This window comes from Tatumella saanichensis (assembly GCF_000439375.1).
GTDB lineage: Bacteria > Pseudomonadota > Gammaproteobacteria > Enterobacterales > Enterobacteriaceae > Tatumella > Tatumella saanichensis.
Genome location: NZ_ATMI01000013.1, coordinates 1 through 57,671, shown reverse-complemented (window position 1 = coordinate 57,671; position 57,671 = coordinate 1). Strand labels below are relative to the sequence as shown.

Sequence of the window (57,671 nt, the reverse complement as noted above, 5' to 3'; positions counted from 1 at the left end):
CAACATAAACTCGTCAATGGCAAACTGCTGATGCAGCGCATCCAGTTCGGCGAGGACCTGTGACGGCGACCCCGCCAGTACTGCGGTGGGTTTGCGATTGATCGCCTGTACCGGCACATCGCTTTGCCGGCGAAACGTCTCCGCTTGGGCTTCACTGCCGACCGTCACATGTTGCCCATTTTCCAAGGTCACTTGCCACAACTGTAGCTGCTGCGCCTGCTTTTCGGCGTGTTTAGCCTCTTCACTGACGATCACCTGCAGGGCAATGATCAGCGGCTGTCGACTGTTCGCCTTCCAGAATTGACTGAATTCACTCAGTAAACCTCGATCACCGTTCAGATGGGCAGCAAACACAAACTGCCAGCCTAGATCCACCGCCAATTGTGCGCTGTCGCGACTGGCCCCCAGCAGATAGGGTTGCGCGACCTGAGTCGGCAGCGGCGTCGCCCGTAGAGGGTCTGCCGTATCCGTCCGCTGACGAGGAGACAAATACTGGTCAAGCAGCGTCAGTTGTTCACTGAAGGTTCCCTGCTTGGCAGGATCCCTGGCCGCCTGCAACGCACGGGTAGATAACGGAAATCCACCCGGCGCTTTGCCAATTCCCAGTTCCACACGCCCCGGGGCGAGTGACGCTAATACATTAAAGTTTTCCGCCACTTTATACGGGCTATAATGCTGTAGCATGACACCACCGGAACCGATTTTTATTTTATGGGTATGTGCCAACGCCCAGGAAATTAATATTTCCGGTGACGGACTGGCCAGCGCCTCAGTATTATGGTGTTCAGCAATCCAGAATCGTTGATAACCCCATTGTTCAGCAGTACGGACCAGTTCCACCATATTTAATAGCGCCTGCTGTGACGTTTCTCCCTCATTCACTGGGCACTTATCCAAAATACCTAACTCATAAGACATGGCAGTAACCTTACCAGGTGATTGTGGGTATTATTTTTAACAAGCCAAACAAAGCCAGGGAAATATCATTTAGTGGCTTAGATAGTTGAATTGAGGATATCTGATAAAAGAATTAGCAAAGTGATTAATGGTCAAGCCGTCGAGGGCTACCTGCGGTCAGTAAGGAGAAAGGTTAGGGTTGTCGGTCGGCATACAACACAATTTCGACGCCGATACGATCACTGACCAGCAGCGGATACTGGCCCATGCCAAAGTCACTGCGAGAGACAGTGGTTTGTGCCGACAGGCGCAGACGCTGTGCCGAGACCGAGGATTGTTGGGCGTAGAGGATCAATGGGCGGCGCTGGTTTTTGATTTGCAAACTGCCAAACACTCGATAACGCCCCTCCCCCAGAGCCACCAATCGGCTACTGCTAAATACTGCGTCCGGATACTGTGCAGCATCAAAGAAAGTTCGGCTTTTCAACGCCAGCGTGAGCAGCCGGTGATGAGCATCCAGCCGGTTAATCGGCATCGCGGCCTGCAAAGTATCGCGGGTATCATCGCTGGGGGAGAAGGTCAGCCTGCCGTTCACGCCGCTGATCCTGGCATGATAAGTCCCGCGCCCGATCATCTGCCAGTTCAAGACAATCGTGCTGAGTTGCGGGTTGATCTGGTAAGGATCAGCCCTGACCGAGCATGACACCATCACGGCTGGCAGTAAGAACAGTGTATAAAACGGACGCATTGCTTTTCCCTCGCAGACCCCTTAGCAAAAGCAGCATAAGGGTTTCGTCCGCGGCGGGAAACTGCTAATCCAAAAAATGGCGCCGGGAGACACCCCGGCTCCCGGCACCAATCAGGCGACCGTGCGTTTTTCGTCGCTACTGGCAGCCTCGGAATGTGGAATAAAAGGCTCTCCCAGAGTCAGCATCAGCCGGTTTGCCCAAGCAAAAAAGGCCGCAGACTGTAGAAGATCAGTGATTTCCAACGTGGTCAGAGACAGTTCCCGTAACCGCTGCAGGTGCGCATGAGTCAGACGAGGTGGTGTCAAGGAGAGTGCCGCCACCGCTTCGATTTCCGCCTGCCAACGCTCAGACTGCCCAGCAGAGAGCGGGTATCCCGGTTGGACCTGTAATAACAAGGCAATCTCTTCCGGCTGCTTTGACAACTGGCTGGCCTTGCGGGCATGGACCGAGGCGCAATAAATGCAGCCATTGACTTTGCTGGCTACGGTCGCCGCCAGTTCGCGCTCAGCGCGGTTCAGCCCTCCCGGTGTATAAAAGATCCCTTTATCGGTGAGAGTGCGCTGTTCCAGTACCGGCTGGTCACGCCCCAAGAGGCGAAAATACTCTGAATTCTGATGACCAAAGCGCACTAACACTTCCTGCTGGGCGGCACTAAAGTCGGCAAACGGTTTAGGGGCGAGCCAGGGCTCCCAACCCAATTCTTTACGGGTAAAAGCTTGAGGCGCTTGCTGACCACTCGCCGTGCGGGGTTGGGTATGCCAGCGCCCGGCATTGACCTCCGGAGGCGTCTCACTTTGCGGCGTGCTGGCGGAAGGTGATTCTGCCAACAGCGAAAAGCCATGCACCAACCGGCTCTGAAAACTGACATAGGCAATCACTTGCGCCAACGTGACGATATCGTCATCGCTCCACCCTGCCTGCTGCAAGGCCTGGATATGGTGCGGTGAAGCCGTCACCGGTTCAAAGGTGAGCCGTTTGGCAAACGCCAGCGCTTCGGTCAATGACGGGGTGGTGATCACCTGCCCAGCCAGCTCACGGTAATGCTGTAACAGATTATCGGCCTGATGCCATTCCGCCACTTGTGCGGCGATGGCCGCACGGGTTGCTATCGGAAAGTGCTCGCTACCAGCAGCGAACAGCGCTTGATAACTGCCCTGGGTATGTTCGGTGGCAGCACTGCGAAACTGACGGCTCTCCGCCAGCTCTGAATCGGCAGGGATTGCTGCCAGAGACTGGATCAGATCATCAACATGGCTCATAAAGACCTCTCAGGCTGAGGGAGTGCTGCGTGACTGCGCAGCTCAGGGGCAATATAACGGGACAGCAGCGTCAGAGAACGCAGCACATCCTGATGGGCAGGCTCAACGGAGTGGACCTGAAATGAAATATCAGTGACTCGGGATAACGAACTGTCACGTTGCAGCGATGCCAGTACCTCTGTCGGATCACCAATATGGGCATCAAACTGTCCGATAAAATCATCCAGTGTCTCACCGCGGAGCTGGTGCCCTGCCTGACGGTAAGCATTTGCTTGAGCAGTCAATCCAGGCAGCGCCACATGACGGGCATATTGCCGGTCATCCGCGACAAATGCAGTCCGTGAGGCGAGAATACGTGGGGCAACACCCGCGGGTAGTGCCTCCAGATACGCATCAATGATCGGGTTTTGGATTGCATCCAGCGGTAAATGTGCGCCACCTTCCGGACGCGGCTGGGTACGGGACAGCATCAGCCCATGCCCGGCTTGACCGGCCAGTCTGGCGCCTTGGGCAGAAAAGGTGGCTATCCAAATTTTGTTGTTCAGCGCGTCGGCAGCCGGATAGAGACGATTTTCCGTCTGTTGCAATGTCTCGCCCTGCCAGGCTTGTTGCAGCACAGACAGGTTGCGGGCGAACGCCTCCCCTCGCTGCGCAAAAGTCAGTCCGAAGGTATCAAACGACGACGGCGTGCCGCCGGACCCCAGCCCCAGTTCCAAACGACCGTCGGTCAGCAGATCGACGACAGCCGCATCCTCCGCCACACGAACGGCATTTTCCATCGGCAGTGTAATGATCGCGGTACCCAGACGGATATGTCGGGTGCGGGCACCCACATGGGCGAGAAACACCAGTGGCGACGGTAAGCCGCCCTCTTTCTCGTGAAAGTGATGCTGTGCCACCCAGGCACTGTCAAAGCCTAGGGCTTCTGCGTGCTGTATCTGTTCAGTTGCCAACCGATAGCGCTCTGCGGCTGACACGTTATCCAGTAAACGGGTGAAAAATCCGAGTCGTTTTTTCGTCATGCGCGGACCTCCTGACGGCGTTGAAATGACGGGATCGCAGCAATCAATTGCTGCGTGTACTCATGCTGCGGATCGGCAAACAGCCGTTCGGTATCGCCCTGCTCTATCTTTTTTCCGCCACGTAATACAGTGACCTGATGGGCAATACGGCGCACCACCTGCAGGTCATGGGTAATAAACAGATAGGTCAACGATAACCGCTGTTGCAGTTCCTGTAATAGGTTGAGGATTTGTGACTGGACAGTCACATCCAGCGCGGAGGTCGCCTCATCCAAGACCAGAATGTCCGGTTGCAGTATCAGCGCTCGGGCAATCGCCACCCGCTGGCGTTGACCACCTGACAACTGTTGCGGACGGCGACCCAATAATGCCGGGTCCAGAGCCACCTGCTGGGCCACTGCCAGCACTTTTTCCCGACGCTGTTCACGGCTCAGCGGCTCAAAATTAAGTAACGGCTCCTCAATGGCCGCGAACAAGGTCTGATGCGGATCCAGGGAGGAGAACGGATTCTGGTAAACAAATTGAATTTTCTGCCGCAAGGTCCGCCACTGTGCCGCGGAATAACCTGCCACCGATTGACCGCTGATCTCAAGGATACCGGCATCGGCACGTTCAAATCCCAATAGGATCCGTGCCAAGGTGGTTTTGCCTGAACCTGACTCTCCGACCAGTGCGTGGGTGGTGCCACGCTCGACCGTCAGGGAAATATTATCCAAAGCCTGCATCTTTTGTTGTCGGTTGAGGACGAACTGCTTAGACACGCCCTGTACGCGGATCACCGGTGCCGCATGGCTCACCGTCGCTTGCAGAGGCGTACTAGGCTGATAATTTTGTGACACATCTTCGAGCAACCTCAGGGTGTAAGGATGTTGAGGCTGATGAAGAACAGTTGCGGTATCCCCTTGCTCCAACAATTTACCGTCGCGAAAAACGGCCAACCGATCCGCATGCTGGGCCGCCAAGGCCAGGTCATGGGTGACAAACAACACGGCAGTGCCATATTCATGACGTAACTCATCGATCAACGTCATGATGTGTTTTTGCACGGTGACATCCAGGGCACTGGTCGGCTCATCCGCAATGATCAGTGCCGGTTTAAGGGCAATGGCTATCGCAATCAGTACCCGTTGTTTCATGCCGCCTGACAGTTGATGAGGGTACTGGTAAAAGCGTTGCTGTGGATAGCTGAGGCCGACCCGTTCCAATAGCGCGGTCACCTGCTGCTGACGTTGCTGGCGGGAGACGCCACGCTGTGCGAGTTTCAGGACTTCACCGATTTGATCGCCGATAGTTTTCAACGGATTGAGTGAGTTACCCGGGTCCTGTGGGATCAAACTGATATGCCTACCCCGTAAACTGTCGAGACGACGGGAGGACCACTGGCTGATCTCCTCCCCCTGAAACAAAATACGTCCCGCCGTACGACGACCATTTTCCGGCAGCAATCCCAATATTGCTTGAGCGGTGGTGGTTTTACCCGAGCCAGATTCGCCAACCACTGCCAGCATCTCTCCGGCCGCTAAACTGAAACTGACCTGATGAACCGTCTCACGCCAGCCGTCGTGATCCTGATAACTGAGGGTCAGGTTATCAGCCTGGAGTACCGGTAAGTGTGAAGTTGTCATCGGCGTTCTCCTGAAAAAGCACGGCTGATACGGTGAGTCGCCAGCACCACGGCAATCACCAGCAGACCCGGAAATACGGTGAGCCACCAGGCGGTAGCCAGATAATTACGTCCTTCAGAAATCAGTAGTCCCCACTCTGGAATGGGAGGTGGGCTGCCAAAACCGAGAAAACTGAGGGTCGACAGCGCGAGGATGGCCTGACCAAACTGCAATGCCGAGAAAGCCAGCAGCGTGGGGAGGGCGTTCGGCAATACATGACGAAAAAACACGGGGAAAAAGCGTCCACCACTGCCAAACGCCGCTTCGATATAATCTTGCTGGCGGATACGCAGAACTTCTGCCCGGGCCAGGCGCGCAAAGTGCGCTACTGAAGCACACCCCACCGCCAGTGCGGCATGTATATTACCAACTCCCAGCAGGATGATAATGCTCAGAGACAGTAACAGCGCCGGTATAGAGAGCAAGACATCGGCCACACGCATGGTTACGCTTTCTGCCACGCCTCCGGCAAAGGCCGCCAGCATTCCGGTCAGCGACCCGAGCACCAGTCCGACCGCTACCGCGGCACTGGCGGCAGATAGCGACCAGCGGGAACCATAAATCATTCGGCTGTAGAGATCTCGGCCCAGTTGATCGGTACCTAACCAGTGCAAGCGATCGGGAGCCGTTAGCTGAGTGCCTGCCACACCGTTATAAGGATCATAATGGGTAAACCACTGTGGAAAGAGCGCCGCGATAACCACCCCAATGATCAGTGTCCAGGCCAACCACAGTCCGAAACGAAATCGTAACGACCTCGTCTTTATTTTAGGAGCACGGGAAGACAAACGCAGAGTATCGGTGAGACTCATCGTACACCTCCGCTGAGAATATTTAGGCGCGGATCCAGTAACGGCGTCACCAAGTCCGCCAGTAAGTTAATCACCACATAGGCTAGCGCAGAGATCATCACCACCGCTTGCAACACATTGACATCCTGCGCATCCACCGCTTGCTGTGTCACCTGCCCCAGGCCGTTCAGGCCGAACACCGTTTCAGTCACTAATGCTCCCGCAATCAACTCCCCGAGCAGTAACCCCGCCACTGTTAGCAGCGGTAGGCTGGCATTACGCAGGACATGGCGGAACAGCACCCGTTTTTGGCTCAGGCCGCGGGCACGGGCGGCTGCCACAAACGGCTGAGTGATCACTTGATCAATACTGCGCATAAAGATCTGCGCCAGCGGGGCGGCGATCGGCAGTGCCAGCGTGATCACTGGCAGGATCATGCCCCCTATCGGGGAGGGATTGATCACCGAAACCCAGTGCAAATGAAAAGAGAAAATCTGGATCAGTACGATCCCCAGCCAGAACACCGGTAGAGAGACTAATAATGACGGCAACGATAACAGCAGATGACGAAGACTTTTCAAACCCGGTAACCAGGCCAAGATCGCTAAACCCGGACCGATGACAAGTGCCAACAGAAAGCCAGGAATAATCAGTTTCAGTGTCTGTGGAAAATTGGTCGACAGGACTTCGGTGACCGGTACGCCCAGTTGTACCGAGTAACCGAGATCCCCGTGTAACACTGCACTCAGTGCAGTAACATATTGCTGCCAAACTGGAACGCCTTCCCCATACACCTTACGCATCTGCGCAATTTGATCGGCACTCAACCCCAGTGACGGGTCGAGAAACTTGATCATAATGGCATCCCCTGGCAACAGTTGTAGCAAAATAAAAGAGAGGGTCCATGCTGCCCACAGCACCAGGATCCCTTGCCCGAGGCGTTTGAGGATATAGCGTCCCATTGGTCTTCCTCCTATCAGTGCTTTTCGAGCCAGGCGTCATAAAAAGAAGGACGCCCTACCGCTTCAAAACTGATCCCCTTCAACCACGGCGCACCGGCATAGACCTGCGGCTCTTCAAAGATAGGGATCACGTAGGCCTGTTGCAGCAAATAACGTTGTGCATCGCCGGTCAGTTTTAGGCGTTTCGTGTTATCCGTTTCGATGGAAATTTGATACAACAGAGTGTTGAGCTTATCGTCACGGAACGATTTCACTTTACTGCTCAGCCCGCCTTTCTGCAGTAGGGCATCACGGTTAGCCGGATAGAACATACTCTTAACCACATCCGGATCAGCACGGCCCACTTCAGAGACCATTAGCGGCGCTTTTACGGGGTCAAGGCGGTTTAGGGCTGCGGTCCCAGAATCTGCTGGACGTACATTAAGAATGACACCAATGGCTCGCCATTGACGGGCGATCAGTTGCAGTACCTCTTTATTCTGAGGTTGTGGCGGCGAAATATAGACGCTCAGTGATAACGGAATACCTTGTTTCTGACGAATACCATCACTGCCGGTCTTCCAGCCGGCTTCATCCAGCAATTTTTCTGCCTGTTTCGGGTCATACTGCAACAGCCCCTGTAGGGGGATGTAACCCAATGCGGTAGCCGCCAATACTGATGTCGCTGCCGGATAATTGGCAGAGAACAGGGTGTCGACAATCTGCTGACGGTTGGTAGCCAGCGATAAGGCTTTGCGAACCCGAATATCAGCAACAATCGGGTTATCAGGACGGAAACTGAGGCTGTCATTCACGCCCCGAGTCGCTTCGGCATACACCGTGAAATGCTGTGCTTCGACACGCTTTTCATCATAGGCCTGCACTTGGCGAATAAAGTCAGCTTGCCCCGCTAATAGTGCCCCGATACGGACACCATCTTCAGGTGTCACCAGAACTTTAACCCCTTGCAGGTAGGCGGGTCCCTGATGGCTTTCTCCGACCGGTCCCCAGTGATAATCCTTCCTAGCGACTAAATCGACTTCATGACCAAGGGTTTCCCCGCTGACCACAAAAGGTCCAGAACCGATAATATTGCGGGCATTCCCCCACTGTTCGAAGTCTTTATTCAGCGTCGATAATGAGACCAGCCCAGATCCTATGGTTGAGGTACCCTGTAAAAATCCGGGGGCCGGTTTTTTGAAATAAAACTTCACTGTTAGCGGATCAATCACTTCACTGTGGTCATAATTATTAATCACTTCGGATACCGGCAGGTGTTTGTCTTTATTTCCTAACCCGTAAGTATCAAAGTTTTTTGCCACCGCCGACGCATCCAATGGCGTACCATCGGAAAAAGTCACACCGGGGCGCAACTTAAACGTCCATTCAGTTTTTTCCGGATTGCTGGTCCAGCTTTGGGCAATCCAAGGTTCAATCTTCAGGGTTTTCGGGTTCTGCCACGTCAGCTTATCCGTGATCTGATTGAGGATCCCGCCATTAGGGTAGAAGCCTCCCGCGGGAGGATACAGGTTAGTGTGTGCTTGCTGCTCTAAATAGATCAGTGTGCCGCCGTGAACCGGCTGCTGTGCAGCCCATACGGGTATTGATGCCAACATGCCTGCCACCAGCAGCGAGAGTTTAAACCGCCCTACATTCACCCCTTTCATGCATCGCCTCTTAATTATTATTCATCACATTGTGATGCCATAATAGGGCTGCGGTTTTTACGAGTTAAAATAACAAAACTGCAATATCTTTCCTGGAAAAAAACTAACTGTCAGAGATACTGATTATTCTATCTTTTTTTAGTCCACAGCAGGGAGTGCCCCGATTCTAGGGCATAAAACTCTGTAAGACGTTAATCATAAGCGTTATATATCATTCCGTAATATCAGGGATCTTTTAATTATTTACTCAATTGTCCTTTTTTTCTTATTTTAGCAGGATATCTTCTGTGCAATATAAGTGAATACTATGAACTTCCAGCAACTAAGAATTATCAGAGAGGCTGCCAGGAGCCAGTTCAATCTGACTGAAGTGGCGAAAAAACTCTACACCTCTCAGTCCGGGATCAGCCGCCATATCCGCGAGCTGGAGGAGGAGCTGGGAGTCGAACTGTTTATTCGTCATGGTAAAAGGATGCTGGGACTGACCGGTCCGGGTAAAGAGATGCTGGCGATTGCCCGCCGGATCCTCGATGACGCCGGTAAAGCCAAGCGCTTAGGTGAACTGTTTACCAGTCAACAAGACGGTATTCTGACGATTGCCACTACGCATACTCAGGCCCGCTATACCCTGCCTGCCATTATTAAAGTGTTCCGCGAACATTATCCCAATATCCGGCTAGTACTCAATCAGGGTACCCCTGATGAGATCCGCAATATGGTCAGCAGTGGCAGTGCGGATTTAGGTATCGCCTCAGAAGTGCTGTCGCAAAGTGACACCCTGCGGGCGGTACCGTGGTTTAAATGGAATCACAAAGTGCTGGTACCGGTTGATCATCCGCTGGCCGATTTACAGGACATCACCCTGGAACATCTGGCCGCTTGGCCGTTGATCACTTACCGTAGCGGTATGACCGGACGTTCAGCCATCGACCAAGCGTTTGAGAGTGCCGGTTTACAGGCCGATATCGTGCTCAGTGCGCAGGATTCTGATGTGGTCAAAACCTACGTACGGCTAGGGATGGGCATTGGTATCGTCGCCGAAACGGCCGTGATTGCTGACGATAATGAAGTGGTGGCGCTGGACGTGAGTCATCTGTTCTCCGCCAACACGGTCTGGTTGGCGGTAAAACGCGGGCAATTACAGCGAGAATATCTGTGGCAGTTTATGATGCTGTGCAACCCGAATCTGTCGGTTGAAGAACTGAAAGCGACGGTACGGGACAGTGGCAGCCACAGTGATGTGTTGTATGATTTTGAAATCTAACCTCTGCTGCTGAACAAGCAGAGGCCACACTTATTCTGCCGTAGGATCAGAGGGGAAATGGACCCCGGTCTGACGGCGGATTTCAGTCAGTAAGCGAGCGGTGATCAGGCTGACCTCAAGGCCCGGATGCTCGATCTGCCGCTGCTGTATTCGCTCAGCAAAAACCTCGACTTCCGCCCGTAACGGGTGCTGCGGCTGCGATACACTCAGATCACATTCATTGCCGCCGCGTGGGTACCAGCGAACCCGACCACAATCCGACAGTTTATCAATCACCAGTGAACCTGCCTCGCCCTGAATTTCGCTGGGCAACACGGAATCACTGACCTTGGAATGCTGAATTGTGACATCAAAATCACCGTAGTCGAGCAGCACTGTACCGTGCGCATCTACCCCGCTGTCTAACAGGCTGGCTACCGCTTTCACAGAATGTGGTTGGCCCCATAACGCCACAGCGGTGGCCAGCGGATAAAAACCAATGTCCATCACTGAGCCATTCGAGAAAGCGGGATTAAAGGTATTTGGGTTTTCGCCATCCAAGTAACGCTGATAGCGGGAGGAGTATTGGCAATAATGCAGAAAGGCTTTGCGTAACCGGCCAGTGCGGCTCAGGGCGTCACGCAATACCGCAAAGTTAGGCAGGGTCGGGGTTTTAAACGCTTCGGATAAGACCACCTGATGCTGACGGGCGCAAGCCACCATCTTCTCCGCCTGAACGGCGTCAGACGCCAGCGGTTTTTCACAGATCACATGTTTACCGTGGCGCATAAACAGGCAGCTTTGTTCACAGTGCAGTGAGTTCGGGCTGGCGATATACACCACATCCAGCACATCGCTCGCGGCCATCGCCGTCAGATCGGTGAACAGTTGCGGCTGTCCGTATTTTTCCGCAAACGCCTGTGCCTGTGCCAACTGGCGGGAATAGACCGCACTGAGCTGATAACGCCCGCTCTCTAAGGCGGCGCTGACAAAACTGTCGGTGATCCAATGGGTGCCGACCACGGCTAAACGTAACATGTTGCTCTCCCGCAATGCAGATGATTAGCCTTTTAGCATAGCGGTACCGGGCGTTAAAGTCCGCGTCACTAGGCTGGGTTTATTCTGATTCTGTGAGGCGCTGCAAGGCTTCGTTGTAATCTGGCATGGATGCCGCCCCCATCCGTTCGACCGCCAACGATGCATAGGCTGCGGCAAAGGTGGCGGCTCGAGAGAGCGTCTCACCTCGGGCTAAAGCCGCCACCAGCGCCCCATTAAAGGCATCCCCAGCCCCGGTCGTATCCACGACCTGAGCCGTAAAAGCAGGTAGGATCTGAACCTGTTCGCCGTCGTAGAGGACAGCCCCTTGGGCACCTAGGGTAATAATCACCTGGGGAACCCCCAAAGCTGCGATTTTGCGAGCAGCCGCTGCTGCGCTGTCTGTATCGGTAATGGTGACACCCGCCAGTTGTGAGGCTTCAGACTGATTCGGCGTCAGGATATCTACCTTCGGCAGCCACTCGCTGATCGCTGGCGAATACGGCGCTGGGTTAAGCACCACTGTCAGCCCAGCCTGCTTGGCGAGCATGATGGCGTGGAGCAGTGCATCCAGATTGTTTTCCAGTTGAAGCAGCAAAATGTCGGCGCTATTCAATACCGGTAGCAGAGCATCGATCTCTTCACGGGTCAGTGTATTGTTGGCACCAGGGAACACCGCCACGGTATTTTCACCTGTCGACTCCGCCACATAAATCACCGCATTGCCGGTAGGCTGATCCGCTGACTGTAGAAGGGACAGCGAATGGATCGGCGAAGCCTGCAGATGTCTGCGGGCAAAGTCACTGTAGGTATCGGTCCCCAATTTGGTGACAAAATGTACCTCCGCTCCGGCACAAGCCGCTGCCAGCGCCTGATTAGCCCCCTTTCCTCCCGCGCCAAATGAACTGCCGGTGGCGATCAATGACTCACCGGGAGCCGGAAAACGGGAAACACGGGCCACAACATCGAGGTTAAACGATCCTACTACACAGACTTTGCCGGTCATATTGCCCCCTGAACACCCTGTTGTACTCAACCGGTCACACTCCGGCCACTTGTCGCCAATGACAGTAGCATGTTCCGGGTGCAACCGGTATGCAGGGAAACGGATCTTCAGGACAAAAAAAACCGGCTGTATCAGCCGGCTTTAGTGGGGATCAGTACACAGGAACGCGATTAGGTATACAACGGTGCCTCACCCATCGGACGGGTTTTAAAGCGGCGATGTACCCACATATACTGCTCTGGTGCGCGCATGATCTCTTTTTCGATCACCTGATTCATATATTCCGCGGCCTGAATTTCGCTGGCCGGGAAGTCCTGTAACGGCGCTTCGATATGTAGCTGGTACCCTGTACCGTCCGCTTTGCGCACCAGAGTGATGGTCAACAGAGCGGCGCGGGACAAACGGGATAACACATAGGTACCGTTAGTGGTGGCCACATTTTTGACGCCAAAAAAGGGCACAAACGAGCTGCCTTTGCTACCGTAATCCTGATCGGGGGCAAACCACACCGCTTCTCCCTGTTTCAACTGGCCGACCATGCCGCGTAAGTCACGGCGATCGATCATCGCTTTATTGGAACGCAGACGGCCTCGAGTCTGTAGCCACTCCATCAACGGGTTATTGTGCGGACGATAGGTGGCCATCATTGGCTGGCAAATGCCCATCACGCGGCCACCGAGTTCCAGAGACATAAAGTGAACCCCGACACACATCACACCGCGTTTGCCGGCCTGAGCATGTTGCAGATTTTCCAGTCCAGACACATCAAACCATTTGCGAATACGTTTGTCAGACCAAAACCAGGCCATACCGGTTTCCAGTAAGCCAAGCCCCAGGGACTCAAAATTTTGCCGGACGAGTTTATCCTGTTCCGCCTGACACATCTGCGGAAAGCAAAGACGGATATTTTGCTGAGCGATCGATTTGCGTCGCTTAAGAAAAGGTTGTGACCAGGTACCGAGACGTTTACCCAGTGCCAGTAATAGGGGATAAGGGAGCATGACGATACAGCGTAGAATGCCGATGCCCAGCCATAAGGAGAGATACTTAGGATTCAGAAAGCTAAGTTGGAATCCATTATTTTTTTTCATGCGAATGCCACCAGTGTTAAACAGACATTTCGTTACGACTACTCCTTCAGACAGTGATCCAGCACAATAATTCAGGCTAGTTAGTGTAACAATTTACGTCTGTATACTTTATTTACCTGATCAGGATAAAGGTTCTTTCTCGCCGGTGATATAGGAAATATCACCACTTACAAATTATAATTTTTAAGGTAAAAAAATCGTGAGCCGTGAGTGACTTGCACAAACCCGATTTTGCGTCTAGTAGCAGATGACGGGGGATGCTGTCACAGTCGTGAGCAACAGAACTACCGGCTTACGGCAGCCAGCCTCCACTTACCAACGACTACAACTTGCCGACGACACCTCATCTCTGGCTGGGCGTTTTGGAGAGATGCCGGGCGAGACAGCAGCGATTGCCATGTCACTATGGCGGTGTGCGGCCTGTTCACAGATGACGAATCTCAATGCGCTGCTAAAGTTATAAGATTGAATTAATAAAGGAGTCGCCGTGTTACCGTTTATCTCTCCGATAATGGCGCTGGTGATTGGCTGGCGCTTTATTTTCTGCCTGCCCTTACCGGTCTCACTCAGAATTGTGCTGTTTGTGATTACCCTGCTGGTGTCGGAATGTCATCTGATCTACCGGCTGGTGTTCAACCATATGTTTTCGCCCGAGTTTCCTCGGCCCATTATGGTGCTGTTCAACGTGCTTTTTGGCGCGGAAATTCTGTTTACCCTATTACTGATCTTACACGGCATTATTGGCGGCATCGCTTACCTGATAGGCCATCCACTACGGGGAGATATCACCACTAATTCGCTACTGTTGCTGGTTTCTGTAGGCGTATCAGGGTACGCCGTCTGGCAGGCGATTAAAGTACCCGAAGTCAGGAGTGTGCGCGTTAAAATGCAGAAACTGCCAGCAGCCTTTGAGGGCTATCGGCTGGTGCAACTGACCGATTTACATGCCAGTACCTTGCTGCGTGGCGATCGGATGGCGGCCATTGTCCGTGATACCAATGCCCTGCATCCCGATCTGATCTTGGTCACTGGTGATATCGCTGACGGTGAAGTGGCAGATCGTAAGCAAGATGTGGCGCCACTGAAAAAGTTAATGGCGGCAGATGGTGTCTATGCCATTCCCGGAAACCATGAATATTACGCCGATTTCGCTGGCTGGATGAAAGAAGCAGAGTCGTTAGGATTACATGAGCTGATGAATCAGTCGGTGCGCATTTACCGTGATCAGCAAAGTATCGTGGTGGCCGGTGTGACGGATGAAGCTGCCCTGCGCTTTTCTCAGCCAGGGCCGTCGCTGGATGAGGCCTTACAGGGCGTCACCACCGACGATACGGTGATCCTAATGGACCATCGCCCCGTGAATGCCCGTGACAATGCAGCCCGCGGGGTGGACCTGCAACTGTCCGGCCATACCCACGGCGGGATGGTGCCGGGACTGGATAAAATCGTTAAACGGGCCAATCAAGGGTTCTATTCCGGTGAGTACCGGTTGGGAAGAATGCTGCTGTATGTCAGTAACGGCACAGGACTGTGGAACGGTTTTGCCCTACGTCTCGGGTATCTGGGAGAAATTACCCTATTCACCCTTGAGCGGGAGTGATCCCCTCCGGCCACGGTAGCCGCTGTAAACTGAAGCGGCGCTGTGCCGGTACCACCACCTGCCGATCGCGGGTGACAAAGATAGCGTCAATATCAGGACGGGTTGTCAGCCACAGGCAACCCCGTTCCAGCCCCATGCCATACAACTGAGTACTGAGGATTTCGCCATCGATGGATAATGGCGAAATCACGGTAACACTTAACAGGTCATTATCCAGCGGGTAGCCGCTGCGTGGGTCAAGGATGTGGTGATAGTGCTTTCCCTGGGCCACAAAATAGCGTTCATAGACACCCGAGGTAACCACCGAACTGTTGTCAGTCGTAATCACCCCCAGTAGTTGATCGCTGCGGCCAAAGGGCCGCTGTAACCCCACTTTCCAGCCACTTTCTCCGGCGGGTGTCATCACCCGAATATTACCGCCCAGGTTTATCATCGCGCGAGTGACAGACTGCGAGGCCAAATAGTCACAAATTAGGTCCGCCATATATCCTTTGGCGATGGCCCCAGCATCCACGGACATGCCAGCACGGGTCAGAAACACAGAGCAATCGGCAGCATTTAAGACTATTGCTCGTGGGTCGGTCAGGGGTAACAGTGCCGCTAGAGCCTCCGCCTGCGGTACACGGTCGCCGCTGAAACCAATTTTCCAGCAGCGTACTAGCGGACCGATGGCGAGATTAAAGCAACCGCCTTCTAGGCTGGCACGGTGCGCCCGGGCGATCAGCGTGAACACCGGCGCAGATACCCTGACGGGATGCTTACCTGCCGCCTGATTCACCGACATCAGTTGTGACTGTGGTCGGTTGACGGTCAGCAGATCTTCCATGTATTTGATGCGTCGGAACACCTCGGTCGCCAGTTCAGGACGGTGCTCTGACAGGTGCAACTCAATGCGAGTGCCCATCATCACTGCCGAATAACACACTTTATCGCTGTGCGGTGACATCACACCTCCTGATCTGATCGACAACTTAGGCCTGTTGTTTGGCGTGGCGGGCAGCATTCTCACCGGCAATACGGCCAAAGATCACAATATCGGCCACCGCATTACCGCCGATGCGGTTACCGCCATGAATGCCCCCAACCACTTCTCCCGCGGCAAAGACTCCCGCTAATGGCTGTTTATCCTTGTCCAATACTTCGGTGGCAGTATTGATGGTGACGCCTCCCATGGTGTGGTGAACGCCCGGCGCGATGCGGATCGCATAGAATGGCCCCTGATCCAGCGGCTGACGTAATGCGGTAGTACGGCCAAACGGGTCCGGCTGCTGCTGTGTCACCACCTGGTTAAACGTCTCAAGGGTCTGTTGCAGAGTGGTGGCCGGTATCTCCAGCTTGGCGGCCAACTGTTGTACGCTGTCACCACTGACCACAAAGCCGCGAGAGAGATAGGTTTCAATGGCTTTATTGTGCTCGCGAACCTGCTGATCAAACAAAATCCACGCGGATTTCTCTGGCAAGGCAATGATCTGCGCCGAAACTTTATCGCGGGTCTCCATTTCATTGATAAAACGCTCACCCTGCTGGCTGACCAGAATCGCCCCACCGCCCCGTACCGATTCTGAAATCAGGTAGGACGTGGTTTGCTCCACGGTCGGGTGGATTTGGATTTCCCCCATATCCACGGTACCGGCCCCGATGGCTTCCAGTAACGCAATGCCACTACCGGTGGCACCGGCGTGGTTAGTGGTAACAAAGCCCGCCAGATCAGGACGATAACTGACTACCATTTGCGGGTTGGCACTGAATCCGCCAGTAGCCACAATCACGCTATGACAGTGGATAGACTGGCTTTCTTGTAATTCATTAGTAAGTTCCACGCCGGTCACGTTACCCTGCTGGTAGCAGATACGGCTGACACGGGTGTCGGTGATAATGTCAATCTCTGGGCGCTGATGGACGTTTTTCAATAAACCGCTCACCAGGTAGCCACCTACCGCGGAAGCATCCGCCGGACGGTGGGTACGGTCAATACTCATACCGCCGGTGATAGTGATATCGCTGAGCACAATGCCACGCTCCGCCAACCAGTCCACGGCCAGTGGGGCTTGGTTGATAAACTCACGCAGCAAGATAGGATTATTTTTCCCCTGTCCCCCTTTTAGGGTCTCCTGATAGAAGCGTTCTTTGCTGTCGCTAATCCCTTTCAGCGCCTGAAAACGGGTCTCTGCCGCATTCATCCCCACCGAGGCTTTGAGCGTGTTACCGCCGGGCACCGACATTTTTTCGACAATCAACACACTGGCACCCTGTTCACTGGCTTGGATGGCGGCGGTCAGCCCGGCTCCGCCACAGCCCACCACCACCACATCGTAGTGTGGGGCCGCAGCACTGTCAGCGCCTTCCTGCTGTTGGCGCTGTCTGGCCGATGCCATCAGCACTTTGGCTACCCCTTTTTTCACCGCTTCACTCTGGGTCGTCGCCCCGGTGACGGCATCGACATAAGGGCTGTTGGCTTCCAGTATCCGGTCGCGCAGGACGTTAAAGTGGGTGGTAAATTCGATATCCGCCGGTTGTGCCGTCTCCATCTGTAGATCGGTAATGCGATCTTCTGCCAAAGTGACCGTTAGACAGCACTCGCCGTATTCGTCCTGAATCGTTTCAGAATAGAGGCCAGCGGCAAACTTCCCGCCTGACAAGCGGCTGTCTCGTATCATCGCCGCCACCTGCGGGAACAGCCATAACGGCTCAGGAATCAACAGCGCTTCCCGACGGGTGCTGTCGATGGCTAGTGACAGGGTATTGCCGTCAAGGATCTGCCGCGCCCAGTCAGAATAGGCGATACTGCCTTTGCCTACCGCCACCAGATCATAGCCGTGATCAAAGGCCGTGCCAGCGTCAGCGGCGCTGAGCACACTGCCCACGCCAATCACCGGAACCTTGGCCAGTGTCGTGGAACGGCCACGCATAAATTTATCGATCAGCGGTTCACTGTCAGCCGTATCCACCAGCGAACTGCGTAGGGTATGGTTCATCGAGAAATGGACATAATCCACCCCTTTGGCGGCCAGTTTATCCAGCAAAAACAGGGTGTCATCAAAGCGGATACCCGGTTGTTCGGTCTCTTCTGGGGAGAAACGATAACCGATAATAAACCCCGGTGCGGCATACTGCTGTGCCTTGCGGCGAGTGATATCCAGCACTGCCAGTGGGAAACGGGTACGTTTTTCTCGATCACCGCCCCACTCATCCTCGCGGCGGTTGGCATGGGGAGAGAAGAATTGCTGGATCAGGTAAGTGTTCGCCCCGTGGATCTCCACGCCGTCAAATCCGGCTCGGATCGCTCGGTGCACCGCTTGGCCGAATTTCTCTACCATATCGTACACTTCCTGGTTTTCCAGGGCGCGTGGCGTCACTGCACCTTCACGGGGGATGGCAATGGCACTGGGTGCCACCGGCTGACGACCGCCAATCAGCAACGGTTCACTCATGCGACCGCCATGGTATATCTGTAAAATCGCTTTAGCGCCCTGTCCTTTCACTGCGTCGGCAATTTTGGTCAGCCCCTCCACTTTATAATCACTGTCAATGCCGATAGCACCGGGAAACGCCGGACCGTTATCTTCAACAAACGCACATTCAACAATCACTGCAGCAGCATCCTTGGCGCGCTGGCGGTAGTATTCCACCAACTCGATGGTCACACTGCCATCGTAAAAGCCGGAACAGGTGGTCATTGGGGCCATCACTAAACGATTTTTAAGTGTAGTGCCACAGGCGAGGGGTAATGGCGTTAATAGTTGGGGATGAAGATGGGTCATTATCGGCTCCGGACGCTTTAATACAGAGTAATTTAAAGATTTTCCGGAGCAGAATTATTAATTCCCTTCCCCGGAACCCCTATTCAAGCATATCGCTAACGCTGAACTTATGATTTAAATTAATTAAATCTCTATTAATCGCTGAAAAGCGAAAAATCATTCGCAGCATTTTCCTGCATAGTCTGTTGCGTGACGGCATCTCCTGCTGTGCATAACAGCACTTACAATAATAAAAGCTGTTTAAAATCAATAAAACTACAGATTATTTCACTAAGTTGCCGAGATATTTTGGCAGGCGAAAATCAAGTTATAAAGCAGGTATCTGATCTCTAAAAGAATTGCAAAAAAATAATTTTAAAATTAAACAAATATTATATTTCATTGATCCGAATCAACCGAAAAAAAAAGATAAATCAGATCATATAAACAGTTTACCCCTCAGAAAGATGTTGTACCATGTCTGACATAATAATCTTTCTGCGATCCTGCCGCGATGGTGATAATCGCGCCATCGGCAGCGGAAATCATATTATTTGTCTGCCGTCTCGTGAATGTTTAACTCTTATAGAAAGTGACTATGAACGTGAAACCTATTGCCACCCCAGCGGGAGCGGGTGCTCCCCCCGCCCCAGCTAAAAAGAAACGTTTGATACTATTACTGTTGCCTATTGTGGTGACGCTGCTGCTGTTATTGGTGCCAGTGCCCGATGGGCTGCCTCCTTACGCTTGGCACTTCTTCGCCGTGTTTGTCGGGGTGATTATTGGCCTGATTTTCGAGCCATTGCCGGGAGCGGTTATCGGCCTGACTGGAGTAGTAGTGATCGCCCTGTGCAGTCACTGGCTACTGTTCAGCCCGGAACAACAAGCCGCACCTGGATTTAAACTGGCAGGACAGTCTTTTAAATGGGCGGTCAGTGGTTTTGGTAACTCGACGGTCTGGCTGATCTTCGGGGCTTTTATGTTCGCTGCCGGCTACGACAAAACTCAGTTAGGCCGCCGCCTAGCACTGATCTTGGTGAAATACCTTGGCCGCCGCAGTCTGACGCTGGGTTATGCCATTACCTTTGCTGACTTACTACTGGCTCCGTTCACACCCTCTAATACCGCACGCAGCGGCGGGACTATCTATCCGATTATCGCTAACCTCCCTCCGCTGTATGACTCCAAACCTAATGATCCCAGCGCCCGGCGCATCGGTTCTTACCTGATGTGGGTGGCGATCAGTGCCGCTTGTATCACCAGTTCGATGTTTCTGTCGGCATTAGCCCCTAATCTGCTGGCCCTGGCCTTAGTCAAAAGTATTACCGGTATCACCATCTCTTGGGGTAACTGGTTTATCGCCTTCCTGCCGCTAGGGGTGATCCTGATCCTAGCGATGCCGTTACTGGCCTACCTGTTCTACCCGCCGGAAGTGAAACTGAATGATGAAGTTCCGCGCTGGGCCACTCGTGAACTGGAAAAACTGGGCAAGCTGTCACGTAACGAAATTCTGTTACTGCTCCTTGTCTGCTGCGCTCTAGTAATGTGGATTTTCGCTGCAAGCTGGATCGAACCAGCCCTGGCTGCCCTGCTGGTGATCACCCTAATGCTGTGGACCGGCGTGCTCAACTGGAGCGACATTACCGGCAATAAAGCGGCATGGAACACCTTTGCCTGGTTTGCCACCCTGGTGGCACTGGCTGACGGCCTCTCTTCCACCGGCTTTATCAGCTGGCTGGGCAACGCAGGCGGTTCGCTGATGACCGGTATCTCTCCGAGTGTGGCCTTGCTGCTGCTGGTGGTTGCCTTCTATCTGCTGCACTACCTGTTTGCCAGTTCGACGGCGCATACCACTGCCCTATTACCGGCGATGCTGACCATTGCCGCGACGATCCCGGGGATGAACATGCAGGTATTTTGTCTGATGACTGTGACCTCCCTCGGGATTATGGGCATTATTACGCCTTACGGTACTGGCCCTAGCCCGATATACTATGGGAGTGGCTATCTGCCGACCGGTGACTACTGGCGTCTAGGCACTATTTTCGGTGCCATCTTCCTCGCCTTATTACTGGTAGTCGGTTATCCGTGGATGATGATGATCTTCGGCTGATAGTACCTCAGGGTTGTATTGTTAACTTATCAGTTCCCTGTGCCACCCTCCGGCACAGGGTTCACTCAATAACCATCAGTGGCGGCAGCGTCTGTGACTGATTAAGTGAGAAAACATGTCTGATACCCCTTTCCATTACCAGGACCCTTTTCCGCTCAGCGAAGACGAGACCGAATACTATCTGCTGAGCAGTGACCATGTCTCGGTGGCCCAGTTTGACGGCCAGGAGGTGCTCAAAGTCGCCCCTGAAGCCTTAACTTTGATAGCCCAGCAAGCTTTTCATGATACCTCCTTTTTGCTCCGCACCGCCCATCAGCAACAAGTGGCCGCCATTCTGGATGACCCGGAAGCCAGCCAGAATGACCGCTACGTTGCACTGCAGTTTTTGAGAAACTCAGAGATTGCCTCCAAAGGGGTACTGCCCACCTGCCAGGATACCGGTACGGCGATTATTGTTGGCAAGAAAGGCCAGAGAGTCTGGACCGGCGGGGGCGATGAAGAACATCTAAGCCGGGGTATTTACAACACGTTCCAGCAGGATAACCTGCGCTATTCACAGAATGCGCCCTTAGATATGTACCGCGAAGTGAATACGGGGACGAACCTGCCCGCACAGATCGACCTCTACGCGGTAGATGGCGAAGAATATAAATTTCTGTGTGTTGCCAAAGGGGGCGGTTCTGCCAATAAAACCTACCTCTACCAAGAAACCAAAGCGCTGCTCAGCCCTGGCAGGCTGAAAAACTATCTGGTTGAGAAGATGCGTACCCTTGGCACCGCTGCCTGCCCGCCCTACCATATCGCCTTTGTCATCGGCGGGACGTCTGCGGAAAGTAACCTGAAAACCGTAAAACTGGCTTCGACCCACTACTATGACGGCCTACCCACCGAAGGAAACCAGTATGGCCAGGCGTTCCGTGATATCGAACTGGAACAGGAACTGCTGAAAGAAGCTCAGAATATTGGGCTGGGTGCGCAGTTTGGCGGGAAGTATTTTGCCCACGATGTACGGGTGATCCGTCTGCCGCGCCACGGCGCTTCCTGCCCGATTGGTATGGGAGTCTCTTGCTCAGCCGACCGTAATATCAAGGCGAAAATTAACCGCCAAGGGCTGTGGATCGAAAAAATGGAACAGCATCCGGCGCGGCTGATCCCTGAATCGTTACGCAGTGAAGGCGAAAGCGAAGTGGTCAGCGTAGACCTGAACCAACCCATGAAAGACATCCTGGCCCAACTCAGTCAGTATCCTGTATCTACCCGCTTATCGCTGAATGGCACCATTATCGTCGCCCGAGATATTGCCCACGCCAAACTGAAAGAGCGTCTGGATAACGGCGAAGACTTACCCCAGTACGTTAAGGATCATCCGATTTATTACGCTGGTCCGGCTAAAACACCTACCGGTTATGCCTCTGGTTCACTGGGGCCGACCACCGCTGGACGTATGGATTCCTATGTGGATCAGCTACAGGCTAACGGTGGCAGTATGATCATGCTGGCTAAAGGTAACCGCAGCCAACAGGTCACCGATGCCTGTAAGAAGCACGGAGGGTTCTATCTCGGCAGTATTGGAGGCCCTGCCGCTGTACTGGCGCAGCAGAGTGTCCGCAGCCTAGAATGCGTTGAGTATCCGGAACTGGGCATGGAAGCTATCTGGAAAATCGAAGTGGAAGATTTTCCTGCCTTCATTCTGGTGGATGATAAAGGGAACGATTTCTTCACGCAGATCCTGCAAAATCAGTGCACCGGCTGTTCAAAATAACCGCCATACTTTCGGGTCGGCAGCCCTGTCGGCCCGAATCGCCCTTTCTGGTAATTATTTCTGTTTGTTGGCTTTTATTCTGCCTGTCACTTTTTTTAATGGCTATCATCTGCCATGCTTTACCCCGTTAATTCCTTTAACACAATGGAGAACTTCATGAGCAAGATTAAGAGCTACGCAGCAGCCGAAGCCGGCGCAGACTTGGAACTGTGCGAAATTGATGCCGGTGAACTGGGTGCTGGTGATGTTGAAGTTACCGTCGAATACTGTGGTATCTGTCACTCCGACTTGTCGATGATCGATAATGAGTGGGGAATTTCAAAATATCCACTGGTCGCCGGCCATGAAGTGGTCGGTCGCGTCAGCGCCCTCGGGGATGCGGCACAGAATAAAGGCCTGAAAATTGGTCAGCGTGTCGGTATCGGCTGGACCGCCCGCAGTTGTGGTTACTGTGATGCCTGTATCAGCGGCAGCCACAGCAACTGTCAGGAAGCAAAAGTCCCAACCATCCTGAACCACGGTGGCTTTGCCGAGAAAATCCGTGCCGACTGGCAGTGGGTGATCCCATTACCAGAAGCCTTGGATGCAGAATCTGCTGGTCCGCTGTTGTGCGGCGGGATCACTGTGTTTAAGCCGCTGTTACAGCACCACATCACCGCCACCAGCCGTGTCGGTGTGATCGGAATCGGTGGCTTGGGTCATATCGCGATTAAACTGCTGCACGCCATGGGCTGTGAAGTGACTGCTTTCAGTTCTTCTCCATCAAAACAGCAGGAAATCCTGGATATGGGTGCCGATAAAGTGGTGAACAGCCGTGATCCAGAAGCCCTAAAAGCGCTGGCGGGTCAGTTTGATCTGATCATCAACACCATTAACGTCTCGCTCGACTGGATGCCGTACTTCCAGGCACTGGCCTACAACGGTAGCTTCCACACCGTGGGTGCTGTAATGAAGCCGTTTGAAGTTCCAGCCTTCAGCCTGATCGCCGGGGACCGTAGCATTGCCGGTTCTTCTACCGGTTCGCCTCACGAACTGCGCACCATGGTAAAACTGGCTGCCCGCGCCGGTGTGAAGCCACAGACTGAGCTGTTTGCCATGTCTGATATCAATAAAGCACTGCAACATGTGCGTGACGGCAAAGCCCGTTACCGTGCAGTGCTGAAAGCTGATTTCTAAAACAGTAATAAAAAACCACCGCATCTGCGGTGGCTGGCTTCGATAGCGCCCAGTTCTAGACTGGGCTTTTTTGTGGCGGCTATTCGCTTCTGCCGGACTGCTCAATCGCCGCCATGGCCTGATACAGCGTCTCTGGCGTCACTTTTATCGGTAACAGATGAATGGTTTCTTTCTCACGCAGAGTATGCGCAATCATCCGCGTCATCTCCTCACGGTTCGACAGGTCGACTCCCAGTTCGGCTAAGGTTACCGGCAGTTTCAACTGACGGTAAAAGTGTAGCAGTTTACGAATATCCTGCTGCTGGTTCAGCAATGCCGATTGGACCAGAATGCCATAGGCCACCTTGATACCGTGCAGAATACGGTGCGTCTGAGGCAATACCGTCAGGCCGTTATGCACCGCATGGGCCGCTGCAACACGGGTAAACCGCTCTCCCAGTCCGCCAATCAGACCGCCACCAGCAATGATGGCATCAACAACCGAGATAAAACGAGCCGTCAGGTGATTTTGCTGCTGATCACGCAGTGCCGCGGCACTGTCACTGAACAGCAGATCACGCAGCCCTTCTGCCATATTCAACGCGGTTTTTGCCAAGTAAGGCACTGACTCCGCTTTCTCATCCGGCAGTAATACTCGCGCTTCGTACCATTTTGCCAGCGTATCGCCGATACCCGCTAACAGATATTCGGACGGCGCCTGCAGAATAATTTCCGGCTCCACCAGCACTAAGTGGTTGGCTTGGCGGAAAATCTCATAGCCGACGTTACCGCCCTCTGCGTTATACCACACCGACAGCGGTGTCCAGGCAGCACAAGTGGCTGCGATAGTGGGGATCAGCACCACCGGCACGCCCAAGCGATCTGCCAATGCTTTGGCGCTATCCATCACTGAGCCACCACCGATGCCGATCACCACTTTACGACTCTCTCCCGCTTGGGCAATCAACGCGTTGATTAATGGCTCGCTGCAATGGTCACGGACACAGTGCTTTTCTGCCCCGGCCGCCGCCCAGGCGGGTGGCAGGAAGGGCTCGGTCGCCGCTAGCGCCCGCTCGCCATACAGCCAGAACGCCTGCTCGAGGGTTTCCTGGGAATAAAAGTTTTCCAGTTCGCGCAGTGCCCCCGGAAAGCAGTAGTAGTTGGCCGGACCTGGCACAACCTGAATTTCAGTGAATGACATCCTAAGCTCCCTAATACGTCAACTACGGGTTTTTTGCAGGCTGATAATCTTCGGCATCCACATCATAACCTGCCGGTTCCCAGCGAATAATAAACAGTGCCAGCAGTCCGATCACCGGCGACAGCGCAATCACCCAGAACAGGCCGGTGTCCAGGTTCGCGGTAAGGATCGGGAACAGGAACAGCGCCAGAGTGGAGCTAAAACGGGTAATGGTTTGGTTTAAACCAACACCGACACCGCGCACTGATGCGGGGTAACTCAGTGAAGCATAGACCATGGTATGCGCCCCGGGACCGAAGCCTTGCCCTAACAGGAACAACGCCAGGAATCCACAACAGGCTACCGCCTGTAGCGTATCCTCCGGACGGCCCGCCAGGGCCAAACCGAGCAGTGCCACCAGTTGGCAGCTATAGCCGGCAATGGTCATGCTGCGGGAGCCCAGTTTCGGCACCAGCCGTACCGCTGCTATGCCTCCGGTAAAGGCAAACAACAGGTTAAGGCCCAGTGATACCAAAATAGTGGTGAGCATCGATTGCTTAAACAGGGTCGAGATAATAATCGGCAGACCAAAGGCAATGGCGGCGTAGGCAAACGGAGAGACAAACGACATGACACTGCTTAGCACGGTACGTGACAAGTATTGCCCCTTAAATAATACCCCATAGCCTTTCCAGCCAATATTACGCCGCGCGACCTCCGATTTCGCTGAACCTGCGGCAGCGTTATCCACCGTCGCCGGGATGTCATAAGCGGTCTGCAAAATCGTGGCAGCGGTCTGTAAATCCCCTTGCTGGGCGGCCCATACCGGCGACTCCGTCATATAGCGCTTGCGCACCGTCAGGATAATCAACGCCGGAACCGCACCGAAGCCGACCACATAGCGCCACAGATATTCTGTCTGACTGGCGGGCAGAGAATAAAACAGTCCCAGTACCAGCAAGTACGAGATGGAGATAGCGGCATACCAAGTCGGACACCACATCGCCACGCTGGCGGCTTTGTTGCCGCGCCCTTTGAGGCGTGAAAATTCCGCCAAGAAGGCCATCGCTACCGGTAAATCGATGCCGATCCCCAGTCCCATGATAAAGCGGCTGATCCCGAGGACTTCGGCATTGGGTGCCAACGCCCCGAGCAGTGCCGCAAAGACAAAGAAGAACATATCCGCCATAAACACACGGTAACGGCCAATTTTATCCGTCAGATAGCCGCCAATCACCGCACCAACGATGGCACCCATGGTAATGGCGGACACCACCATACCGATCCCTGAAGGGCTGAGGCCGAACTGTCGGGTGATATCTTTGACGCCGAATGCCAACGCGCCAAGATCATAGGCATCGAGAAAAACGCCGCCTAAGGCAATAGCCACGATAATACGGGCGTTGCTTTTACTGTGGGTGGAGTTGTTGACCAACCGGCTGACGTCCGCAGCGTTGCGGATCCGGTAGTCGTTATCTGGTGTTGAGTAGTCTGACGAAGCGTCAGCAGAAAGTTGCGTCATAATTATAGGTGGTTATCTGTCATAGTGTTGAAACGGTAGTGCATATTAGACGCTTGGACGTCTTAATGTCCAGATTTCCAGAATGGTCAGGGGCTGTTTTTTTTTGTACAATAGTGTGGGCGGTACAGGTAGGAGGTATCAGAAAAAGCAGGGCAAACCACCGCCCATAGAAAAAAACCGCCCTGTGTGGGCGGCTTAGAGAGTATGGACAGAATATTAGCCATTTCCCCGGAATTCCGGATAGAGGCACATACCGCCATCGATAAACAGCGTCGTACCATGGACATAATCTGACAGGTCGCTGGCTAACCACACTACCGCATTAGCAATATCACTGGTGTCACCAATACGCCCGTAAGGGATCAACTCCAGCAGTTTTTCCGCCGCTTCCCCCTCTGTCGCCTCTTTATTGATGGCGGTCGCAATCGCGCCTGGCGCGATGGCATTGACCCGAATTTTCTCTTCACCCAGTTCCTGAGCCAAAGAGCGCATCATCAAATCGACGCCGCCTTTCGATGCAGCGTAGTTAACATGACCGGCCCAAGGAATGACCTGATGCACCGAACTCATATGGATAATTTTCCCTTTAGCACGGCTAAACTCTTCACGGGAGCCCTGCTTACGGAACTGACGAACTGCGGCACGGGCACAGAGGAACTGGCCGGTGAGGTTAACATCAATCACCTGCTGCCACTCTTCGAGGCTCATATCACCAATCATCGCATCTCGTTGTAGCCCGGAGTTAGCCACCAGAATATCCAGCCCACCAAAGGCCTCGATGGTTTTGGCAAACAAGCTTTCCACATCCGCTTCCTTGGAAACATCCGCCTGCACCGCAATGGCTTCACCGCCGTTATCACAGATTTTCGCCGCCAGTGCCTTTGCTGGTTCCGGCTGGCTGCGGTAGTTAATGACAACCCGAGCCCCGGCCTCTGCCAGCGCTTCAGCAGCACCGTAGCCGATACCAGAACTGGCACCTGTCACTAATGCCACCTGATTGTTGAGAGATAAGTTCATCCATAACTCCTTAGACTGTACAGTGAAAACAGATAGCCTTAAGTGTAGTCACTGATTTGGGACATACTTCACAGATTTATCTATTTCCGTTGGCCATTGGAGGTGCCTATGCCGCTGGCTGCCGTTACTTCCTCGGAGGATAACCGGTGAATTTTCTGTCGGTTAGTCCAACAGCGCCGACATAAACCGCAATACTCAGGCCGCCAATCACGGTAATGCGGATTGTATTCTTTTACATATTCAACGGTTGTTGCCGTGGCTGTGTGCCGCATCACAGATTAAGCATCGATACGCCGCCGCTAAAACCACTCAACGCTGCGACTGACCGCTCCCGTCGCTATCCGACCACTGAATCAGATTTTCCCCCACTGCCGCCGACAAATTGTCAGGATAGAGATCGCTGGCTGGCCCGGCGCTTGCTGTTCCCGTACAGGAAACAGCCTGACTTTCAGGATTTCAGAGAACAAAGCGGACTTATCATGAATAACCACAAACTCCTTAAACATCTACCCTGGGTGCTGCTGGGCATACTCGGTGCCTGCTGCTTAGCGGTTATTGCCCTGCGACGGGGTGAAGCGATCAGTGCAATGTGGCTGGTCGTCGCATCGATATCGGTCTATCTGGTGGCCTACCGTTACTACAGCCTGTATATCGCTCAGAAAGTGATGCAACTCGACCCGTCCCGTGCCACCCCGGCAGTGATCAATAATGACGCCCTTAACTATGTGCCGACCAACCGCTATGTATTATTCGGCCACCACTTTGCCGCGATCGCTGGGGCCGGTCCGCTGGTCGGTCCGGTCCTCGCGGCCCAGATGGGCTATCTGCCCGGCACCTTATGGTTACTGGCAGGGGTAGTATTGGCCGGCGCGGTACAGGACTTTATGGTGCTGTTTATCTCCTCACGGCGTAACGGAGCCTCCCTTGGCGAGATGATCAGGCAAGAGATGGGGGCAGTTCCTGGCACCATCGCACTGTTTGGGTGTTTCCTGATCATGATCATCATTCTCGCGGTCTTGGCGCTGATCGTCGTCAAAGCCTTGGCGGAGAGTCCGTGGGGGGTATTTACCGTCTGCTCAACCGTGCCGATTGCGCTGTTTATGGGGATTTATATGCGCTTTCTGCGTCCGGGACGAGTGGGTGAAGTCTCGGTGATCGGTCTGGTGTTACTGCTGCTGTCTATCTGGTTCGGCGGCGTGATTGCGGCAGACCCTTACTGGGGGCCAGCCCTGACCTTTAAAGATACGACGATTACCTTCACCCTCATCGGCTACGCCTTTGTGTCAGCACTACTGCCGGTATGGTTGATCTTGGCGCCGCGAGATTATCTGGCGACTTTCCTAAAAATCGGGGTCATTGTCGGTCTGGCTGTCGGGATAGTGATCCTTAATCCAGATCTGAAAATGCCCGCCGTCACGCCGTTTATCGATGGTAGTGGCCCGCTGTGGAAAGGAGCCCTGTTCCCGTTCCTGTTTATCACCATCGCCTGTGGCGCAGTCTCGGGCTTCCATGCACTGATTGCTTCGGGTACTACGCCGAAGCTGCTCGCTAATGAGAAGGATGCCCGCTTTATTGGTTACGGTGCCATGCTGATGGAATCTTTTGTCGCCGTCATGGCCTTAGTCGCTGCCTCTATTATCGAACCTGGTCTCTATTTTGCGATGAACAGTCCGCCAGCGACCTTGGGGATCACGATGCCTAATCTGCATCAGTTAGGGAGCGATAATGCGCCAATGATCATGGCACAGCTACAGGCTGTGACTGCCCAGGCAGCCGCTACCGTCAGTGCTTGGGGCTTTGTGATCTCCCCGGATCAGATCCTAGAGACGGCTCGTAATATCGGTGAACCATCGCTATTGAACCGGGCCGGTGGCGCACCCACCCTAGCGGTGGGGATCGCTGATGTGTTCCATCAGATCTTACCCATGGCGGATATGGGCTTCTGGTATCACTTCGGGATCCTGTTTGAGGCGCTGTTTATCCTGACGGCGCTAGATGCCGGTACCCGCTCTGGCCGTTATATGTTGCAGGATTTACTGGGGAATTTTATTCCATTCCTTAAGAAATCCCATTCTCTGCCCGCGGGCATTGTGGGCACTGCCGGTTGTGTCGGCTTATGGGGCTACCTGCTGTATCAAGGCGTGGTCGATCCCCTCGGCGGAGTGAAAAGCCTATGGCCACTGTTTGGGATTTCCAATCAGATGCTGGCGGCAGTGGCACTGATGCTCGGCACAGTGGTACTGATTAAAATGAAACGCGGTCGTTATATTCCGGTTACGCTTTTACCGGCGGTGTGGCTATTGATCTGCACCACTTGGGCGCTAGGGATGAAGCTGTTTAGCGGTGATCCAGAACTGGAGGGCTTTTTATATATGGCCCGTGACTATCAGTATCGCCTCGCAACGGAAGTGGATCTGACATCACAACAGGCCGCGGCAATGCAGCAGATCGTGATGAATAACTACACCAACGCTGGGCTAAGTGTGCTGTTCCTGGTGGTGGTCTACAGCATCCTGGTGTACGGCATCAAAACCTGGCGTCAGGCACAACGCACACCACAGCGTACCGATAAAGAAACGCCTTGGCAGCCGGTACCTGAAGAGGGAGTTAAAACCTCCTCAGGCCATTAATCTCAACCCCGCCGTCGGCGGGGTCTCTGTAAGGAGCGATGATGATCACTAAAGTTGCCACTGCCTCAAAACATCTGCGCCATGCAGCTAGGATGCTGATCGGCCTGCCTGATTACGATAACTATGTGCAGCACATGCGCCGCTGCCACCCAGAACTGCCGGTGATGAGTTATGAAGCCTTTTTTCGTGAACGTCAGCAGGCACGCTATGGGGGCGACGGAAAAGGAGGTATGCGCTGCTGCTGAACCAGCTTAGATCGGCGCGATCCTACCGCGAGGATCGTTGTTCTGGAGCGGACTGCATAGCCCGATAAACAGATTTATAAGCCGAGATGTTCTTTTAACTGTCGTAGGTAGCGCCGACTGACCGGCACCCGCTGACCATTTTTCATGATCAGCTCCCCGTGCCCCTGATCCTCAAGGCGGATCTCGCGCAACAGATCGATATTGATCAAATGTTGTCGATGACAGCGGATCAACGGTGTACGAGCTTCCAGCGTGCGTAGCGTCAGCTCGGTGGCACCTTCATTACCCTCCCAACTGAGGACATACACCCCACCAATCCGGCTACTGACACAGACAACCTCTTCGATGGCCTGTAGGCAGATACGGTTGCGGCTATGGCAAGGAATATAGCGTAATGGGGCCTGCACTTCCGCTAATAGCCTCAGATCTTGTGTTGCCGTGGACTGCTGCAAGCGCTGCAGGGTTTTCTGTAAACGAGCTGGTTCAATGGGCTTTAATAAGTAATCAAAGGCATGTTCTTCAAAGGCTTGTAAGGCATATTCATCGTAGGCGGTCAGGAAAACAATCTGCGGACGTTGCAAGCTGTCGAGCATACCCACCATTTCTAAACCACTGATACGCGGCATCTGAATATCGAGAAATACCACCTGCGGCTGTAGGCGGTTAATCATCGCCATCCCTTCGATAGCATTCTCCGCCTCACCGACAATCTCAATGCCAGGATACGGCTGCAACAGAACGCGTAGATTGTCCCGCGCCAGAGGTTCATCATCAATGATCACGGCTGTTAGCATGGTTTCTTCTCCGCAGGTAACCAGACCTTGACCCTGGTGTAACACCCTTCCCTGGTGTCGATACTCAGGCCGCAGTCTTCACCAAAACGGGCTTTCAGCCGTCGGTCGACCAGCCCCATTCCCAGGCCCTGCCTAGGCTCCCCGGTAGGCTGATACAGACCGGCATTATCTTCCACACAAATGACGACCTGCTGCTGGTGCACGCTAGCGGACAGCGTAATTTCCCCAATTCCAAACAGCCGAGAAGTACCGTGTTTGATGGCATTTTCCACCAGCGGTTGCAGAGTAAAGGCCGGTAAAGGTTGGTGATACAGTCCTTCAGGCACACAGATGTCCACCCGCAGTCGTGACTGGAAGCGAGCCTGCTCAATTTGCAAGTAGGCATTCACATGCTCTATTTCATCCCCGAGGGTCGCCAGCTGCGACGAACGCTTCAGGTTTTTACGGAAGAAGGTCGACAGATATTGCACCAGTTGCGTAGCACGTTGACCGTCTTGGCGGATCACTGCTTGTAAGGTATTAAGTGCATTAAAAAGAAAGTGCGGATTCACCTGAGCATGCAAGAGTTTGATCTCGGACTGAGCCAGCAAGGCCGTTTGTCGTTCATACTGGCCCGCAAGGATCTGCGCCGACAGTAACCGAGCGATGCCTTCGCCGAGGGTCCGATTTACCGAACGGAATAAGCGATTTTTCGCTTCATAGAGCTTAATGGTGCCAATCACCCGTTGATTCTCCCCCTGCAATGGGATCACCAGTGAAGACCCCAGCTTACAGTGCGGGCTTAGCGAACAGCAATACGGCAGTTCACTGCCATCCGCATAGACCACTTCACCGCTGTCTATCGCCCGGCGGGTATGGGCCGAGGCAACTGGCGTGCCCGCAAGATGGTGATCGTCTCCGAGACCGGTAAAGGCCAGCAGTTTTTTCTCGTCAGTAATCGCCACCGCGCTGATATCCAATTCCCGCAACAGTACCTGTGCCACTTTCAGGCTACTTTGTTGATCAAACCCTTGGCGCAGTAAGCCGTCTGTCGCCGCCGCGACCCGCAGCGCCGTCGCGGAAAAGACCACGCTGTATCGCTCAGACATGTCACGCTTATCCAGCAGAATACGCATAAATAAAGCTGCCCCGAGGGTATTGGTGATCACCATCGGTGCTGCAATACTGCTGACCAGCCGGAGCGCTTCTGGTAGTGGCCGCGCGATCAACAGAATAATCAGCATCTGTACTCCTTCCGCTATCAGGGTCACGCTCCCGGCGGTCAGCGGGCGAAAAATCTGCCTCGTCTGTCCGCGGCGTACCAGTAGACTGTGCATTAAGCCCCCCAATAGCCCTTCGATAATGGTGGACAACATACAGCTCAGCGCCGTCATTCCTCCCAGTGAATAGCGGTGCAAGCCTCCTGTCAGGCCCACCAGCACGCCCACTGCCGGGCCACCCAGTAATCCGCCCATCACCGCCCCGATAGCCCGGGTGTTGGCAATGGAATCATCAATATGCAGGCCGAAATAAGTCCCGAGAATGCAGAACACAGAAAAGGTGATATAGCACAGAAGCTTATGGGGAAACCTCACGGTGACCTGCATCAGCGGAAGAAACAGCCGTGTCCTACTCATCAGCCAGGCGATCACTAAAAAGACACACATTTGCTGTAATAGCAGCAATATTAACCGTAGCTCAGCCATGATTTCCTGTCCGCCATGCTGCCAGAACCTTCGGGGAAACGCGGAGCATAGCCTGTTCGTCGGCGGATTTCTTTGCGCCAGCGCCAATATTGAGATGTGCAGCTTGGCGCTGGCGGTCATGCTGGGCTCTGTGATATAGCTAATGGCTATCCTGCTTTGGCTGGCTCCCTTTGAACACTGAACGGAGAGACTATGTCCTCACTGTTACCTGAACTGACCCGTATTGCCGCTTTTTCAGAGGGCGACTCGGGGGGCAATCCCGCCGGCGTGTGGATCGGTCCGCAACTGCCCGCCGCCGAGACGATGCAACAGATGGCCGCAGAGATTGGGTTTTCAGAAACAGCTTTTGCCATGCCGCTACAGGAGGGAGCCACCGATGAGTGGCGGGTACGCTATTTCTCTCCAGAGGCAGAAGTGCCGTTCTGTGGACACGCCACCATTGCCATGACTGTTGGGCTAGCGCGCCGTTTCGGTGCCGGTGAATACCGTTTACACCTTAATCTGAGCACCCTGACCGTCAGTGCCCAACAGCAGGACGGGCAATGGCAGGCAACTCTGCTGTCACCGCCCTGTTTCAGCCAGCCGGAAGATCCGGTCGCGATCGAGCAAGCACTGGCGCTGTTAGGATACGGCCCTGAGGATCTGGACCCACGCATTCCTGTCGCTCGGATCCACGCTGGCGCTGATCATCTGGTGCTAGCCCTGAACAGTCGTCAGGCGCTGGCAGCGATGCAGTACCATCTGCTGCACGGTCGGACACTGATGCGACAACATGGCTGGGTAACCCTGCTGCTAGTGTTCGCTGAAAATCATCAGCGCTTTCACACTCGTAACCCCTTTGCCTATGGCGGTGTTTATGAAGATCCTGCCACCGGGGCGGCCACCGCGGCACTGGCGGGGTATCTGCGAGATCTCGACTGGCCCCATCAGGGAGAGATCACCATCGTGCAAGGCGAAGATATGGGAATGCGATCGCTGATTTCTGCGGAGATCGATCCAGTGCCTGGCGATCCGATCCGCCTATCTGGACAGGCCCGCGTGATGGCACACTGAACTGCGCCCAGCAGGCGCGGTGATCGAATAGCAGAATTGTGGCGTTCTGTGGCATGATGGCCGCCAGTCAGCCGCAGGATCAGGGAAGTCATCATGAAACAGATAACGCTGTACGATGTTGCACAGCATGCCGGGGTTTCCTACCAAACGGTCTCCCGAGTGGTGAATCAAGCTAGCCATGTCTCAGCCCATACTCGGGAAAAAGTAGAAGCGGCAATGGCTGAACTGAACTACATTCCCAATCGTATTGCCCAGCAGTTGGCAGGAAAACAGCGCCCGTTAATCGGGGTTGCCACTACCCACCTTGGTCTGCATGCCCCCTCACAGATTGTGGCGGCCATCAAATCCCGCGCTGACCAGTGCGGGGCCAGTGTCGTGATTGCGATGATTGAGAAGTCCGGGGTGGATGCCTGTAAAACGGCCATCATTAATCTGCTGGCACAGCGGGTCACTGGACTGATTATCAATTTCCCCCTTGAAGAACAGGCGGCAAAAGAGGTCGCCAGCAGCTGTGGCAATGTGCCGGCGTTGTTCCTCGATGTATCGATGGATAGCGCGGTGCCCAGCGTTATTTTTTCTCCTCAGCAGGGCACTTTACTGGGCGTGAGTCATCTGCTGGCTTGGGGACATCGTCGTATTGCTCTGCTCAACGGTCCACAAGAGTCGGTATCGGCCCGCTTACGCCGTGATGGCTGGTATCACGCCCTGGCCGAACAGGGTTTACAGCCCGTGGCTGAGATCACTGGTGACTGGAGTGCCCTCTCTGGCTATCAGCAAACTCGGCAACTGCTGGAGGACCAAGGGATCCTGCCGCAAGCGCTGTTGATCGCCAACGATCAGATGGCGCTGGGAGCACTTCGGGCGATCAGTGAAGCTGGATTGCGGGTGCCTGACGATATCTCGCTGATCGGTTATGACGATACCGAAGACAGTTGCTGTTATATTCCGCCGCTCACCACCATCAAGCAGGATTTCCGCCAGTTGGGTGAAATGAGTGTCGATCGTCTGCTGGCTCTAGACAGCGAACAGCACATCCCGCTCTGTCAGCAACTGCCGGTCAGCCTCGTCCCACGGCAGACCGTTGGTTACCCGGCTTCCAGTGAACCTTCCCCGCGCAGCCTAGCCATCTCCCTGCAACAACTGGCACAGCAAGTCGCACGGCTATCGACGCCACCGACGGACCATTAACCGGTCCGCGACGCATTATTGTGAGTCAGTTCACTTACTGAACAACCGTTGCTTTACAGGTCAGATAATCTCTCCTTATGTTTAATTAATTGTGAGCGAATAACAATTAAACGTAAGGGATCGATAATGACCGTTGACTATGACGCTCTGCCAGCCGTTCTGGCAGACCAATGCTGGCAAGATCCGAGCATCAGTGCACGGAACCGTTTACCGGCCCATCCGCCTTTTCACAGTTGGAGAACGGCTGGCGAAGCACAACAGGATACGCCCTCTTCCAGCTTGCAATCGCTGAATGGCCAGTGGCAGTTCCGTCTTTTTGACCGGCCACAGGATGTCCCTGACCAATGGCGCTGGCAGGATCTGCCAGACAGTCAGGCGATTACCGTGCCTGGCAACTGGCAGACCCAAGGGTATGATACCCCAGTGTATACCAATGTTACTTACCCGTTTCCGGTCAATCCGCCGCGGGTACCGGAACAAAACCCTACCGGTTGTTACTCGCTCACATTCACACCTAACCCCGACTGGCTCCAACAAGGGAACACCCGTATTATCTTTGATGGCGTTAACTCTGCCTTTTTCCTGTGGTGCAATGGCCGCCGGGTGGGGTATGCCCAAGACAGCCGCCTGCCTTCGGAATTTGATCTCAGTGAGGTGCTGATCCAAGGAGAAAACCGGCTGGCAGTGATGGTGCTGCGCTGGAGTGATGGCAGTTATTTGGAAGACCAAGATATGTGGCGCATGAGCGGTATTTTCCGTGATGTCACCTTACTGCATAAACCGTCTACCGCCATCAGTGACTACCGTATCACCAGCCAGCTCAGTGACCACTATACCCGGGCGACACTGAGTGCTGAGGTCAGGCTAAGTGGCCCAATCGATCAGCGCACACGCATCACGCTCCAATTATGGTTTCAAGACCAGTTAGTGGCTGAACAGATCCAGTCACTGGGCAGCGATATTATCGACGAGCGTGGAGCCTATACCGATCGAGCGTATCTGACGCTGAACGTCGAGCAGCCCGCACTGTGGAGTGCCGAAACCCCGTCACTGTATCGCGCGGTGATCCTGTTATCGCAAAATGAACGTCTGTTGGAGGCAGAAGCCTGTGAAATCGGTTTCCGTGAGGTCACCATTGAGCAAGGTCTGCTGCGCCTCAACGGCCAGCCATTATTGATCCGTGGCACCAACCGTCACGAACATCACCCTGTATACGGTCAGGCGATCGATCGCCAGACTATGCTGCAGGACATTCTGTTGATGAAGCAGCATAACTTTAATGCCGTACGTTGCTCCCATTATCCTAACCATCCGCTGTGGTATCGGCTGTGTGATGCCTACGGTCTGTATGTGGTCGATGAGGCCAATATCGAAACTCACGGTATGGTCCCAATGAACCGTCTCAGTGATGATCCAGAATGGTTGCCCGCCATGAGCCAGCGTGTGACACGGATGGTCCAACGTGATCGCAATCACCCCTGCATTATTCTGTGGTCCTTGGGGAATGAATCCGGCCACGGCCGCAACCATGATGCCCTGTATCGTTGGCTGAAAGCGGAAGATCCTTCCCGGCCGGTACAGTATGAGGGGGGCGGTGCCGATACGGCGGCTACCGATATTATCTGCCCAATGTATGCCCGTGTCGACGAAGACCAGCCTTTCCCGGCGGTCCCTAAGTGGTCGATCAAAAAATGGCTGTCACTGCCAGGGGAACAGCGACCGTTGATCCTGTGTGAATATGCCCACGCAATGGGAAATAGCCTCGGTGGTTTTGCCCGCTACTGGCAGGCTTTTCGCCAATACCCGCGTCTGCAGGGCGGTTTCGTCTGGGATTGGGTAGATCAGTCGCTGACTCGCTATGATGAGCAAGGGCGTCCATGGGCTGCCTACGGTGGCGATTTCGGCGATGCCCCGAACGATCGTCAGTTCTGCATGAATGGGCTGGTGTTCGCTGACCGAACGCCACACCCATCGCTGTATGAAGCGAAACACGCCCAGCAGTTCTTCACCATGAGCCTGCAACGCGATGATGCCCTGCGGATTGAAGTCAGTAGTGAATATCTGTTCCGCCACACCGATAACGAGCAGCTGCACTGGCAAATACAGTTGGATGGCGAGGTGCTGCAGGCTGGCGAACAGACGTTGGATATTGCACCACTTGGGCGCCAAGTGATCACCCTACCCGGCTTTGCTGCTCCGCTGCGCGCCGGTCAGTTGTGGTTGAACGCCGATATTGTTCAGCCCGCCGCGACCTCCTGGTCGGATGCCGGTCATCACTGCGGCGGCCAACAGTGGTTATTACAAGAGATACCGTCACTGCCCGCCAGCGATACGGTTAACGAGCCACCACAACTGCATGTCACTGACCAACAGTTTATTGTCAGCGCCGCCAATAGCCGTTGGGAATTTAGCCGCCAACAAGGTGAGTTGACACAGTATCTGATTGACGGCGAACCGCAGTTGCTGTCACCGCTTCGCGACCAATTTACCCGCGCACCACTGGATAACGATATAGGTGTCAGTGAAGCCGGTCGTATTGATGCTAACGCCTGGGTCGAGCGCTGGAAAGCGGCCGGTCATTACGATGTCTGCGCCGAATTACTGCAATGCAGCGCCGGATCTCTCGGAGAGACCGTGATCATTACCACCCTTCATCGCTGGCATGCCTCAGACAAAACGTTATTTGTCAGCCATAAACAGTGGCAAATCACTGCGGCAGGTCAGTTGCAGATCACCGCCCAGGTCGAGGTGAGCGCGGGTAGTCCACCACCGGCGCGGATTGGCCTGAGCTGTCAACTGCCCCGACAGGCTGAATCGGTAAGCTGGCTGGGGCGCGGCCCGCATGAGAATTACCCTGACCGGCTGACGTCCGCCCGGGTGGGCCGCTGGACGCTCCCCCTGGCAGAGATGTACACCCCTTACGTCTTCCCCACCGAGAATGGCCTACGCTGTGATACTCGGGAACTGCGTTACGCCGGTCATCGGTGGCTGGGAGACTTTCAGTTCAATATCAGTCGTTATAGTCAGCAGCAGTTGGCGGCCACCAGCCATCGTCATTTACTGAGCGAAGAAGCGGGTTGCTGGCTGAATATCGACGGCTTTCACATGGGCATTGGCGGCGATGATTCCTGGAGCCCGTCGGTGGCAGCAGAGTATCTGCTGACCGCTCGCCGTTACTGTTACCAACTGACCTGGTGTCAGGATCTCGGCCGTTAATCGCGTTGCGGCCCGTCCGCGGGTCGCTAGACAGGGTGAGGACTTTGCTCATGTATTATTTAAAAAACACCAATTTCTGGATCTTCGGCAGCTTCTTTTTCTTCTACTTTTTTATTATGGGGGCCTATTTCCCGTTCTTTCCGATTTGGCTGCATGAGATTAACCATATCAACCAGCAGGATACGGGGATTATTTTCGCATCTGTGTCGCTGTTTTCACTGCTGTTTCAGCCGATTTTTGGTCTGTTGTCAGATAAGCTCGGGCTGCGCAAACATCTACTGTGGGTGATCACCGCGATGCTGGTGATGTTTGCTCCGTTCTTTATCTATGTCCTCGGCCCTTTACTACAAACCAATGTGTTGGCTGGGGCAATCGCCGCCGGGATCTACCTTGGGTTTATCTATAATGCCGGTGCGCCAGCCATTGAAGCTTATGTGGAAAAAGTCAGCCGCCGTAGCCAGTTTGAATTTGGGCGGGCACGGATGTTCGGCTGTGTCGGCTGGGCATTATGTGCCTCCATTGCCGGCATTATGTTTACCATCAACAACCAGTTTGTGTTCTGGTTGGGCTCAGGTTGCGCGCTGATTTTGGCATTACTGCTGCTGTTCTCACGTCCAGTGAACACCCCTTCCGCCAAAGTGGCTAATGCCCTCGGGGCTAACCAATCTCTGTTCAGCCTGAAACTGGCGCTGGAACTCTTTCGTCAGCCTAAGTTGTGGTTTTTATCGCTGTACGTGATCGGCGTTTCCTGCACCTATGATGTCTTTGACCAGCAGTTTGCCAACTTTTTCACCTCTTTTTTCAGCAGCAGTGATCAGGGAACACGGGTCTTCGGCTATGTCACTACCCTAGGCGAGTTACTGAATGCGTTTATCATGTTCTTTGCTCCGCTAATCGTAAACCGTATCGGTGGCAAGAATGCGTTACTGATCGCAGGGTTAATTATGTCAGTACGCATTATCGGCTCCTCCTTTGCGACCACCGCCGTGGAAGTCGTGTTGCTGAAAACCCTGCATATGTTCGAAATCCCTTTCCTGATTGTCGGATGTTTTAAATACATCACCACACAGTTTGAGGTCCGTTTTTCTGCCACCATTTATCTGGTGTGCTTCTGTTTCTTTAAACAGCTGGCGATGATTTTTATGTCGGCCCTTGCTGGGCAGATGTATGAAAGCATGGGCTTTAAAGGCGCTTATTTGGTATTAGGACTGATTGCCCTCAGCTTCACGGTGCTTTCCTTGTTTACACTCAGTCAGCAGAGGAAAACACCACTGGCGGCAGATCCGATCTCCTGACTCTCTGCCCCGCAGAGCACGCTCTGCGGGGCCCTGTCTATGCTCGTGGACACTTTGATTAATCTAATTAATATAGTTGTATGATTTTCACTCAGCGGCCACACTAACTAGTGATATCTCATTGATCATATTGATTCCTTATTATCAGCTAGCTACCAAATCATAATTCTGACTAATAAATCATCTTCACTTGCTGCTGGCTGCTTAGCAGTGTCATTTCAGTGCAGTGACAGGATATCGCCGCCAAGAGGTTTTTTTTGTGAAGGTAATATCTCTCATAGGCCGATTTTCCCTACCCGTTAGGTTCCCGTCAATGCACCAGTATGACGCATCATCATGGAGCATAGTGCACCATCTGCTAAACACTGACTTCAGACCAAGGCCCATGCTGCCTGTATAGTTAAGTACATTTAATCAAAAAATTCCCTCTCTACGGCTGGCACAGTAATTGCTTGGTAATAACCAATGTGATGTGGGGGAAGTATGAAGATAGCGATCTGGCAGGCTCAAAGTGATTACTGCAATTACCACGCAAATCTGGCGAGGCTAGATACGGCATTGGCACAGGCAGCAGTTCAGGGGGCTGAGTTACTGATCACCCCTGAGATGTTTTTGTCCGGCTATGTGCTGCAACAGCGCATCGCTGAAATGGCAGACAGTTTTCCGCTGGTGGCGGTACAGGCGCTGGTGGCTAAACATCAGGTCGCGCTGGTGATTGGCGGTCCACAGAGGGCGCAGCAGAAAATTTTTAATGCCAGTTACTTTATCGCGGCCGATGGCGAGCTATCGGCGGTGTATCGCAAAACGCATCTATTCGGCAAGCTGGATCAGGCACAGTTCACTGCCGGTGACCAGCCGGTCTGTATGATCCCTTATCGTGGCGTCAATATTGCCTTACTGATTTGTTATGACGTCGAATTTCCCGAAACCGTTCGTGCTGCGGCTAAGGCCGGAGCTCACTTGGTGGCCGTCGCCACCGCACAGATGAAACCCTTCGATTTTGTTAACCGCCATCTGATTGCCACACGTGCTTGGGAGAACCAGCTATACGTGGCTTATGTCAATCAGATCGGTCATGAGCAACACCTTGAATATGTTGGACTCAGCCTAGTCGCTGGACCGGATGGCAAGGTGCTGACCATGGCCGGTGAAACAGAAGAGCAATTGTTATACGCAGAAATCGATCCCGCGCACGTTCGCCAGGCACAGCAAAACAACCCTTACCTGACCGATCTGCGTAGCGATATTTTGTGAATTATTCTAAAACTCAGGGGATGTAAAATGAGTGACAGTAAACCAACTATGGCATCTGCCGGGCTGACCGGTAACCTTGGCGTCGGCAGTATCGTTTTTATGGTAATTGCCGCCGCCGCCCCCCTCACCGTTATTGGCGGCAATGTACCGCTGGCGATCGGCATCGGTAACGGCGTTGGTGCGCCTTTCGGCTTTCTTATCGCGTCACTGATCCTGCTGGTATTCGCAGTCGGCTTTGTCTCCATGACCCCGTACGTAAAAGATGCCGGTGCTTTCTACTCCTACATTACTCAAGGGCTGGGCTTACGTGCCGGTATGGGCGCGGCATGGCTGGCTTTGGTCACCTATACCACCATTCAGGCCGGAGTTTACGGTTATATGGGATGGGCGATGAATGACTTGGTGGTGCATTATGGTGGTGCGGCGCATCCTTGGTGGCTCTATTCACTGCTGACTATCGCGGCGGTAGCTATCCTCGGCTACCGTCATATTGAGCTGAGTTCTAAAATCCTCGGGGTAGCACTGGTTTTGGAAATCGGTGTGGTGCTGATCATGAACTTTTCAATCCTGTCGAAAGGCGGTGCCAGCGGCATCACAGCGGCCTCATTCAGCCCGCACAATGCTTTTTCTCACGGATTAGGCATGTCGGTACTGTTTGCGCTGACCGGCTTTATCGGTTTTGAATCGACGGCGATTTTCCGCGACGAGTCACGTAATCCTGGTAAAACCATTCCCCGCGCCACTTATCTGGCGGTACTGATTATCGGGGTCTTCTACACGTTCTCTGCTTGGGCAATGATTGAAGGGGCCGGTGCTGCCCGCGCGGTAAGCGTGGCGAATGATACGCTGAACGGCAATGGTAATATGCTGCTCGACATTGCTCGCCAGTACAGCGGTCCGCTGCTGAGTAATATCATTCAGGTGCTGCTGATCAGCAGTATTTTTGCCTGCGTCCTGAGCTTTCATAATGTCCTCGCCCGTTATAAATATGTATTATCCGGCCAGGGCTTTATGCCGAAATTCCTGTCATCGGTGCATGCTGAACATAAATCCCCGTCCAATGCCTCACTGGTACAGTCGGCCACTGCACTGATCCTGATCACTGTCTGTGCGTTATGCAAACTGCAGCCTCTGACTCAGGTGTTTGGTTTTATGGCTGGGATTGCCACCGTGGGTATCGTATTACTGATGCTGCTGACCAGTTTGTCAGTAGTTGCCTTCTTTAAGCAAAACAGTGCCCTAGTAGAAGGCCGTGTTTGGAAAACGCGTATTCTGCCGAGCGTTTCAGTGCTGGCACTGACCGCCTCACTGGTGATGGTTCTTGCTAATTTTACCACTCTAACCGGCGGCAGCCTGTTTATCAGTACCTTACTGGCGATCGTACCGTTGCTAGCATTGGTGGGTGGTTATTTAGTGGTGAATAAACGCCAGTTAATGATGCGGGCAGCACAGTCATAAGCTGACATTCCGCTGTCTACAACGGTCAAAAAAGAGCGATGTCTGTGACATCGCTCTTTTATTTTTACCTGGCTGACGGTGATCAGCGCGTCGGATAATTATTCTCGACCGGCCGCAGGTCGAACAGCAGCACTTCTGCTTTATCGCCGTCACTGAAGGTGAGAGAGGTTTCTTCGCGAACCCGCGCACCGTCCCCGGCGACAAACTCGACACCGTTCACCTTCAGCGATCCACTAGCAACGTGGATATAAGCATAACGGTTTTCCGGTAGCGTAATGGTCTGCTGTTCTTCGCCATCAAACAGTCCTGCATAGATGCGGGTATCCTGACGAATTTTCAGTGACCCCTCAGCAGCGTCCGGCGAAATGATCAGTGCAAACTTACCGCGTTTATCCTGCTCTGCCAAGGCAATCTGCTGGTAACCCGGAGGCGTTCCATTTTCTGCTGGCACCACCCAGATTTGCAAAAAATGTACGGAGTCGTTGTGCGAGGCATTGAATTCACTGTGCGTCACACCACGACCGGCGCTCATCAGTTGGATATCTCCTGGCACAATCTCAGAACCGGTGCCCATAGAATCTTTGTGCGCCAGCGTGCCCTCTAATACATAGGAGATAATTTCCATATTTTTATGCGGGTGCGTCCCAAATCCCCGCCCCGGCGCAACCTGATCATCATTAATCACCAGTAGGTCAGAAAAGCCGGTCTGAGCCGGATCCCAATAGCTGGCGAACGAGAAGGTATGGCGGGAGTATAACCAGCCGTGATCACCGACGCCGCGCTTATCAGAGTGTCGTTGCTCAATCATAAAATGTTCCTTTCAGTGGTAGAAAGTCAGGGGGCTCCCCCGTCGATGCGAACACCTTATTGTAAATAATATAGACCATCAACTGCCTTAAAAGAGAATAACTGTCTCGTTATGGTTGACAAAAATTCTGTTATGATGACGTGCCAGTATGGAACGATGGGAAAAATGATCCCCTTTTATCTCAAGAGTAAGCTGTGTTGAGTCACTCCTTGGGAAGGCCCTAGGCTCAATCGGCAGTGCCTAAGATTGATACTGTGAGGTAATAGCCTTAACCCAATGTAATATATAGAAATATATAGCCTTTATGCCTTTTTTTGTTTGGCAGTCGGTGAAATACACGGATGGCGATGGTGATACGGAGGAATCTTATGAGATAATGACGAAAATATCTCAATGACTCGACAAAATGTTAAAATTACTCACTCGTTATATCCTGGTTGGCTTGGCAAATACCCTACTGACAGCCGTGATTATTCTGGTACTTACCTATCTTGGCCTCGGCATTTACACGGCGAATGCTGCCGGGTATGTTGCTGGCATTATACTGAGTTTTATCCTCAATTCCTGCTTTACCTTCTCTACCAAAATGAATCTGCCGAGGCTGGTTAAGTTTTTGGTCACATGCGGTATCTGTTACCTGATCAACCTTATAGCAATCAAAACATGCCTGCACATTCTCCCTGATGCGAAATATACGGCACAAATTTTTGGCATGGCGTTATACACAATAAGTGGATTTATTCTGAATAAAATATGGGTTATGAAATGACTATAGAGACTCAAAAAAATATTGCAGCCGGAACAGGGATCCCCTCATTGGCGATTGTGGTGCCTTGCCACAATGAGAAAGAGGCTTTCCCCCGTTGCCTAGCGACGTTAGGCGATATCCTTAACGGCTTAATCGCTGAGAACAAAATTGCAGATAACAGTTACCTACTGTTTGTCGATGACGGAAGTCGCGATAATACTTGGCAATTGATAGAAGAAAGCACTCTCAGCCTTTCATATGTTAAAGGTATTAAACTGTCACGCAACTGCGGGCATCAGCGCGCACTGATGGCGGGATTATCCGTTGCAGATGCGGATATCAGCATTAGTATTGATGCGGATCTCCAGGATGACACGCGCTGCATTGCCCAGATGGTTGAGAAGTATATGCAGGGGAGTGATATTGTTTACGGGGTCAGAGATGATCGCTCAAGTGATAGCGCGTTTAAACGTGGTACCGCTAACAGCTTTTATAAGTTCATGTCAGTAATGGGTGTTAATCAGGTTGAAAACCATGCGGATTACCGGTTATTAAGCCGTCGTGCACTACAGAGTCTTCTACAATTCAAGGAACAAAATATCTATATCCGTGGTATGGTTCCGCTGATCGGTTTTGCCAGTGACAAGGTTTACTACAGCCGTAATGAACGTCTCGAAGGTGAGTCCAAATATCCTCTGAAAAAAATGCTGGCCCTGGCAATTGAAGGGATTACCTCACTGACTGTAACGCCGCTACGACTGATCGCGGCATTAGGCTTGTTAACCTTCCTACTGGCGTTAATCATCAGTATCTATACTCTGGTTCAGAAAGTACAGGGCAACGCTGTAGAGGGCTGGACTTCAGTGATGATTTCAATTTTCTTTCTTGGCGGAATACAACTCTTATGCTTAGGGGTTATCGGCGAATATATCGGGAAAATTTATCTGGAAACCAAAGGACGTCCTAAGTTCCTTATCGAAAAATTTTCAGAGAAAGGTAAATCATGAATACGGTGAATACTCGTCTCTTTTACCTCGTCGCTTCCGCGATGATTCTTTTTATTGCCGGCTGTTATGTCTGCCAGGAAGAAAACATTTATTATTGGGACTTTAATGGGTACTGGCGATTCTGGCAGGACTTTGGTACACAGTTCTCCCACCATCCGTTAAGTGCTATCAATGGTGTCCGCCATTCAATCCGCCATGATGATTATAATACGCTGCCGGTCGCTGTTACATCGATATTCGGTATTATCCCATTATCATCGAGATTGTCTTATATACTGTCCCTATTTACATTTTATTTTGTCCCCGCAGCAATTATGTTTTCGCTGCTTTGCCGGCAGTTTACCCGCGTAGATACCCCTGTCATTAAAGTATTGAGCTTTATGCTAGCTGCCACCTTCAGTGCTTTCTGGGCACCGGCTCTGCGGGGTTACCCGGATATCTGCGGCTTAGCGTTTGTCATATTATCAGTCTACTACTGTACAAAAAAAGATTTTGGCCTCCAGTTAGCGGTCAAAAATGCACTGCTTTTAGGGCTGATATTATGGATGCCTTTTCTATTGCGCCGCTGGTACGCGTATACAATTGTCTCACTCTACGTTTCACTTCCAGTGATGAGTTTTTTCCTTCATTCGGGATATGCGTACTCTTGGAGAAAAGTTAAAAACCTGCTGACCAATTTTTTTATTGCCGGTATCACTTCCTGCCTTCTGGCAGTTATCTTTCAGGGACCACTGCTTAAACGAATTATTGAGACCAATTACGCATATATTTACTCCGCCTATCAGTCATCATTCAGTTACTCTGTAGAGAGCCTGATTAATTTCAGCGGATTATACCTGTATCCACTGATGGCACTGGGTATCCTCGCCATCTGTTTTGCTGGGTCAAGACCACAGCGTATATTAGTTGTATTCTGCCTGTTTAATCTCTGCTTCAGCTTTTTCCTTTTTACCCGTACACAATCCCCGGGAATGCAGCATATTATGCCTTTTGCACTCTGGGAGTTGTTGGTCGCAGGACAGGGTATCTTTTGGCTAGTGACGAAAGTCAGCCATAAAGCAGTACAGTGGTTGCTCACTCTGGTCTTGTCGGTGTTGGCGTTAGCCATTCAGTTACATACCCTGTTTGGTTACCCGCTTCCTGACCGTATTGCCAATAATTTACCGGTTGAGACGTTACCCATGCATGTTGATAACTATAAAGATTATCTAGCACTGGAGAAAACCGTCAACCAACTGACTGCCCATGGCGATAAAGTCACGGTATTAAGCTCCAATCAGGTGTTAAATGATGACATGCTAAATACCCTGTCACACCGTCAATTGGAAGACCGTATTACGTATACTTCTCAGGTTGACCTGCGTGATGGCATTAATATGTTAGCGCTACAATCTAAGTATGTGATTGTCACTGATCCCCCGCAAATTCACCTCAGAGCTGATGGTCAGCGGGTCATTACTGTTCCGGTAGAGGCAATCCTGAACCACCAAAATATTGGCCAAGCTTTTGTGCGAATGGAGCCAGGTTATGTCTTAGATAACGGTGTCAAAGCTTGGATATACCAGCGTGTCCGTCCGTTCACCCCTGAAGAAATCGGCGATTTTCTACAGATTTTTTATCAGTATTATCCACAGTGGAAAGCGATCTACTCACAGGGGATTAAGTCAGCCCTGATCAGTGCGAACATACAAAAGGGTGATATCTGGGGGGCATTTTCTGTAGATAATGCCGGAGTGATCTATGCGCATCCTGGTGAGCACACTCCGACCACCGTCACCTGGGTACTTAACGGGATACGTAAACTACAGATAATCTCGCTTAGCACCAGTTGTAATGCACAGGATACGGTGAAAGTCACCCTCAGTGGTGCAGATCTTCCCAGCGAGGAGGTGGATGTTAGTAAGGGTAAACAGGTCACTTTGGATGTGACTCGCTGGCAGGGGAAACTGTCTACACTCAGTATCAGTAAGAACCATTCATCGGGTTGCGACTCTTTGAATATTATTGCCCAGCAGTAATCTTACTGGCCGGTCGCTAAAATTCCTGCGACCGGCCAGTAAGACATTTATCGTTAACGCTTCTTTTCTATTCCCCGTGCTGGGCTGCCATAAAAGTAAAAGGATTGGTAAGCCCACCTGCCACTTATCACTAAAACGACCTCTCCTTAACCCTGTTACCAGCATCATTTTTGGCCCAAGATATAGCCTGTCGCTTCGTAACAGCATTACTTCGTCGCCACGTAGCCAAGCCATTGCGTCCCTGACATACGCTTAACATGTGTTCGTCTGGAATGGGACCATACAGGCTGCGACTGGATCGCCAATGATACATACGTTAACTGTGAGGCGGTCCGATCGGCACAAACATGGCAACACTGGTACGAATCGATGGGATATATAGTGAATCAGGATAGCTAAATATTCTGGTAGCAGAAGGATTACAATAGTGAGTAGTTACTATCATTGGCGGGGTTGCCAAGCAATAAAATAAATGTTGGTTATACCTGTACTGGACACGCTTATAGGCAGACATCACTGCCCGATCAACTTTAGCCCTGCGATACTCTGTTAGGGTATCGCAGGGGGTGCCGCGTCAGGACTGAGACTTGCTCGGCGTATTGCTGTTTACTTATAGACCGTGAGAATACTATTTAGGCGGCGCAGCCACCGGCTATACCCCCTATTTCGAGAGACTAAACACCAGCGTAAAGTAAGTGCCTACTATCAATTAACACTTTGTATATTATGAATATAAATCAATATACTTTGCCCTACTCAACATCCCTTTTCACTTGACCATCCTGCAGCACAAAGGTCAGTTTGTGATCCCAGAACTCACCGATAAATACATCAGTACGCTGGATATTCAGGTTTTCGAGTTTGGCATCCAGCCACTCTTCATCTTTATCAATGCCCTGTAGCTCAGAGGTTCTTGGTCGTCCGTCCTTCATAATAATAATCGACGGCATTTTGCTGCCCTCACAAACCACAGACAGCGAACCGCTTGGCTCAATCTGCGCGTAGCGGATCTCTTGGAAAGAGTGGATACCTTGTGAGTGCAGCTGAGAGGCAACATTGATGATGTCGATTTTATTGCGGCGACGCAGGATATTCTCCATCAAAAATTTACCGTTTTTAATGATTGGAATGGGCTCGCCGATAGTGAAGGTGCGGAAGAACCAAACATGCTTACATACCCAGTTCAGGGCAGAGATCAGGAACACGCCGATAAACAACACCAGTACATACTGATGCATCGGAATGGCATCGCTGTAGATCACGCCACCGATGATGCCACCCAGCACAAAGTTTCCGATAAAATCGACCGGCGTCATCTGCGATAACTGCGTTTTACCGGTAAAGTTAAGGTGAGAAATCACCACGGCAAAACCGATAATGAATTTCAACAGAACAATTGCATAATATTCCATTTGTGGATCTGCTCCGTAAGAATCTGATATTTCCCCAGCCCGTTCCCTTATTGAAAATCATTAACAATAGAGAAACAAGTTAAGCACATTTATTTTATTAATTATTAAACACTGATACCCGGCTGTTATTAACCTTCCCCGCATTCTATTTACTGACCACTATTATTACTCTATCCCCATAACTTGCGTCAATAAGTCGCCATCAGCTAAAAAATTAGCAAAAAGTAAAGAAAATACAACTTATCGACCGAAAAACTAAAAGCGTTGTTCTCTCGGCATGATCATGACAAGGTATCTGAAGTTTTGAATACGTCATATGGCTGAATATAAAAAGGTCTGCGAGGTGACGCTCCGGATAACATTCCCTGCCCGGGCCCAATATAAATGCAGGTAGGGATAACCAACAAAGGCTATCCCTACAAATATCCCAAGGAAATATACTGTAGCACTCTCTGGTTATCGCAACGCATCGAGACACCGCTAGATACGCTGAACTTATCGCTTTAGATATGTTGCGGAGCGGACGCCGACACGCTTTTTTTCTGTTCTGCCACCGATAAGTCACACTGCTTAGGTAACAGAAAGGTCAAGCTTCCGGCCAGTAACAGCGCAGCCGCCAGCACACAGACCGCCACATCCTGACCATACAGATACATCATCACCCCGACCAGATAGGGGCCACAGAAACCGCCGAGATTTCCCAGTCCATTGATTACCCCTCTGGCACTGCCTGCCACTTCCGGTGTGGCAATACGTCCCGGAATTGACCAGAACGGACTGGTGGCGGACTTCAGGAAGAAACCACACACCACCAGCGAGATATAAGATGCGATCACGTAGTCACGCAACAGTACCGACGCCACCAGCGCTGCGGCAAAGCTGTACAGGGAAATCCGCACCCATACTCGACGTTTGCCGCTGCGATCACTGAACAGTGAAATCACATAGATGCCGGCCAAGGTAGCAATAAACGGCAGAATCGCCAGCATACCAACCCCCGCCATATTGGCACCGGTCAGATTTTTCAGGATGGCCGGTAACCACAGGGTGAATCCATAATCTCCGGTCTGGTATAAGAAGTTCAGCGCCACCAGCCGCATCAGTGCCTTATTACCAAACACAGCTTTTAAGGGCGCTTTGGTCACCTCAGCCGTGCCCTGACGGGCCCGCCGTTCCTTGCCTAACTCTGTCAGTAAGTACTCACGCTCTTTTTCTGGTAACCAGCGGGCCTCTTCTGGACGGTCGCTAATCAGTAACCACCACACCATCAGCACCACCACTGACAGCAGCCCTTCAATAATAAACAGCCAGCGCCAGTCGAGAGAGGCAATTATCGCCCCGGAAACCGGTGCAGTCAGGATGCCGCCAAGGGGCGCAAACATCATCACAAAAGCATTGGCGCGACCCAGTTCTTTCTCTGGGAACCAGTTACTGACCATCGTCAATACTACCGGTAACATCCCCCCTTCGGAGACGCCGAGAATAAAACGCAATACCAACAGTTGATATTGATGGGTAACAAAGCCGGTAGCCACCGAAACGATCGCCCAAGCCATTAACGAGCCGGCAATAAAACGTTTGCCGCTACCATGTACCGCAATCCGTCCGCCAGGTATCTGCAAGAATAAATAGCCAATAAAGAAGATCCCGCTGGCGACTCCCGCCATCTGGCTAGAGATCCCTAAATCCTGTTCCATGCCTCCCGGTAACGCGAAACTGATATTAACCCGATCCATAAATGACATGATGCAGGCAATGAGGATCGGTGCGATGACCCGCAACCAGCGGGTGCCAGGTATTTTATCGTTCATATTCATTCCCCGGTCAGAGTGGGCGGCTAGCGAAAAATACCCTAGCCGTCAGTGGCAACGGCCAGTAGCAAGGGGCTGTCTGTGATGAATGCGAAAACAGGGATTAGTCAACCAAGCCGGGGATCTCCCGCTGATTAAAAAAGGCGTCTAAATTTGCCAATACCGAGTCACTCATGGCCTGCCGCGTTTCGACGGTGCCGCTGGCCACATGAGGCTGCAACAGTACATTATCCAGTTCAAAAAACGCTTTCGGGACATGGGGTTCATTTTCAAACACATCCAAGGCGGCTCCGGCGATCTGTTGATGTTGTAAGGCCGCAATCAGTGCCTTCTCATCAACTAAATTGCCCCGAGCAATATTAATCAGCCAACTGTGTTGCGGCATACTGTCAAACACTTGGCGATTAATGATGCCCTTATTCTCTGCACTGCCGGAGGCGGCCACCACCAGAAAGTCGCTTTCCTTGGCCAATGTTTGCAAGTCCGCACACCAGTGATAATCCAACGCATCATTGCGCTGGCGGCTGGTGTAAAGAATGGACATATCGAACCCGCGGGCACGACGGGCAATCGCCTGGCCGATATTACCCATGCCGAAGATACCAATACGTTTGCCGCTCACCTTATTTGCCAACGGTAGGGCACTGTTTTCCCAGCGTCCTTCACGTACAAAGCGGTCCCCTTGGATCAGGCGGCGACTGGCGGCCAGTAATAAGCCCATAGCAAGGTCGGCGACATCATCGGTCAGCACGCCAGCGGTGATGCCGACGCGAATATGACGTTGACGGGCATACTCCATATCAATGGCATCAGTCCCGACACCGAATACCGCAATCATCCCGACATGTGGCAGTTGCTCAAGCTGTTCTCGGCTGATGCCGACATCTCCCCGAGTCACTACCGCCGTGATTTTGTCCGCGGAGGCGGCCAGCAGCGCCGCAGTGTCAGTCTGTTGATATCCGCGGATAACCTGATAGCGCGCTTCCAGTTCGGTCTGCAGCGCGTCCATGACAGGGGCGACCAGGAGTACCTGCGGTAAGGAGTGGTGCTGAGTGTCTGAGTGCATAGATGCGATCCTGTCTAAACGGTCATAAGCCTATGCCCTTTATCAAACGTGTTTTTTACGGGGATTTTTGCGATCTGCGTCACTTAGAAGGATGTTAAAAATTTGTGTTACAGGAGGCGTGATCTGGGTGGGCAAAACACGGGTGATGGGGAATCACCCGCTTTACGGCTAAATGGTTTCTCCCATCGATAACCGATAGTGGAGATCCACTCGTTCAATGGCGGGCAATCCTTTGACCTGTTTTATCAACAGTTCGGTGGCAACCTTACCCATTTCAAAGCGTGGCGTCAGCACGCTAGCCAGCCGTGGCGTGGTGACCTGCCCTATCTCTAAGCCATGAAAACCGGCAATCGCTAATTGTGCCGGAACCTCAATACCACGAGACTGGCATTCACGTAACACGCCCACCGCCAGATCGTCATTGGTGCACAAAATGCCGTCCATCTGTGGGTACATCTGACGTGCTAGGGTCATCATGCCACTGCCCATCGACACAGAAGAGACCTTACCAGGGGTAATGCGCCCGGCGCTCAGCCCGGCGTCGGCCATCCCCTGACAGTAACCGGCGTAACGTTGCTCATCGCGGATATCTGACATCGAACCGAAATAAATAATATGCCGTTTACCGCTAGCCAGCAGCATACGGGTCATATCCAATCCTGCTTTGAAGTTATCAAAGCCGACATTAATGCGGCCAGGGTTCTCCGCCAGCCCCATCACTTCTGCCACAGGGATTTTGGTATTACGCAGATACTTTTCGGCCCGCAGGCTGTGTACGCTTTCGGTGAGTAACAGCGCTTTGACATTGAAGGCCAACACCGTGGCAATTTGCTCTTCTTCTTTCTGACTATCGTAATCGTAATTAACCACCAGCGTTTGGTAACCATGGGCGGCGGCGGCGGTTTCTGCCCCAGCCAGCAGGTCGGCAAAAATCTGGTTATGAAACGACGGTACCAACACACCAATGCGCTGGATAGCAGTGCTGTTAATCGCCGCATTATCCGGGTCAGGCTGGTAATTGACCTCTTTGATCACGCTGGCAATACGCTCGGCAGTCTCAGGACTGACTTTGTCTGGGGTCCGTAGATAGCGGCTAACCGTCATTTTTGTGACACCCGCCAGGGTGGCAATATCATTCAGTGTAATGCGCTGCACTTTCATTCGTTCTGCCAGAAATCAACGGGAGTGGATCCTGATTATGCCTGCCGCTACCCAGAATGGAAATCCGCCCTCCGCAGAGTTTTCAGATTAGCGGTCGCGATTTTTTTGGCAGCGATCACAGGGTGTGTAACGCCGATCCGTAACACTCTTTTTAGTGATCACCGTCACAGTTTATCGCTGGAAAACCACGTCAGATAGAGACTCGTTGACTTCATCCTTGCACTGATAACGACCTATCGATCTGAGTCCGTTGGCCGATAGGTGGCTGTCAGGTAATCGGGTTTTGCAGATGAAAATGGGTACTGCCATGAATGATATTTTGAGTATGCAGGGCCACTGCTCTGAGTTCACTCCTCTGCCGTTTGGCGACGAGAACCTGCACGCTGTGGCAGCGGAGAGCCGCACGCTGACCAACCATTGTATTATCATCATGGGGGTTTCCGGCACCGGCAAATCTACCGTCGGTCAGGCCCTGTCCCATGCCCTGCGGGCTAAATTTATCGACGGGGACGACCTGCATCCCCGCCGTAATATCGACAAAATGGCGGCGGGCCAGCCGCTGGACGATACTGACCGCCAACCTTGGCTGAACCGACTGGCAGACGTGATCTACAGCTTGGATAAGAAACATGAAAACGGGGTATTAGTCTGTTCCGCCCTGAAAAAATGCTACCGAGACCAACTCCGGGCCGCAAACCCGCACCTGAAATTCTTATGGTTACACGGTGATTTTGAGCGGGTGTTAGCGCGCATGCGTCAGCGCCAGGGACACTTTATGCCCGAAGCTCTGCTACGTAGCCAATTTTCTAACCTTGAAATTCCCGGGCTAGATGAACCCGATGTGATGGCCGTCGACATCACGCCACCGGTTGACAGTATCGTTAGCCAGTATGTTCACCAATTGCGCTAACCCACCCTTTGCCGAGATCAGGACACCACGATGATTATTGATGCCTTAACCACTGCCGCCAACAATCCGCTTTACCCAGCGGTGATCCGCCAGATGCTGACCACCATCATTGAACACCAGCCTGCTGAACTCCCTGCTGGCCATTATCAAGTGCAGGATAAGCAGATGTTTTTTAATGTCGTCGAAGGAGAAACCCAACCACTGGCCGCTCAAAAGCCCGAGTTTCATCGCCAATATCTGGACATTCATATTGTGCTGGCAGGCAAGGAAGTGATTGGGGCTGGCGTCCTCGGTTTACCGCTAACGCTGAGTGAACCCTTTAACGACGCCCATGACCTCGGTTTCTGCGCCGACATCCCCGGTGAAACGCTGATCAATCTCCAACCCGGCGAACTGGCGATCATTTTCCCCGGCGAACTGCACCGCCCAATGTCCACCTGCGACTCCCCCGCCGCCCTGCGTAAGATCGTCGCCAAAATTGATTGTGGTTTGCTGGAGGGGGACAGATAACTAAAAATGGCCGTATTATAATTATACAATTTAGTATTAATTTGATACTGAGGATAATTGAGGGGGAACTCTTCTTCCCCTATTAACGCCACTGAAGTTAACCTTCATAAGAAAATACTAATTTTTTAACTATGTGCAGATCTTGGTAGGAATGCAATCGCCATATAGATACAAGAGAAATAACTTAACTCACACAGTCAAACGTGACGATAATAAAAACCAATAGTATATCACTATAAAATAACACTTCCCCTTATCTATCAAAAAATAAAAGTTGCACTAGAAAATAATTATTCTTCTTTTATTCCTTACTAATACAGCTAAAAATATAATTTATATTTATTAGGATTTATTTTAATAGGAATATTAATAATTACATTTCTGCGGAATAAATAATAGAACATTAATCAGAATAAAACACCAAAAAAACATATAATTACAGATTAAAACACTAACAAAATATTGGTAACACTCATCATAAGGTATACATCGAAAAGCGTAGACCGAATAATTTGAAATTGAGTTAGTGATATATTCAGTGATACATTAGCATTGCTTACAATTTAAGAGTTAATCAGGTTGTCACACTCGACTGCAGATACAGTTAAAGCATAATAATATCAATAAGATAATGGGATTTCCACTAAGGAATTTATAAGCGACGCTATGAAAATTAAGGAAATAACTGCCATTATTGTCTCCGCCAGCATGCTAAGTGCTTGCGCAAACACTCAAAATCAGCTCAATGAAACTGGAGCTAATTACGGTACGGAAATATTGTGTGGTGTTGGTGCAATCGGGGGGGCAATTGTAGGCAATATCATTGGAAGAAAACTCGGGAATGCTGCGGCAGGAACAGCCATCGGTGTCGCCTTAGGGGCTGGAGGTGGATGTTATGCTGGGAATATCTGGCAAAAACGTTCACAAGCATTACTTGATGCTGCGAAGAAAGCCAATATCCACATGACTACCGAGTCTGCTTTAACGCAAATATCATCATCGGATAAACAGGCTTCGGGTATTGTTGCTCAGGTAAACGACCACGGTATGTTCGACAGTGGATCGGCACAACTGACCAATACTGGTCGTTACCAGATGGAGAGTCTTGCTAAGGTCTACGCTGGGTCTGACAATAAACAAAACTACTTTTTGGTCGTGGGACATACTGATTCAACGGGTAACCCTGAACTTAATAAACAACTCTCTGAACAAAGAGCTAAAGCCGTTGGCCTGTTACTACGCAATGCAGGTATCTCTGCCAACCATATTTATTATCAGGGAGCAGGTTCTTCACGCCCGATAGGTAATAACCAGACTTATGACGGAAGAGCAGAAAATAGGCGAGTAGAGATCAGCCAGCTAAGCGATGAAAAAGCAATGGAGTTAAGAATTGCACAGGAGCAGGCAAACAGTCGGTATTTGAGTTATAGCAGTACAACTGCTCCGATGCGCGATGGCACAGCCCTCTACTCTCAGGAGAGACATAAAACAGCGAGAGCCTCTCTCTCCTCAGCGTCATCGGCAATCCGCCAGACCAAAATAAAACAGCCTACTGCTAATCTCTCACTCACTGCGACATCAGCGGACAAAAAGGGTAAAGTTGAAGATACAATGCCCGCCCCAAGGGAGCGCCATGCGGTATCCTCAGCCTCCTATATTGATTTCAGTGGACAGCCGGCAGTATCAACAGCAAGCGTTGTGAGTAGTGTAAACCTCCGCGAGTCTTCATCCTGGTTTCCTGAGGCACATGCTGCCGATGGCAATATGATGAGCTGTGCATCCGACAGTATCAGAATCAGTGGGCAGGTAAAAAGCCTAGCCACCGGTAAAGACTTTTCAGAACACCACAGTTATGACTACTTACCAGGATATGGTGGTATATCTTGGGCTAATGTGGTTAACAGTAATTTGGTGGTTATTTCTCCTGTTTCCATATTACGTGCAGGTGCACAGGTTACTCAGGATCCCACCGTCTCGATAATTACTCAGTTTACCGGCGTCAAGAAAACACCTTCTGTTGTGATCCCTGCGGTTGCCCAAACCTACCAAGGCAAAGACGAAATTATTTATCGTGTGTATCCTCGCCAGCCTGGCAGTGCTGTGACCTGTATGGATATTGTATTCAGTACAACAGGAGCAAAAGCAACGAAAGGACAGATTTTTTACCCGAAATCAAACACAACTTATGTGGCGAATTATATTCCTACTCCTTAACGATTATGAGATCCTGAAATCATGAATGATTTTTCACTGGCGGGTTTATTCGCCAATATTTTGGAACATCGGCTGATCACTGCAGCATTGATAGTATTTATTGTTGCTTTAGTGGTAGCTTATAAAAAATGGGATGATGTTCGTTACTTTGTTATGCGAACCTGGCATGTGATGCCAGTCGTGGGAACAGTAGCTAAGTCCGCCCGCCAATACAAGACAAACTCATCGGTAGTACATAGCTCACAATGGCTAGATGTTGAGAAGAACATTGCTGACTTATACTACAGTGAATATGTTGCTGCCGATCAGGACATTGCCTACTACAGTCAATGCAAAGACTATCTCGCAAAAGTGCTTGAATCAGGGCGTAAGAAAGGGCCTTTCTGGGTAATCCCGGTTATCGCTGTGTTGCTTGTAATGGAAGCGATCGGCTTCGCCTATGTCCTCGGCCCTTTTATGGCACCGCGTATCTCAGCAAATAATCTGCAAATTGTAGTCTGGTCATTGGCTCTGATCCTTTCCCTAGTATCGGGATTTATCGCACACCATGCAGGCCTCGCCCAGCATTATAATTCATTACTGAAAAAGGCTAAAACTTGGTTTAACCAAAGTGAGTCAAAACATAACCTTAATGAAGTTAATGAAATACAGATTGTTCACACTTATGAAGATAATGATCAGCCTCGTTACAACCAGATCGCTGCCAGGATTTCGATAGATCATAATTGCGCTGTCCGTCGTTGGCCAATTGTTGGTTTTTACTCTTGGATTTTCATTATCGCAGTTGCCGCATTTGGCGTACGTTATTATACATTACAGTATGTCGAGTCTAAGGAATCAGTTTCCAGTTACCAGGCCAGTAATGAGGTGAGCAGTCCTTGGAGCAATGTATTGCCGGCGCAAGCGGAGCAAAATAATCAACATGCTAGACAGCAAGCCGAAACAGATATGCAACAGTCTAAGCATGATGCTTCATTGGTCACCTTTATTATCCTTTCCATCGTTTATATTGGCGTGCAGTTCTTTGCATTCTTTATGGGTCGCAATTATGGCTTTGCTGGGATCCATTCTGAAGAGGCATGGTTACTGACCCACCGCTTTACAAATGCTCAGGCAATGCGATCGGCTATGGAACGTCAAAGACGTGTCATTACGATGCATGCTGATCATAAGCTGAGCATGTTACGGCGTAAACTTATGCATAAGTCTACGACCAGTGCAGATGAACGCGAAATCCTTAAACAATCAGTAAATCGTAATTTTGAGAGCTATGTGGCTATGCAGCATACTCAGCTGGAAAAAGAACGTGAGGACAGTCGTCGTAAAGAGCTAGAAAACTATATCCGTGACCAAAAACTGGATAAAGAAATGACCACCCATCGCACGGTGCATATCTCTCAGAAAGAACAGGTTACGGCAACCCAGCAGAATGTCAGTGAGAGGAATAATATGACTCCTCCGACAAAAACCGAGCACGATCTTTCACATGATGTGGCTAAAACCTCAACTTCAGCCGTTGAGAAAAAGCCACTTGAATATCCCGATATCAGTGGCTATAACGCTGAAGACCTTGTTTTCCTGCCAGATATCTCTCCCGAATTTTCTGAGTTGAGCCATGAACAAATTGCTCACATCTGGCAAGTACAAACTGTCGCTAAAAAATATCGGACACCTTCAGTACAAGAGTAATAATAATGGATTTGAAGAAAATAGTCTTAGCGATAAGTTTAACAG

44 protein-coding genes (1 of these 44 running past the window's edge) are annotated in these 57,671 nt (G+C 51.9%); 21 read left to right on the top strand and 23 right to left on the bottom strand.

The window, feature by feature from the left end:
• From DW47_RS0106720 to DW47_RS0106685, 8 genes are all read right to left on the bottom strand, one after another.
• Positions 1-918 carry the 5' portion of an MsnO8 family LLM class oxidoreductase gene (locus DW47_RS0106720; RefSeq protein WP_029685634.1) on the bottom strand. It extends 120 nt beyond the left edge of the window, so 918 of the gene's 1,038 nt are visible here — the first part of the coding sequence; the start codon lies at positions 916-918; its stop codon lies beyond the left edge, outside the window.
• Positions 919-1,090: 172 nt separating this feature from the next.
• On the bottom strand, positions 1,091-1,645 hold the full coding sequence (locus tag DW47_RS0106715; protein ID WP_029685633.1) for a YceI family protein: 555 nt from the start codon (positions 1,643-1,645) through the stop codon (positions 1,091-1,093).
• 111 nt (positions 1,646-1,756) lie between these two features.
• A complete protein-coding gene (locus tag DW47_RS0106710) occupies positions 1,757-2,905 on the bottom strand; it encodes an alkylhydroperoxidase domain protein (protein ID WP_051150850.1) in 1,149 nt (382 codons plus the stop codon).
• Complete coding sequence (locus tag DW47_RS0106705) at positions 2,902-3,927, bottom strand: putative FMN-dependent luciferase-like monooxygenase (protein ID WP_029685631.1); 1,026 nt, start codon at positions 3,925-3,927, stop codon at positions 2,902-2,904. Before DW47_RS0106705 ends, DW47_RS0106710 begins: the two co-directional genes overlap by 4 nt.
• Positions 3,924-5,552, bottom strand: a complete 1,629-nt coding sequence (locus DW47_RS0106700) for a dipeptide ABC transporter ATP-binding protein (protein ID WP_029685630.1) — start codon at positions 5,550-5,552, stop codon at positions 3,924-3,926. The genes DW47_RS0106705 and DW47_RS0106700 overlap by 4 nt, the downstream gene beginning before the upstream one ends.
• The gene (locus tag DW47_RS0106695; protein WP_029685629.1) at positions 5,549-6,403 is read right to left on the bottom strand and encodes an ABC transporter permease; all 855 of its coding nucleotides are present in this window, start codon (positions 6,401-6,403) and stop codon (positions 5,549-5,551) included. Before DW47_RS0106695 ends, DW47_RS0106700 begins: the two co-directional genes overlap by 4 nt.
• Complete coding sequence (locus tag DW47_RS0106690; RefSeq protein WP_029685628.1) at positions 6,400-7,344, bottom strand: ABC transporter permease; 945 nt, start codon at positions 7,342-7,344, stop codon at positions 6,400-6,402. Before DW47_RS0106690 ends, DW47_RS0106695 begins: the two co-directional genes overlap by 4 nt.
• 14 nt (positions 7,345-7,358) lie before the next feature.
• Positions 7,359-8,990: a TIGR04028 family ABC transporter substrate-binding protein gene (locus DW47_RS0106685; RefSeq protein ID WP_029685627.1), complete on the bottom strand. Its 1,632-nt coding sequence runs from the start codon at positions 8,988-8,990 to the stop codon at positions 7,359-7,361.
• A gap of 307 nt (positions 8,991-9,297) precedes the next feature.
• On the opposite strand from DW47_RS0106685, the gene cbl reads away from it, so the two are divergent.
• Positions 9,298-10,254 carry an HTH-type transcriptional regulator Cbl gene (gene cbl, locus DW47_RS0106680; protein ID WP_029685626.1) on the top strand — a complete coding sequence of 319 codons (957 nt, stop codon included), beginning with the start codon at positions 9,298-9,300 and terminating at the stop codon, positions 10,252-10,254.
• A 30-nt stretch (positions 10,255-10,284) separates the two neighbouring features.
• On the opposite strand, the gene DW47_RS0106675 is transcribed toward cbl, so the two are convergent.
• The 3 genes from DW47_RS0106675 to lpxP all read right to left on the bottom strand — a co-directional run bounded on the left by DW47_RS0106675 (position 10,285) and on the right by lpxP (position 13,365).
• Positions 10,285-11,271, bottom strand: a complete 987-nt coding sequence (locus tag DW47_RS0106675; protein ID WP_029685624.1) for a Gfo/Idh/MocA family protein — start codon at positions 11,269-11,271, stop codon at positions 10,285-10,287.
• Positions 11,272-11,350: 79 nt separating this feature from the next.
• Complete coding sequence (rbsK, locus tag DW47_RS0106670) at positions 11,351-12,274, bottom strand: ribokinase (protein ID WP_051150849.1); 924 nt, start codon at positions 12,272-12,274, stop codon at positions 11,351-11,353.
• Positions 12,275-12,444: 170 nt separating this feature from the next.
• A complete protein-coding gene (lpxP, locus tag DW47_RS0106665) occupies positions 12,445-13,365 on the bottom strand; it encodes a kdo(2)-lipid IV(A) palmitoleoyltransferase (protein WP_029685622.1) in 921 nt (306 codons plus the stop codon).
• A gap of 271 nt (positions 13,366-13,636) precedes the next feature.
• Here lpxP and DW47_RS17340 point away from each other — a divergent pair, with 271 nt between their 5' ends.
• Entirely contained in the window at positions 13,637-13,828 is a 192-nt protein-coding gene (locus tag DW47_RS17340) for a hypothetical protein (protein WP_152473142.1), read from the top strand.
• Between the two features lie 24 nt (positions 13,829-13,852).
• Entirely contained in the window at positions 13,853-14,965 is a 1,113-nt protein-coding gene (locus DW47_RS0106660; RefSeq protein WP_152473141.1) for a metallophosphoesterase, read from the top strand.
• On the opposite strand, the gene DW47_RS0106655 is transcribed toward DW47_RS0106660, so the two are convergent.
• Both DW47_RS0106655 and DW47_RS0106650 read right to left on the bottom strand, forming a co-directional pair.
• Entirely contained in the window at positions 14,946-15,911 is a 966-nt protein-coding gene (locus tag DW47_RS0106655; protein WP_051150848.1) for an FAD:protein FMN transferase, read from the bottom strand. The two genes, DW47_RS0106660 and DW47_RS0106655, sit on opposite strands and share 20 nt — an antisense overlap.
• Positions 15,912-15,936: 25 nt before the next feature.
• Complete coding sequence (locus DW47_RS0106650) at positions 15,937-18,726, bottom strand: flavocytochrome c (protein ID WP_029685618.1); 2,790 nt, start codon at positions 18,724-18,726, stop codon at positions 15,937-15,939.
• Between the two features lie 577 nt (positions 18,727-19,303).
• Here DW47_RS0106650 and DW47_RS0106645 point away from each other — a divergent pair.
• The 3 genes from DW47_RS0106645 (at position 19,304) to ahr (ending at position 23,756) form a co-directional block, all read left to right on the top strand.
• Complete coding sequence (locus DW47_RS0106645) at positions 19,304-20,818, top strand: anion permease (protein ID WP_029685617.1); 1,515 nt, start codon at positions 19,304-19,306, stop codon at positions 20,816-20,818.
• A gap of 115 nt (positions 20,819-20,933) precedes the next feature.
• A complete protein-coding gene (gene fumA, locus DW47_RS0106640; protein ID WP_029685616.1) occupies positions 20,934-22,580 on the top strand; it encodes a class I fumarate hydratase FumA in 1,647 nt (548 codons plus the stop codon).
• A 156-nt stretch (positions 22,581-22,736) separates the two neighbouring features.
• Entirely contained in the window at positions 22,737-23,756 is a 1,020-nt protein-coding gene (gene ahr / locus DW47_RS0106635) for an NADPH-dependent aldehyde reductase Ahr (RefSeq protein WP_029685615.1), read from the top strand.
• Positions 23,757-23,835: 79 nt separating this feature from the next.
• Here ahr and DW47_RS0106630 read toward each other — a convergent pair whose 3' ends face one another.
• From DW47_RS0106630 to DW47_RS0106620, 3 genes are all read right to left on the bottom strand, one after another.
• Positions 23,836-24,936, bottom strand: coding sequence for an oxidoreductase (locus DW47_RS0106630; RefSeq protein ID WP_029685614.1), 1,101 nt, complete (start codon positions 24,934-24,936; stop codon positions 23,836-23,838).
• A 22-nt stretch (positions 24,937-24,958) separates the two neighbouring features.
• On the bottom strand, positions 24,959-26,437 hold the full coding sequence (locus DW47_RS0106625; protein ID WP_029685613.1) for an MFS transporter: 1,479 nt from the start codon (positions 26,435-26,437) through the stop codon (positions 24,959-24,961).
• A gap of 216 nt (positions 26,438-26,653) precedes the next feature.
• Complete coding sequence (locus DW47_RS0106620) at positions 26,654-27,454, bottom strand: SDR family oxidoreductase (RefSeq protein ID WP_029685612.1); 801 nt, start codon at positions 27,452-27,454, stop codon at positions 26,654-26,656.
• Between the two features lie 479 nt (positions 27,455-27,933).
• Between DW47_RS0106620 and DW47_RS0106615 the strand changes: the two genes are divergently transcribed.
• Entirely contained in the window at positions 27,934-30,084 is a 2,151-nt protein-coding gene (locus DW47_RS0106615) for a carbon starvation CstA family protein (protein ID WP_029685610.1), read from the top strand.
• A 41-nt stretch (positions 30,085-30,125) separates the two neighbouring features.
• Positions 30,126-30,329 carry a YbdD/YjiX family protein gene (locus tag DW47_RS0106610; protein WP_029685609.1) on the top strand — a complete coding sequence of 68 codons (204 nt, stop codon included), beginning with the start codon at positions 30,126-30,128 and terminating at the stop codon, positions 30,327-30,329.
• Between the two features lie 74 nt (positions 30,330-30,403).
• On the opposite strand, the gene btsR is transcribed toward DW47_RS0106610, so the two are convergent.
• Both btsR and DW47_RS0106600 read right to left on the bottom strand, forming a co-directional pair.
• Positions 30,404-31,123 (bottom strand): two-component system response regulator BtsR, encoded by a 720-nt coding sequence (gene btsR, locus DW47_RS0106605; protein WP_029685608.1) that lies wholly within the window; start codon positions 31,121-31,123, stop codon positions 30,404-30,406.
• A complete protein-coding gene (locus DW47_RS0106600; protein WP_029685607.1) occupies positions 31,117-32,808 on the bottom strand; it encodes a LytS/YhcK type 5TM receptor domain-containing protein in 1,692 nt (563 codons plus the stop codon). The genes btsR and DW47_RS0106600 overlap by 7 nt, the downstream gene beginning before the upstream one ends.
• Before the next feature lie 192 nt (positions 32,809-33,000).
• On the opposite strand from DW47_RS0106600, the gene DW47_RS0106595 reads away from it, so the two are divergent.
• The 6 genes from DW47_RS0106595 to DW47_RS0106570 all read left to right on the top strand — a co-directional run bounded on the left by DW47_RS0106595 (position 33,001) and on the right by DW47_RS0106570 (position 42,272).
• Entirely contained in the window at positions 33,001-33,861 is an 861-nt protein-coding gene (locus DW47_RS0106595; protein WP_029685606.1) for a PhzF family phenazine biosynthesis protein, read from the top strand.
• A gap of 93 nt (positions 33,862-33,954) precedes the next feature.
• Positions 33,955-35,049: a LacI family DNA-binding transcriptional regulator gene (locus DW47_RS0106590; protein ID WP_029685605.1), complete on the top strand. Its 1,095-nt coding sequence runs from the start codon at positions 33,955-33,957 to the stop codon at positions 35,047-35,049.
• A gap of 126 nt (positions 35,050-35,175) precedes the next feature.
• On the top strand, positions 35,176-38,265 hold the full coding sequence (locus tag DW47_RS0106585; RefSeq protein WP_029685604.1) for a beta-galactosidase: 3,090 nt from the start codon (positions 35,176-35,178) through the stop codon (positions 38,263-38,265).
• A 50-nt stretch (positions 38,266-38,315) separates the two neighbouring features.
• Positions 38,316-39,560 (top strand): oligosaccharide MFS transporter, encoded by a 1,245-nt coding sequence (locus DW47_RS0106580; RefSeq protein WP_029685603.1) that lies wholly within the window; start codon positions 38,316-38,318, stop codon positions 39,558-39,560.
• Between the two features lie 483 nt (positions 39,561-40,043).
• Entirely contained in the window at positions 40,044-40,814 is a 771-nt protein-coding gene (locus DW47_RS0106575) for a carbon-nitrogen hydrolase family protein (RefSeq protein ID WP_029685602.1), read from the top strand.
• Between the two features lie 27 nt (positions 40,815-40,841).
• Positions 40,842-42,272, top strand: a complete 1,431-nt coding sequence (locus DW47_RS0106570) for an APC family permease (protein WP_029685601.1) — start codon at positions 40,842-40,844, stop codon at positions 42,270-42,272.
• Between the two features lie 82 nt (positions 42,273-42,354).
• On the opposite strand, the gene DW47_RS0106565 is transcribed toward DW47_RS0106570, so the two are convergent.
• Positions 42,355-43,080, bottom strand: a complete 726-nt coding sequence (locus DW47_RS0106565; RefSeq protein ID WP_029685600.1) for a pirin family protein — start codon at positions 43,078-43,080, stop codon at positions 42,355-42,357.
• A 406-nt stretch (positions 43,081-43,486) separates the two neighbouring features.
• On the opposite strand from DW47_RS0106565, the gene DW47_RS0106560 reads away from it, so the two are divergent.
• The 3 genes from DW47_RS0106560 (at position 43,487) to DW47_RS17335 (ending at position 46,853) form a co-directional block, all read left to right on the top strand.
• The gene (locus tag DW47_RS0106560) at positions 43,487-43,849 is read left to right on the top strand and encodes a GtrA family protein (RefSeq protein ID WP_029685599.1); all 363 of its coding nucleotides are present in this window, start codon (positions 43,487-43,489) and stop codon (positions 43,847-43,849) included.
• Positions 43,846-44,835, top strand: a complete 990-nt coding sequence (locus tag DW47_RS0106555; protein WP_152473140.1) for a glycosyltransferase family 2 protein — start codon at positions 43,846-43,848, stop codon at positions 44,833-44,835. Before DW47_RS0106560 ends, DW47_RS0106555 begins: the two co-directional genes overlap by 4 nt.
• Before the next feature lie 983 nt (positions 44,836-45,818).
• Entirely contained in the window at positions 45,819-46,853 is a 1,035-nt protein-coding gene (locus tag DW47_RS17335) for a hypothetical protein (RefSeq protein WP_152473139.1), read from the top strand.
• Positions 46,854-47,605: 752 nt separating this feature from the next.
• Here DW47_RS17335 and DW47_RS0106545 read toward each other — a convergent pair.
• From DW47_RS0106545 to DW47_RS0106530, 4 genes are all read right to left on the bottom strand, one after another.
• Positions 47,606-48,265 (bottom strand): DUF421 domain-containing protein, encoded by a 660-nt coding sequence (locus DW47_RS0106545; RefSeq protein WP_029685596.1) that lies wholly within the window; start codon positions 48,263-48,265, stop codon positions 47,606-47,608.
• Positions 48,266-48,768: 503 nt separating this feature from the next.
• Positions 48,769-50,076 (bottom strand): MFS transporter, encoded by a 1,308-nt coding sequence (locus DW47_RS0106540; RefSeq protein WP_029685595.1) that lies wholly within the window; start codon positions 50,074-50,076, stop codon positions 48,769-48,771.
• A gap of 103 nt (positions 50,077-50,179) precedes the next feature.
• Positions 50,180-51,142: a 2-hydroxyacid dehydrogenase gene (locus DW47_RS0106535; RefSeq protein ID WP_029685594.1), complete on the bottom strand. Its 963-nt coding sequence runs from the start codon at positions 51,140-51,142 to the stop codon at positions 50,180-50,182.
• A gap of 168 nt (positions 51,143-51,310) precedes the next feature.
• Complete coding sequence (locus DW47_RS0106530) at positions 51,311-52,303, bottom strand: LacI family DNA-binding transcriptional regulator (RefSeq protein ID WP_029685593.1); 993 nt, start codon at positions 52,301-52,303, stop codon at positions 51,311-51,313.
• Between the two features lie 406 nt (positions 52,304-52,709).
• Between DW47_RS0106530 and DW47_RS0106525 the strand changes: the two genes are divergently transcribed.
• From DW47_RS0106525 to DW47_RS0106510, 4 genes are all read left to right on the top strand, one after another.
• Positions 52,710-53,213, top strand: a complete 504-nt coding sequence (locus DW47_RS0106525; RefSeq protein ID WP_029685592.1) for a gluconokinase — start codon at positions 52,710-52,712, stop codon at positions 53,211-53,213.
• 30 nt (positions 53,214-53,243) lie between these two features.
• Entirely contained in the window at positions 53,244-53,723 is a 480-nt protein-coding gene (locus tag DW47_RS0106520; protein WP_029685591.1) for a NanQ anomerase/TabA/YiaL family protein, read from the top strand.
• 666 nt (positions 53,724-54,389) lie between these two features.
• Positions 54,390-55,937 (top strand): OmpA family protein, encoded by a 1,548-nt coding sequence (locus DW47_RS0106515; protein ID WP_029685590.1) that lies wholly within the window; start codon positions 54,390-54,392, stop codon positions 55,935-55,937.
• A gap of 21 nt (positions 55,938-55,958) precedes the next feature.
• Positions 55,959-57,626, top strand: a complete 1,668-nt coding sequence (locus DW47_RS0106510) for a hypothetical protein (RefSeq protein WP_029685589.1) — start codon at positions 55,959-55,961, stop codon at positions 57,624-57,626.
• The last annotated feature ends 45 nt before the right edge of the window (positions 57,627-57,671 follow it).

Coding starts and splice junctions, on each gene's coding strand:
- DW47_RS0106715 (WP_029685633.1), bottom strand. CDS start 1,645: ATGCGTCCGTTTTATACACTGTTCTTACTGCCAGCCGTGATGGTGTCA.
- DW47_RS0106710 (WP_051150850.1), bottom strand. CDS start 2,905: ATGAGCCATGTTGATGATCTGATCCAGTCTCTGGCAGCAATCCCTGCC.
- DW47_RS0106705 (WP_029685631.1), bottom strand. CDS start 3,927: ATGACGAAAAAACGACTCGGATTTTTCACCCGTTTACTGGATAACGTG.
- DW47_RS0106700 (WP_029685630.1), bottom strand. CDS start 5,552: ATGACAACTTCACACTTACCGGTACTCCAGGCTGATAACCTGACCCTC.
- DW47_RS0106695 (WP_029685629.1), bottom strand. CDS start 6,403: ATGAGTCTCACCGATACTCTGCGTTTGTCTTCCCGTGCTCCTAAAATA.
- DW47_RS0106690 (WP_029685628.1), bottom strand. CDS start 7,344: ATGGGACGCTATATCCTCAAACGCCTCGGGCAAGGGATCCTGGTGCTG.
- DW47_RS0106685 (WP_029685627.1), bottom strand. CDS start 8,990: ATGAAAGGGGTGAATGTAGGGCGGTTTAAACTCTCGCTGCTGGTGGCA.
- cbl (WP_029685626.1), top strand. CDS start 9,298: ATGAACTTCCAGCAACTAAGAATTATCAGAGAGGCTGCCAGGAGCCAG.
- DW47_RS0106675 (WP_029685624.1), bottom strand. CDS start 11,271: ATGTTACGTTTAGCCGTGGTCGGCACCCATTGGATCACCGACAGTTTT.
- rbsK (WP_051150849.1), bottom strand. CDS start 12,274: ATGACCGGCAAAGTCTGTGTAGTAGGATCGTTTAACCTCGATGTTGTG.
- lpxP (WP_029685622.1), bottom strand. CDS start 13,365: ATGAAAAAAAATAATGGATTCCAACTTAGCTTTCTGAATCCTAAGTAT.
- DW47_RS0106655 (WP_051150848.1), bottom strand. CDS start 15,911: ATGTCACCGCACAGCGATAAAGTGTGTTATTCGGCAGTGATGATGGGC.
- DW47_RS0106650 (WP_029685618.1), bottom strand. CDS start 18,726: ATGACCCATCTTCATCCCCAACTATTAACGCCATTACCCCTCGCCTGT.
- DW47_RS0106645 (WP_029685617.1), top strand. CDS start 19,304: ATGAACGTGAAACCTATTGCCACCCCAGCGGGAGCGGGTGCTCCCCCC.
- fumA (WP_029685616.1), top strand. CDS start 20,934: ATGTCTGATACCCCTTTCCATTACCAGGACCCTTTTCCGCTCAGCGAA.
- ahr (WP_029685615.1), top strand. CDS start 22,737: ATGAGCAAGATTAAGAGCTACGCAGCAGCCGAAGCCGGCGCAGACTTG.
- DW47_RS0106630 (WP_029685614.1), bottom strand. CDS start 24,936: ATGTCATTCACTGAAATTCAGGTTGTGCCAGGTCCGGCCAACTACTAC.
- DW47_RS0106625 (WP_029685613.1), bottom strand. CDS start 26,437: ATGACGCAACTTTCTGCTGACGCTTCGTCAGACTACTCAACACCAGAT.
- DW47_RS0106620 (WP_029685612.1), bottom strand. CDS start 27,454: ATGAACTTATCTCTCAACAATCAGGTGGCATTAGTGACAGGTGCCAGT.
- DW47_RS0106615 (WP_029685610.1), top strand. CDS start 27,934: ATGAATAACCACAAACTCCTTAAACATCTACCCTGGGTGCTGCTGGGC.
- DW47_RS0106610 (WP_029685609.1), top strand. CDS start 30,126: ATGATCACTAAAGTTGCCACTGCCTCAAAACATCTGCGCCATGCAGCT.
- btsR (WP_029685608.1), bottom strand. CDS start 31,123: ATGCTAACAGCCGTGATCATTGATGATGAACCTCTGGCGCGGGACAAT.
- DW47_RS0106600 (WP_029685607.1), bottom strand. CDS start 32,808: ATGGCTGAGCTACGGTTAATATTGCTGCTATTACAGCAAATGTGTGTC.
- DW47_RS0106595 (WP_029685606.1), top strand. CDS start 33,001: ATGTCCTCACTGTTACCTGAACTGACCCGTATTGCCGCTTTTTCAGAG.
- DW47_RS0106590 (WP_029685605.1), top strand. CDS start 33,955: ATGAAACAGATAACGCTGTACGATGTTGCACAGCATGCCGGGGTTTCC.
- DW47_RS0106585 (WP_029685604.1), top strand. CDS start 35,176: ATGACCGTTGACTATGACGCTCTGCCAGCCGTTCTGGCAGACCAATGC.
- DW47_RS0106580 (WP_029685603.1), top strand. CDS start 38,316: ATGTATTATTTAAAAAACACCAATTTCTGGATCTTCGGCAGCTTCTTT.
- DW47_RS0106575 (WP_029685602.1), top strand. CDS start 40,044: ATGAAGATAGCGATCTGGCAGGCTCAAAGTGATTACTGCAATTACCAC.
- DW47_RS0106570 (WP_029685601.1), top strand. CDS start 40,842: ATGAGTGACAGTAAACCAACTATGGCATCTGCCGGGCTGACCGGTAAC.
- DW47_RS0106565 (WP_029685600.1), bottom strand. CDS start 43,080: ATGATTGAGCAACGACACTCTGATAAGCGCGGCGTCGGTGATCACGGC.
- DW47_RS0106560 (WP_029685599.1), top strand. CDS start 43,487: ATGTTAAAATTACTCACTCGTTATATCCTGGTTGGCTTGGCAAATACC.
- DW47_RS0106555 (WP_152473140.1), top strand. CDS start 43,846: ATGACTATAGAGACTCAAAAAAATATTGCAGCCGGAACAGGGATCCCC.
- DW47_RS17335 (WP_152473139.1), top strand. CDS start 45,819: ATGCCTTTTGCACTCTGGGAGTTGTTGGTCGCAGGACAGGGTATCTTT.
- DW47_RS0106545 (WP_029685596.1), bottom strand. CDS start 48,265: ATGGAATATTATGCAATTGTTCTGTTGAAATTCATTATCGGTTTTGCC.
- DW47_RS0106540 (WP_029685595.1), bottom strand. CDS start 50,076: ATGAACGATAAAATACCTGGCACCCGCTGGTTGCGGGTCATCGCACCG.
- DW47_RS0106535 (WP_029685594.1), bottom strand. CDS start 51,142: ATGCACTCAGACACTCAGCACCACTCCTTACCGCAGGTACTCCTGGTC.
- DW47_RS0106530 (WP_029685593.1), bottom strand. CDS start 52,303: ATGAAAGTGCAGCGCATTACACTGAATGATATTGCCACCCTGGCGGGT.
- DW47_RS0106520 (WP_029685591.1), top strand. CDS start 53,244: ATGATTATTGATGCCTTAACCACTGCCGCCAACAATCCGCTTTACCCA.
- DW47_RS0106515 (WP_029685590.1), top strand. CDS start 54,390: ATGAAAATTAAGGAAATAACTGCCATTATTGTCTCCGCCAGCATGCTA.
- DW47_RS0106510 (WP_029685589.1), top strand. CDS start 55,959: ATGAATGATTTTTCACTGGCGGGTTTATTCGCCAATATTTTGGAACAT.